Annotated in this window: 49 protein-coding genes, 1 tRNA gene and 1 pseudogene (1 of these 51 running past the window's edge); 30 read left to right on the top strand and 21 right to left on the bottom strand. The window is 74.2% G+C overall.

Going from position 1 to position 57,671, the window contains the following annotated elements; translation table 11 throughout:
• Positions 1 to 269 carry the end of an SWIM zinc finger family protein gene (locus ACTWP5_RS17290; protein ID WP_443221869.1) on the top strand. 1,168 nt of this gene lie to the left of the window's left edge, so only the last 269 of its 1,437 coding nucleotides appear in the window; its start codon lies beyond the left edge, outside the window; its stop codon occupies positions 267 to 269.
• A gap of 13 nt (positions 270 to 282) precedes the next feature.
• Here ACTWP5_RS17290 and ACTWP5_RS17285 read toward each other — a convergent pair whose 3' ends face one another.
• A complete protein-coding gene (locus ACTWP5_RS17285) occupies positions 283 to 1,089 on the bottom strand; it encodes an SGNH/GDSL hydrolase family protein (RefSeq protein WP_443221868.1) in 807 nt (268 codons plus the stop codon).
• A gap of 258 nt (positions 1,090 to 1,347) precedes the next feature.
• Between ACTWP5_RS17285 and ACTWP5_RS17280 the strand changes: the two genes are divergently transcribed.
• Positions 1,348 to 4,308 carry a glycoside hydrolase family 2 TIM barrel-domain containing protein gene (locus ACTWP5_RS17280; RefSeq protein ID WP_443221867.1) on the top strand — a complete coding sequence of 987 codons (2,961 nt, stop codon included), beginning with the start codon at positions 1,348 to 1,350 and terminating at the stop codon, positions 4,306 to 4,308.
• Positions 4,309 to 4,445: 137 nt separating this feature from the next.
• Here ACTWP5_RS17280 and ACTWP5_RS17275 read toward each other — a convergent pair whose 3' ends face one another.
• From ACTWP5_RS17275 to ACTWP5_RS17265, 3 genes are all read right to left on the bottom strand, one after another.
• Positions 4,446 to 5,666 (bottom strand): M20 family metallopeptidase, encoded by a 1,221-nt coding sequence (locus ACTWP5_RS17275; RefSeq protein WP_443221866.1) that lies wholly within the window; start codon positions 5,664 to 5,666, stop codon positions 4,446 to 4,448.
• A 152-nt stretch (positions 5,667 to 5,818) separates the two neighbouring features.
• Positions 5,819 to 6,055 (bottom strand): DUF397 domain-containing protein, encoded by a 237-nt coding sequence (locus ACTWP5_RS17270; RefSeq protein ID WP_443221865.1) that lies wholly within the window; start codon positions 6,053 to 6,055, stop codon positions 5,819 to 5,821.
• Between the two features lie 3 nt (positions 6,056 to 6,058).
• Positions 6,059 to 6,883 (bottom strand): helix-turn-helix domain-containing protein, encoded by an 825-nt coding sequence (locus tag ACTWP5_RS17265; protein WP_443221932.1) that lies wholly within the window; start codon positions 6,881 to 6,883, stop codon positions 6,059 to 6,061.
• Positions 6,884 to 7,078: 195 nt separating this feature from the next.
• Between ACTWP5_RS17265 and ACTWP5_RS17260 the strand changes: the two genes are divergently transcribed.
• The 6 genes from ACTWP5_RS17260 to ACTWP5_RS17235 all read left to right on the top strand — a co-directional run bounded on the left by ACTWP5_RS17260 (position 7,079) and on the right by ACTWP5_RS17235 (position 13,658).
• A complete protein-coding gene (locus ACTWP5_RS17260) occupies positions 7,079 to 7,537 on the top strand; it encodes an ATP-binding protein (RefSeq protein ID WP_443221864.1) in 459 nt (152 codons plus the stop codon).
• 159 nt (positions 7,538 to 7,696) lie between these two features.
• Positions 7,697 to 10,105 carry a glycoside hydrolase family 95 protein gene (locus ACTWP5_RS17255; protein WP_443221863.1) on the top strand — a complete coding sequence of 803 codons (2,409 nt, stop codon included), beginning with the start codon at positions 7,697 to 7,699 and terminating at the stop codon, positions 10,103 to 10,105.
• A 127-nt stretch (positions 10,106 to 10,232) separates the two neighbouring features.
• Positions 10,233 to 11,156, top strand: a complete 924-nt coding sequence (locus tag ACTWP5_RS17250) for an ABC transporter ATP-binding protein (RefSeq protein ID WP_443221862.1) — start codon at positions 10,233 to 10,235, stop codon at positions 11,154 to 11,156.
• A complete protein-coding gene (locus ACTWP5_RS17245) occupies positions 11,153 to 11,872 on the top strand; it encodes an ABC transporter permease (protein ID WP_443221861.1) in 720 nt (239 codons plus the stop codon). Before ACTWP5_RS17250 ends, ACTWP5_RS17245 begins: the two co-directional genes overlap by 4 nt.
• Positions 11,869 to 12,996 (top strand): sensor histidine kinase, encoded by a 1,128-nt coding sequence (locus ACTWP5_RS17240; protein ID WP_443221860.1) that lies wholly within the window; start codon positions 11,869 to 11,871, stop codon positions 12,994 to 12,996. The genes ACTWP5_RS17245 and ACTWP5_RS17240 overlap by 4 nt, the downstream gene beginning before the upstream one ends.
• Positions 12,993 to 13,658, top strand: coding sequence for a response regulator (locus ACTWP5_RS17235; protein ID WP_443221859.1), 666 nt, complete (start codon positions 12,993 to 12,995; stop codon positions 13,656 to 13,658). Before ACTWP5_RS17240 ends, ACTWP5_RS17235 begins: the two co-directional genes overlap by 4 nt.
• 219 nt (positions 13,659 to 13,877) lie before the next feature.
• Here the strand turns inward: ACTWP5_RS17235 and ACTWP5_RS17230 are convergent, their stop codons facing one another.
• Positions 13,878 to 15,104, bottom strand: coding sequence for an MFS transporter (locus ACTWP5_RS17230; protein ID WP_443221858.1), 1,227 nt, complete (start codon positions 15,102 to 15,104; stop codon positions 13,878 to 13,880).
• A gap of 281 nt (positions 15,105 to 15,385) precedes the next feature.
• Here ACTWP5_RS17230 and ACTWP5_RS17225 point away from each other — a divergent pair, with 281 nt between their 5' ends.
• From ACTWP5_RS17225 to ACTWP5_RS17205, 5 genes are all read left to right on the top strand, one after another.
• Entirely contained in the window at positions 15,386 to 16,345 is a 960-nt protein-coding gene (locus ACTWP5_RS17225; protein WP_443221857.1) for a TerC family protein, read from the top strand.
• 86 nt (positions 16,346 to 16,431) lie between these two features.
• Positions 16,432 to 16,791 (top strand): SGM_3592 family protein, encoded by a 360-nt coding sequence (locus ACTWP5_RS17220; protein ID WP_443221856.1) that lies wholly within the window; start codon positions 16,432 to 16,434, stop codon positions 16,789 to 16,791.
• Positions 16,792 to 16,809: 18 nt separating this feature from the next.
• Entirely contained in the window at positions 16,810 to 18,012 is a 1,203-nt protein-coding gene (locus tag ACTWP5_RS17215; RefSeq protein ID WP_443221855.1) for an ROK family protein, read from the top strand.
• 105 nt (positions 18,013 to 18,117) lie between these two features.
• A complete protein-coding gene (locus tag ACTWP5_RS17210) occupies positions 18,118 to 18,948 on the top strand; it encodes an alpha/beta fold hydrolase (RefSeq protein WP_443221854.1) in 831 nt (276 codons plus the stop codon).
• Positions 18,949 to 19,390: 442 nt separating this feature from the next.
• Positions 19,391 to 20,386 carry a DMT family transporter gene (locus tag ACTWP5_RS17205; RefSeq protein WP_443221853.1) on the top strand — a complete coding sequence of 332 codons (996 nt, stop codon included), beginning with the start codon at positions 19,391 to 19,393 and terminating at the stop codon, positions 20,384 to 20,386.
• A gap of 84 nt (positions 20,387 to 20,470) precedes the next feature.
• Here the strand turns inward: ACTWP5_RS17205 and ACTWP5_RS17200 are convergent, their stop codons facing one another.
• From ACTWP5_RS17200 to ACTWP5_RS17190, 3 genes are all read right to left on the bottom strand, one after another.
• Positions 20,471 to 21,910: an RICIN domain-containing protein gene (locus tag ACTWP5_RS17200; protein WP_443221852.1), complete on the bottom strand. Its 1,440-nt coding sequence runs from the start codon at positions 21,908 to 21,910 to the stop codon at positions 20,471 to 20,473.
• Positions 21,907 to 22,992 (bottom strand): glycoside hydrolase family 43 protein, encoded by a 1,086-nt coding sequence (locus ACTWP5_RS17195; protein WP_443221851.1) that lies wholly within the window; start codon positions 22,990 to 22,992, stop codon positions 21,907 to 21,909. The genes ACTWP5_RS17200 and ACTWP5_RS17195 overlap by 4 nt, the downstream gene beginning before the upstream one ends.
• A 110-nt stretch (positions 22,993 to 23,102) precedes the next feature.
• A complete protein-coding gene (locus ACTWP5_RS17190; protein WP_443221850.1) occupies positions 23,103 to 23,552 on the bottom strand; it encodes a carboxymuconolactone decarboxylase family protein in 450 nt (149 codons plus the stop codon).
• A gap of 103 nt (positions 23,553 to 23,655) precedes the next feature.
• Here ACTWP5_RS17190 and ACTWP5_RS17185 point away from each other — a divergent pair, with 103 nt between their 5' ends.
• Positions 23,656 to 24,534 carry a sigma-70 family RNA polymerase sigma factor gene (locus tag ACTWP5_RS17185; RefSeq protein WP_443221849.1) on the top strand — a complete coding sequence of 293 codons (879 nt, stop codon included), beginning with the start codon at positions 23,656 to 23,658 and terminating at the stop codon, positions 24,532 to 24,534.
• A 48-nt stretch (positions 24,535 to 24,582) separates the two neighbouring features.
• On the opposite strand, the gene ACTWP5_RS17180 is transcribed toward ACTWP5_RS17185, so the two are convergent.
• Entirely contained in the window at positions 24,583 to 25,347 is a 765-nt protein-coding gene (locus tag ACTWP5_RS17180) for an SAM-dependent methyltransferase (protein WP_443221848.1), read from the bottom strand.
• 254 nt (positions 25,348 to 25,601) lie between these two features.
• Positions 25,602 to 26,774, bottom strand: coding sequence for a xylose isomerase (xylA, locus tag ACTWP5_RS17175; protein ID WP_443221847.1), 1,173 nt, complete (start codon positions 26,772 to 26,774; stop codon positions 25,602 to 25,604).
• A gap of 182 nt (positions 26,775 to 26,956) precedes the next feature.
• On the opposite strand from xylA, the gene xylB reads away from it, so the two are divergent.
• Positions 26,957 to 28,396 carry a xylulokinase gene (xylB, locus tag ACTWP5_RS17170; RefSeq protein WP_443221846.1) on the top strand — a complete coding sequence of 480 codons (1,440 nt, stop codon included), beginning with the start codon at positions 26,957 to 26,959 and terminating at the stop codon, positions 28,394 to 28,396.
• A gap of 68 nt (positions 28,397 to 28,464) precedes the next feature.
• Positions 28,465 to 29,658, top strand: coding sequence for an ROK family protein (locus ACTWP5_RS17165; RefSeq protein WP_443221845.1), 1,194 nt, complete (start codon positions 28,465 to 28,467; stop codon positions 29,656 to 29,658).
• Between the two features lie 113 nt (positions 29,659 to 29,771).
• Here the strand turns inward: ACTWP5_RS17165 and ACTWP5_RS17160 are convergent, their stop codons facing one another.
• The gene (locus tag ACTWP5_RS17160) at positions 29,772 to 30,185 is read right to left on the bottom strand and encodes a hypothetical protein (protein WP_443221844.1); all 414 of its coding nucleotides are present in this window, start codon (positions 30,183 to 30,185) and stop codon (positions 29,772 to 29,774) included.
• Positions 30,186 to 30,614: 429 nt separating this feature from the next.
• On the opposite strand from ACTWP5_RS17160, the gene ACTWP5_RS17155 reads away from it, so the two are divergent.
• A complete protein-coding gene (locus ACTWP5_RS17155; RefSeq protein WP_443221843.1) occupies positions 30,615 to 30,923 on the top strand; it encodes a hypothetical protein in 309 nt (102 codons plus the stop codon).
• A gap of 77 nt (positions 30,924 to 31,000) precedes the next feature.
• Positions 31,001 to 32,515, top strand: a complete 1,515-nt coding sequence (locus ACTWP5_RS17150; RefSeq protein WP_443221842.1) for a glycoside hydrolase family 43 protein — start codon at positions 31,001 to 31,003, stop codon at positions 32,513 to 32,515.
• Between the two features lie 956 nt (positions 32,516 to 33,471).
• Here ACTWP5_RS17150 and ACTWP5_RS17145 read toward each other — a convergent pair.
• From ACTWP5_RS17145 to ACTWP5_RS17130, 4 genes are read right to left on the bottom strand one after another with little or no spacing between them, the layout of a single operon-like run.
• Positions 33,472 to 34,518: a DUF5914 domain-containing protein gene (locus tag ACTWP5_RS17145; protein ID WP_443221841.1), complete on the bottom strand. Its 1,047-nt coding sequence runs from the start codon at positions 34,516 to 34,518 to the stop codon at positions 33,472 to 33,474.
• Positions 34,515 to 35,543: a phytoene/squalene synthase family protein gene (locus ACTWP5_RS17140; protein WP_443221840.1), complete on the bottom strand. Its 1,029-nt coding sequence runs from the start codon at positions 35,541 to 35,543 to the stop codon at positions 34,515 to 34,517. Before ACTWP5_RS17140 ends, ACTWP5_RS17145 begins: the two co-directional genes overlap by 4 nt.
• A complete protein-coding gene (gene crtI / locus ACTWP5_RS17135; protein ID WP_443221839.1) occupies positions 35,540 to 37,081 on the bottom strand; it encodes a phytoene desaturase family protein in 1,542 nt (513 codons plus the stop codon). Before crtI ends, ACTWP5_RS17140 begins: the two co-directional genes overlap by 4 nt.
• The gene (locus ACTWP5_RS17130; protein ID WP_443221838.1) at positions 37,078 to 38,415 is read right to left on the bottom strand and encodes a polyprenyl synthetase family protein; all 1,338 of its coding nucleotides are present in this window, start codon (positions 38,413 to 38,415) and stop codon (positions 37,078 to 37,080) included. The genes crtI and ACTWP5_RS17130 overlap by 4 nt, the downstream gene beginning before the upstream one ends.
• 297 nt (positions 38,416 to 38,712) lie before the next feature.
• On the opposite strand from ACTWP5_RS17130, the gene ACTWP5_RS17125 reads away from it, so the two are divergent.
• The 10 genes from ACTWP5_RS17125 to ACTWP5_RS17080 all read left to right on the top strand — a co-directional run bounded on the left by ACTWP5_RS17125 (position 38,713) and on the right by ACTWP5_RS17080 (position 50,698).
• The gene (locus ACTWP5_RS17125) at positions 38,713 to 39,924 is read left to right on the top strand and encodes a lycopene cyclase family protein (RefSeq protein WP_443221837.1); all 1,212 of its coding nucleotides are present in this window, start codon (positions 38,713 to 38,715) and stop codon (positions 39,922 to 39,924) included.
• Positions 39,921 to 41,519 (top strand): FAD-dependent oxidoreductase, encoded by a 1,599-nt coding sequence (locus ACTWP5_RS17120; RefSeq protein WP_443221836.1) that lies wholly within the window; start codon positions 39,921 to 39,923, stop codon positions 41,517 to 41,519. The genes ACTWP5_RS17125 and ACTWP5_RS17120 overlap by 4 nt, the downstream gene beginning before the upstream one ends.
• A gap of 238 nt (positions 41,520 to 41,757) precedes the next feature.
• On the top strand, positions 41,758 to 43,044 hold the full coding sequence (locus tag ACTWP5_RS17115) for an extracellular solute-binding protein (protein ID WP_443221835.1): 1,287 nt from the start codon (positions 41,758 to 41,760) through the stop codon (positions 43,042 to 43,044).
• Between the two features lie 3 nt (positions 43,045 to 43,047).
• Entirely contained in the window at positions 43,048 to 44,025 is a 978-nt protein-coding gene (locus tag ACTWP5_RS17110; RefSeq protein WP_443221834.1) for a carbohydrate ABC transporter permease, read from the top strand.
• A gap of 65 nt (positions 44,026 to 44,090) precedes the next feature.
• On the top strand, positions 44,091 to 44,900 hold the full coding sequence (locus ACTWP5_RS17105) for a carbohydrate ABC transporter permease (protein ID WP_443221833.1): 810 nt from the start codon (positions 44,091 to 44,093) through the stop codon (positions 44,898 to 44,900).
• A 627-nt stretch (positions 44,901 to 45,527) separates the two neighbouring features.
• Entirely contained in the window at positions 45,528 to 46,184 is a 657-nt protein-coding gene (locus tag ACTWP5_RS17100) for an N-acetylmuramoyl-L-alanine amidase (protein ID WP_443221832.1), read from the top strand.
• 590 nt (positions 46,185 to 46,774) lie between these two features.
• Complete coding sequence (locus tag ACTWP5_RS17095; protein ID WP_443221831.1) at positions 46,775 to 46,930, top strand: hypothetical protein; 156 nt, start codon at positions 46,775 to 46,777, stop codon at positions 46,928 to 46,930.
• Between the two features lie 9 nt (positions 46,931 to 46,939).
• A complete protein-coding gene (locus tag ACTWP5_RS17090; protein WP_443221830.1) occupies positions 46,940 to 47,719 on the top strand; it encodes a bestrophin-like domain in 780 nt (259 codons plus the stop codon).
• Positions 47,720 to 47,774: 55 nt separating this feature from the next.
• Positions 47,775 to 49,325 carry an AMP-binding protein gene (locus tag ACTWP5_RS17085; protein ID WP_443221829.1) on the top strand — a complete coding sequence of 517 codons (1,551 nt, stop codon included), beginning with the start codon at positions 47,775 to 47,777 and terminating at the stop codon, positions 49,323 to 49,325.
• A 50-nt stretch (positions 49,326 to 49,375) separates the two neighbouring features.
• Entirely contained in the window at positions 49,376 to 50,698 is a 1,323-nt protein-coding gene (locus ACTWP5_RS17080; RefSeq protein ID WP_443221931.1) for a carboxyl transferase domain-containing protein, read from the top strand.
• Positions 50,699 to 50,762: 64 nt separating this feature from the next.
• Here the strand turns inward: ACTWP5_RS17080 and ACTWP5_RS17075 are convergent, their stop codons facing one another.
• Positions 50,763 to 51,731 carry an acetylxylan esterase gene (locus ACTWP5_RS17075; protein WP_443221828.1) on the bottom strand — a complete coding sequence of 323 codons (969 nt, stop codon included), beginning with the start codon at positions 51,729 to 51,731 and terminating at the stop codon, positions 50,763 to 50,765.
• Positions 51,732 to 51,859: 128 nt separating this feature from the next.
• On the opposite strand from ACTWP5_RS17075, the gene ACTWP5_RS17070 reads away from it, so the two are divergent.
• Entirely contained in the window at positions 51,860 to 53,350 is a 1,491-nt protein-coding gene (locus tag ACTWP5_RS17070) for a lipase maturation factor family protein (protein WP_443221827.1), read from the top strand.
• 72 nt (positions 53,351 to 53,422) lie between these two features.
• Positions 53,423 to 53,499 (top strand) — tRNA-Pro (locus tag ACTWP5_RS17065).
• A 372-nt stretch (positions 53,500 to 53,871) separates the two neighbouring features.
• Here ACTWP5_RS17065 and ACTWP5_RS17060 read toward each other — a convergent pair.
• The 5 genes and pseudogenes from ACTWP5_RS17060 to ACTWP5_RS17040 all read right to left on the bottom strand — a co-directional run.
• Complete coding sequence (locus tag ACTWP5_RS17060; RefSeq protein ID WP_443221826.1) at positions 53,872 to 54,993, bottom strand: tyrosine-type recombinase/integrase; 1,122 nt, start codon at positions 54,991 to 54,993, stop codon at positions 53,872 to 53,874.
• Positions 54,994 to 55,286: 293 nt separating this feature from the next.
• Entirely contained in the window at positions 55,287 to 55,511 is a 225-nt protein-coding gene (locus ACTWP5_RS17055) for a helix-turn-helix domain-containing protein (RefSeq protein ID WP_443221930.1), read from the bottom strand.
• Between the two features lie 209 nt (positions 55,512 to 55,720).
• A complete protein-coding gene (locus ACTWP5_RS17050) occupies positions 55,721 to 56,665 on the bottom strand; it encodes a TRM11 family SAM-dependent methyltransferase (RefSeq protein ID WP_443221825.1) in 945 nt (314 codons plus the stop codon).
• A gap of 65 nt (positions 56,666 to 56,730) precedes the next feature.
• Complete coding sequence (locus ACTWP5_RS17045) at positions 56,731 to 57,276, bottom strand: hypothetical protein (protein ID WP_443221824.1); 546 nt, start codon at positions 57,274 to 57,276, stop codon at positions 56,731 to 56,733.
• 283 nt (positions 57,277 to 57,559) lie between these two features.
• Positions 57,560 to 57,671: pseudogene (locus tag ACTWP5_RS17040) on the bottom strand (IS5/IS1182 family transposase); the annotation flags it as partial.

Raw genomic sequence — 57,671 nt, 5'->3', positions numbered from 1 at the left:
ACGCGGCCCTGCCGGTGCCGGCGCGGGCGGTCGCGCTGCTCGCCACGGCCTGGGAACGGGAGGACCCCGCCGCCCGGCCCGCCACGCGCCGTGCCGGCAACCGGTGGACGGTCGTGGGCGGCGACGCCCAGCTGCGCTGCGGCCCCGACGGCCGGTGGTGGCCCTACCGGCGCCGCGGCGGCCGGTGGGTCCCGGTGGGCCCGGCGGAGGCGGAACCCACCGCTGCCCTGGCCGCCGCGCTCGGCGACGACCAGGGCAGCGAGGAGTGAGGCGCGCGAGACGTCAGGCGAGCGCCTCCAGGACCGGGTAGTACCCGCCGGACTGCCCGGACGCCGTGGGGTGGTAGGAGTCGTTGACCGGCCAGGTCACCGAGTGCAGCCACTCGCTGTCCGAGCAGATCTCGTGCCCGGCGAACGTCGTGCGCACGTCGCCGAAGGCGAAGCCGTGGTCGGCGGCGCGCTTGCTGGTCACGTCGGCGAGGAGGTCGGCCGCGCCGTTGATGGCGGCGCGGGACTCCTCGCTGATGCCGAGGAAGCAGCTGCCGTCCAGCTCGTACATCCGCGGATAGCCGAGCACGACGACCTGGGCGTTGGGGGCCCGGTCCCTGATGGCGGTGTAGGTGGAGTCCAGCACCCCGGGCAGGGTGTCGGAGATGTACGCGCGCGCCTCGTTCACCCGGGAGACGCAGGCGCTGGTGCCCTGGAGGACGCAGGTCATCATGGTGTCGCCGAAGCCCGCGTCGTTGCCACCGATGCTGATGCTGACGAGGGTGGTGCCGGAGTCCAGCGCACCGAGCTGGTTCGCCAGCACGTCCTCGGTGGTGGCGCCCGCGCAGGCGGCGAACGTGAAGGAGTCCGGAGCGTTGGCGTCGGCCCAGAGCTCCGGGTAGGCCACGGTGCTCCGCCGGCAGTCGCCGCTGCCGCTGTCGTAGCTGCCGGCGCCGACGCCGGAGGAGTAGGAGTCGCCCAGTGCCACGTAGGCGGTGGCGGCGGCCGTGCTGTCCAGTGCGACGGCCGTGGGGGCCAGGGTGGTGACGCCGAGCGCGAGGACCGCTGTGGCGGCCGCCGTCACCATGCGGCGCAGCTTCATTGATGCTCCCTCAGTCTGGTGTGGGGGGAAGGGGAATGGAGCCAGACAGCAGCGTTCTACCCGCGTCACGACATGAGCACGCCAACGCGACGTCACGCCACGTCCACAGCAACGAGACGGGCGCCCCGAGGTGACGCGCCGGACTTTTCGAAGGGGTTGTCGAAAGCCCGGACGCGGATTAGCGTGATCCAACAGCACAGAACAGATCCCAACAGCGCGGCCCGGTCACCGTGACCCGCGCGACGCCCGAGGAGACACATGGACACCCGGCCCGAGGACGACCGGCCCCGTTACTTCGAGGACCCCTCCCCCGGCAGCGGCGCCCTCCCCGCCCGCGCGTGGTACGCCGCCTCCGACGCCGCCCGGCTCTCGCTCAACGGCAGCTGGGCCTTCCGCCTCTCCCCCACCGCCGAGGGCGGTGACCTCGGCTTCGTCGGCGACGAGCCCGAGGCCACCGCCGGCTGGGGCGAGCTGACCGTGCCGGGCCACTGGGTCCTCCAGGGGCACGGCGCCCCGGCGTACACCAACGTGAGGTATCCGTTCCCCGTCGACCCGCCCCGGGTGCCGACCGAGAACCCCACCGGCGACCACCGCCGCGTCTTCGACCTCCCCGCCGACTGGCCCGCCGGCGGCGAGAGCGTCCTGCGTTTCGACGGCGTGGAGTCCTGCGCCCGGGTCTGGCTGAACGGGCAGGAGCTCGGCACCTTCACCGGCTCCCGGCTGCCGCACGAGTTCGCCGTCGGTCACCTGCTGCGCGAGCGCGGCAACGTGCTGGCCGTCCGCGTCCACCAGTGGTCGGCCGGGTCGTACCTGGAGGACCAGGACATGTGGTGGCTGCCGGGCATCTTCCGCGACGTGACCCTGCTGCACCGCCCCGAGTCCTCCCCCGCCGACTTCTTCGTGCACGCCGGCTACGACCACACCACCGGCCTCGGCACGCTGCGCGTGGACTGCGCCACACCCGGCCGCGTCACCGTGCCCGAACTCGGCCTGGACCTCGCCACCGGCGAGGAGGGCAGCGTGGCCGTCGAGCCGTGGAGCGCCGAGCTGCCCCGCCTCTACGACGCGACGCTCGCCACCGACGGGGAGCGCGTCCCGCTGCGGGTCGGCTTCCGCACCGTCGGCGTGGTCGACGGGCTCTTCCGGGCCAACGGCCGGCGCATCCTCTTCCGGGGCGTGAACCGCCACGAGTTCCACCCCGAGACCGGCCGCGCCGTGGACCTGGAGACCATGCGGCGCGACATCCTGCTGATGAAGCAGCACAACATCAACGCCGTCCGCACCAGCCACTACCCGCCCCACCCCGCGTTCCTCGACCTCTGCGACGAGCTCGGCCTGTGGGTCATCGACGAGTGCGACCTGGAGACCCACGGCTTCTGCGAGTTCGAGGGCTGGCGCGGGAACCCCGTCGCCGACGAGCGGTGGACCCCCGCCCTCGTGGACCGCGCGCAGCGCATGGTCGAGCGCGACAAGAACCACCCCTCGGTGGTCGTGTGGTCCCTGGGCAACGAGTGCTGGTCGGGGGACGGCCTGTCCGCGATGGCCGCCTGGATCCGCGAGCGCGACCCCTCCCGCGCTCTCCACTACGAGAACGACTACTCCTACCCCGACAGCGACTTCTACTCGCGGATGTACGCCTCGCACGCCGAGGTGGAGGCCATCGGCCGCCGCGAGGAGAAGCCCCTGCCCGACCCGGAGCTGGACGCCCACCGCCGCTCGCTGCCGTTCATCCAGTGCGAGTACGCCCACGCGATGGGCAACGGGCCGGGTGGCCTGGCCGACTACCAGCGGCTGTTCGAGACCTACGAGCGCTGCCAGGGCGGCTTCGTCTGGGAGTGGATCGACCACGGTCTGCCGAAGCGAACCCCCGACGGCCGCACGTACTTCGGCTACGGCGGGGACTTCGGCGAAGAACTGCACGACGGCAACTTCGTCTGCGACGGGCTCCTCCTGCCCGACCGCACCCCCTCCCCCGGCCTGGTCGAGTACAAGAAGGTCATCGAGCCGGTCCGCATCACCGGCGACGGGGCGGCGGGGCGGGTCACCGTCGCCAACGGGCACGACTTCGCCGACACCTCCCACCTCGCCTTCGAGTGGGTCTACGAGGTGGAGGGGCGGGTGCTGGGCACGGGGCCGCTGGCGGTGCCCGTGCTCGCGCCCGGGGAGTCCGCCGAGGTCGCGTTGCCCGCGGTGCCCGCCGGCGAGACGGCCGGCGAGGGCGACGGCGACGGCGAGGCGGTGTGGACGATCCGCGCCGCGCTCGCCGAGGACGCCCCGTGGGCCGAGCGCGGCCACCTGGTCGCCTGGGGCCAGCTGCCCGCGTCCCCCCGGCCCCGCCCGGTGGTGCCCGCGGCGCCGGGCGCCACGCCCCGCCGGGACGGGGACGTCGTCCGGCTGGGCCCGGCCACCTTCGACGCGGCCTCCGGCGCCCTGCGCGAGCTCGACGGTCTGAGGCTGCGGGAGGCGCCGCGGCTGGACGTCTGGCGGGCGCCGACCGACAACGACATGGGGGCCTCCTGGCAGGAGGACGTCCGCTACGGCCTGGTGTGGCGGGAGCTCGGACTGCACCGGATGCGCCACCGCGTCGACGCCGTCGAACTCGGCGAGGACGCGCTGACCGTCCGCACCCGCGTCGCGCCGGCCGCCACCGACGTCGGACTCCTCACCGAGTACCGCTGGACGGCCGACGACCGGGAGCTGCGGCTGACGGTCACCGTCACGCCCGACGGCGCCTGGCGCCACCCGCTGCCCCGGCTCGGCCTGCGCCTGGCGCTGGACGCGTCCGTCGACCAGGCGACCTGGTTCGGTGGCGGGCCCGGCGAGGCCTACCCCGACACCCGCGCCGCCTCGCGCCTCGGCCGGTACACGATGGCCGTCGAGGCCCTGCAGACGCCGTACGTCCGGCCGCAGGAGAACGGCGCGAGGAGCGACGTCCGGTGGGCGGAGCTGAGGGACGCGGCCGGCCGTGGGCTGAGGATGGCCGCCGGTGCCGACCCGTTCTGGTTCACGGCCCGGCACTGGACCAGCGAGGAGGTGGACGCCGCCGAGCACACCACGGACCTGACGCCCGGCGACGCCGTGTGGGTCAACCTCGACCACGGGCAGCACGGCATCGGCAGCCAGTCCTGCGGGCCCGGCCCTCTGCCCCAGTACCACCTGACCGTGGCCCCCGCGGAGTTCTCCGTGGCCTTCACCGCCGTGGGGCGCGACGGCTCCTAGCAGCCGACGCGAGGGGCGGATCGCCACGGCGGGCCGATCTCAGGAGGCGGGGCCCGGCCACGATCCCGGTGCGTGCCGGGAGGCGATGGCCGGGCCCCGCCGTCCTGCGCCCTTCGGTGTGCCGCGTCCATTCGCGTTCATTCCGGTTTCCTGCCGAGGAGGGTGAGGAGGGCGGTGTGGTAGGTGGCCTGGACGGCGGGGAGGGTGGCGGTGCGGACGCGTTCGTCGGTGGCGTGGAGGCCGACGTGGTCGACGCCGAAGCCGGCGGTGGCGGGGATGCCCAGGCCCGCGAGGTAGTTGCCGATGTTGGAGGGGCCGGCGATCTTCGGGCGGGGCGCGAGGCCGTGGGCGCGGGCGGCCGTGAGGAGGGCGGTGCGGAGCGGGGCGTGTGCGGGCAGGGCGTAGGGCGGCCAGCGGGTGTGGGGCTCGACGCGGGTGGGTGGGGTGGCGGGCCACGCCTGGTCGACGGTCTCGGCGGCCGTCGCGAGGAGGCGGTGGGTCGCGGCGTCGTCGAAGGCGGGGGTGGTGCGGAGGTCGACGTTGAGGGTGCACAGGTCGGGGGTGACGGAGTAGCCCTGGCCGCCGGTGATGGCTGTGACCGTGACCTTCCCCGGCAGCGGGAAGGCGGCGTCGCCCGAGGGTGGCTCGGCCGCGTCCAGGAGCCGGATGAGGTGGGCGGCCTTGGCGATGGCGCCGGGGGTGGGTGTGCGCCCGCCGGAGTGTGAGGCCACGCCGTGGACGTGAACCTGGGCGCGGTGGACGCCGCGGCCGCCGACGACGAGGTGGTCGATGCCGGGGTAGCCGATCATGACGCCGGCGACGGGGCGGGGGGCGTCGGGGCCCTCGACGTAGCGTTTCGCGCCGCCGAAGCCGCCGGTGTGCTCGTCGAGGTCGAACAGCAGGGCGAGGCTGCCGTGGAGGGCGTCGGCATGGTCGGCGAGGCGTGCGGCGACGTGGCAGAAGACGGCGACGGCGGCCTTGGAGTCGGCCGAACCCCTCCCCCACAGCCAGCCGTCGTCGTCGAGGTGGCCCGAGGTGGGCGGGTGCGTCCAGGCGGCCTCGTCGCCGAACGGGGCGGTGTCGAGGCAGGCGTCGAGGACCCAGTGGGGTCCGGGGCGGGCGCCGGGGACGGTGGCGGTGACGGCGACGGGTGCGCCGGCGGCGTCGTGCAGCACGCGGGGCGCGAGGTCGCGGTCGCGCATCCAGGCGGCGAGGGCAGCGATGACGGGTTCGTAGGCGTCGATGCCGGCGCGGCTGGGGATGCGCACCAGGGTCCTGGCGAGGTCCAGAACGCTGTCGTGGTCCTCCTCGGCCCAGCGCGACACGTCCGAGGCGCCGGGATGGGCGGCATGGCTCACGGGGTGTGTCCTGCTTGGGCGGCAGGATGCGGGCGGCACACGGATTCCGCCCGCCTCCCGCCCCGGCCCACGCACCCCTCTCGGCCCTCCGTCCCCACGCCACTCATGTGTGAACACATACACCTAGCTTGTCGACAAAACCTTTCGTCCCGTCAGACGAGGAGAAAGTCGGCCTCCCCGGCCTTCACGGCCAGGATGAAGCGTTCGATCTCGCGCGGCGAACAGATCAGCGCCGGCCCGTCCGGGTCGTTCGACTGACGCAGCGCGACCCGCCCGTCCCCCAACCGGAGCGCCTCGACGCAGCTGCCGCCGTTGCCCCCGCTCCAGGGCTTGCGCCAGCCGGTCGTACCGAGCTGCGCGGCGGGCATGCCGTTGTAGATGCGATCCATGGCTCAGATCTCCTTGCGAATACCACTGAGAAACGCCTCGGTGCGGTGCACGGGCACCGCCTGGGCGCACATCCGGTCCAACGCCTCCCGGAAGGCGGCGACGTCCTCCCGTTGGTCGAAGTAGGCCGCGCCGACGAGGTTCTCCGAACAGGCGACGTCGGAGAGCTCGGGGAGCGGGAACCGGAAGATGTGGAAGGGCCCGTACATCGCCGGATGCGGGCCCGCGGTGAACGGCATGATCTGCAGCCGTACGTTGGAGGAGGCGGTGGCCTCGACGAGGCGCGTGATCTGGGCGCGCATGACGTTGGGGTGGCCGATGGGCCGCCGCAGCACGGTCTCGTCCATGACCACCCACAGCATGGTCGGCTCCTTGCGCGTGAGCACCTCCTGCCGGGTCAGGCGCAGGGCGACGAGCCGCTCGATCTCCTCGGCGGGAGCGTGGGGCATGCCGGCGCGCAACACCGTCGTGGCGTAGGCCTCCGTCTGCAACAGGCCGGGAACGTAGTGGGGTTCGTAGGCACGGATCTGGTCGGCCTCGGCCTCCAGGCTCACGAAGGCGCTGAACCACTCGGGGAGGACGTCGCGGTACCGGTGCCACCAGCCGGGGCGGTTGGCCTCGCGGGCGAGGTTGACGAAGCCGTCGAGCTCGGCCGGCTCGGTGACGCCGTACAGCCGCAACAGCTTCTCGACGTAGGGGACCTTGAGGCCGACCTGGGCCTTCTCCATGCGGCGGATGGTGGCGTGCGTGACGTCCAGCGCCCGCGCGGCCTCCTCGAAGGACAGCCCGGCACGCTCGCGCAGCACCTGGAGACGCCTGCCGAGCACCACACGCAGGACCGTGGCGGCTCCGCTCGCCTGACCGCCCGTCACCACGCCCCGTCCTTCACCCCGGCTGCCTCCGTCTGACGTCGTGTCCGACAGTCTGCCACGACGCCGACTCAGTGCAACAGTCTGATATCGACGATTCTGTAATTTGCAGTATGCCTCTTGCCGGATGCGAGCTGCGCTGCTCACAGTAGGACAGTGGCATCCTCTCCGCACCTCGCGCCCCCGACGCGTCATGACGGTTCCCTCCGGCCGGGCGAGCGTCTGAGCTTCCGCCTCCCCGCCGTCGAGACCGCGGTCGCCGAGGCGCGAAGACGCCTACGCTGCCAGCTCTCCCGGTGGGGGATAACGCAGGAGGCCTGCGACGACGCCCAGTTGGTCATCTCCGAGCTCGTCACCAACGCGCTGCGGCACACCGCCAGCGAGACGGTCGGCTGCGAGGCACGGCTGATGGGAGCGCTGATCCGGGTGGCCGTCGCCAGCGACGGCGCCGGGCCAGGCCAGGAGCCGTCCCGGGCCGCGGAGGAGGACGAGAACGGGCGCGGCCTGTTCCTGGTCTGCGCGCTGGCCGAACGGTGGGGGGTGCGACCGCAGGACTCCGGACGAGGCCACATCGTCTGGGCCGACCTCGCCACCAGGCCCGGCTGTCAGCGCTGACCCCGACCGCCCGCATCCTGGACCCCTCCCGTGTCACCCCGGGCCGTGGTGACACGATCGGCACACCAAGCCGAATGGCGTTCGGCCCACCGGACCCCGGCTGCCCGCGCGGTGCGGCGGGTCGCGTCCGCACCACCGACGTCCGGGAGGCACCACACCGTGACCACCGCGCCCTCCACGACCCCCGCTGTCTCCTCCCCCGACGCCACCGCCCCGGGGAGCAACGCCCGGGCCACCGCGCTGTCGCTGTGGTACCCGCGACCCGCCCAGCGGTGGCTCGAGGCCCTGCCGGTCGGCAACGGCCGCCTCGGGGCGATGGTGTACGGCGGCATCGGCGCGGAGGAACTCCAGCTCAACGAGGACACGGTGTGGGCCGGCGGCCCCCACGACCACGACAACCCCCGGGCGCTGTCGTCGCTCGGGGAGGTGCGGCGGCTGGTCTTCGCGGGCGAGTGGGACAGGGCCGCCCGGCTCGTCGACGCTGACCTGATGGGCGTTCCGGTGCGGCAGTCGCCCTACCAGACCGTGGGCAGCCTCCGCCTGCTCTTCCCCGGCCTCGACGACGACGCCGTGACCGACTACCGGCGCGAGCTCGACCTCGCGAGCGCCGTCCACACGGTGAGCTTCCTGCACGGCGGCACCCGTCACCGGCGCGAGGTCCTCGCCAGCGCCGTCGACCAGGTGATCGCCGTGCGGCTGACCGCCGACGCCCCCGGCGCCGTCTCCCTGGCCGTCTCCCTCGACGGGCCCCTGGCCGGAGAGGCGTTCACCCTCGCCCCTCCCGGCCCCGGCTCCTCCCCCGGTTCCCTCGCCGGCACGGCGACCCTCGCCCTCGACGGCCGGGGCGAGGACGTCGACGGCGTCGCCGGACGAGTGCGCTTCCGCGCGCTGGCCCGTGTGGTCCGCGAGGGCGGCGAGGTGAGCGCGCGCGACGGGCGGCTGCACGTCACGGCCGCCGACGCGGTGACGCTGCTGGTGTCGGTGGGCACCAACCACGTCAGCTGGCAGGACCTGAGCGCCGACCCGGCGCGGCGGGCGGCGGACCCGCTGGACGCGGCGGCGGCGCTGCCGTACACGGAGCTGCGGCGCCGGCACGTGGCCGACCACCAGCGGCTGTTCGGCCGCGTCGAGCTGGAGCTGCCGGCCACGGCGGCGTCCACGCGGCCGACCGACGAGCGCGTCGCGTCGTTCGCCGAGGACCCCGATCCGCAGCTGGTCGCCCTGTACTTCCAGTACGGCCGCTACCTGCTGGTCTCCTGCTCGCGGCCCGGTACCCAGCCCGCCAACCTCCAGGGTCTGTGGAACGACATGACCGACCCGCCGTGGGGCTGCAAGTTCACGATCAACATCAACACCGAGATGAACTACTGGCCCGCCGCCCCGACCAACCTGCTGGAGTGCTGGGAGCCGCTGCTGGCCCTGCTGCGCGAGCTGCGCGTGGCCGGCGCACGCACGGCCCGCGCGAGCTACGGCGCGCGCGGCTGGGTCGCCCACCACAACACCAACGCCTGGCGCGCCACCGCGCCGACGGACGGCGCGTTCTGGGGCATGTGGCCCACCGGCGGCGCGTGGCTGGCGCTCACGGTGTGGGAGCACCACCGCTTCACCGGTGACCTCGACACGCTCCGCGCGCACTACCCCGTGCTCGCGGACGCGGCCCGCTTCTTCCTCGACACCCTCGTTCCCGACCCCACGAGCGGCTTCCTCGTCACCTGCCCGTCCGTCTCCCCGGAGAACGCCCACCACCCGGGCGAGGGCGGCTCGCTGTGCGCCGGGCCGACGATGGACAGCCAGATCCTGCGGGACCTGTTCGCCGCCGTCGCCGCCGCCTCCGAACTGCTCGAGCGCGACGCCGCGTTGCGCGCCGAGGTGCGGGCGGCGGCGGACCGGCTGCCGCCGATGCGGGTCGGTGCCCTCGGCCAGCTCCAGGAGTGGCAGGAGGACTGGGACGCCGACGCGCCCGAGCAGGACCACCGGCACGTCTCCCACCTCTACGGCCTGCACCCGAGCAACCAGATCAGCCGGCACACCCCCGAGCTGATGGCCGCGGCCAGGACCACCCTGGAGCGGCGCGGCGACGCGGGGACCGGCTGGTCCCTCGGCTGGAAGATCAACTTCTGGGCGCGGCTGGCCGACGGCGACCGCTCCTTCAAGCTGCTGACGGACCAGCTGACGCCCGAGCGCACCGCGCCGAACCTGTTCGACCTGCATCCGCCGTTCCAGATCGACGGCAACTTCGGCGCGACCGCGGGCGTCACGGAGTGGCTGGTGCAGAGCCACACCGACGAACTGGCGCTGCTGCCCGCGCTGCCGAGCGCCCTGCCCGAGGGGCGGGTGCGGGGCCTGCTGGCCCGCGACGGCTTCGAGGTCGACCTGCGGTGGGCCGACGGCGCGCTGGTCGAGGCGCGCCTGCACTCCCGCCTGGGACGGGCCGCCCGGGTGCGCGCCGCCTCGGCGCTGCGGGTGACGCGTGAGGGTGCCGAGGTGGCCACGGCGCGGCCCGAGCCGCTGGTCATCACGTTCCCGACGCGCGCGGGCGCGACGTACCTGCTGCGGCCGGCGGACTGACGGCCTGCCTCGCCAGCCCCGTCAGCCCCGGCGGGCTCGCGGCGTTCTGCGTCTCCTCCCCTGGTCGGAACCCGGGTCTCGACCGTGGGCGGATGACGGGGAGATCGCCACGCCGGAGGCTTCGGGCATGACTTCTTCACGAACCCTCGGTGGGGGAACGGCGGCCCTCAGGGTCGAGGGGCTGACCAAGCGCTATGGCCGGAGAACAGCGGTCGAGGACCTGTCGTTCACGGTTAGGACCGGGAGGGTGACGGGGTTCCTCGGCCCGAACGGGGCGGGGAAGACCACCGCGCTCAAGGCGCTCGTCGGACTGGCGCGGCCGACAGCGGGCCGGGCGTTCGTGCGGGGCGCGCCGGTCACGAGGATGAGGCCCGACGCCCGCCTGCTCGGCGTGGCCATCGAGCCGTGCGGTGCCCATCCCGGCCGGACCGCTCGGGCGCACCTGTGGTCGCTGGCGGCGCTGGCCGGGCTGCCCCGCCGCCGGGTCGGTGAGGTCCTGGAACTCGTCGGCCTTAAGGAGGCGGCCGGCGGCCGGGTCGGGACCTACTCGATGGGCATGCGGCAGCGGCTCGGGCTCGCCGCGGCGTTGCTGGGCGATCCGGAGATCCTGGTGCTGGACGAGCCGGTGAACGGCCTGGACCCGCAGGGCATCCGCTGGTTGCGCACGCTGCTGAGGGAGCGGGCCGATAACGGTGGCACGGTCCTTCTGGCCAGCCACATGCTGGGGGAGGCGGCCCGGACCGTCGATGACGTCATCGTGATCGACCGGGGTCGTCTGGTCCACGAAGGCGCGATCCGCGACCTCGAACGGTCCGGGGAGAGCGTGGTCGCGGTGCGCACCGCCGAGGCCGAGCGCCTGACGGGACTGGTGGTCGCGGCCGGTGGCCGCACCCGGCGCGACGACGGAGGCGGGCTGCTGGTCGAGGGGCTCGACGCCACGGAGGTCGCGCGGCTGGCCCACCACGACGGCGTCCTGCTGGAGGAGATCGTGCAGCGGACCGCGTCGCTCGAGGACGTGTTCCTCGGTCTCACGGGAGGGGCGCGGCGGTGAGCCATCTGCTGCGAGGTGAACTGATCAAGACCGTGACCACCCGGGCGGCGCTGGGCTTCGCGGTGGGCGGGGTCGCGTTCGCGGTCCTCAACGTCCTGGTGGTGGCGGTGGCGTCGGGTGACCTGGACGAGGTGTCCGAGAAGCAGGAGGCCCTGGCGGCACTGCCGATCCTGCTTCTGCTGTGGGGTCTGGTGGGCGCGGCCGGGGAGTACCGGCACCGGACGGCCGCGCCGGCGGCTCTCGTGGGCCGCCGTGGCCGTGGGGTCGTGCTGTCGGCGAGAATCGTCGCCTACGCGCTGACCGGGCTCCTGCTCGGGACGCTGACCATCGTGGCGTCGGTCGGGCTCGCGGTGCCGCTGCTGGCTGGCCATCCCGGTCCCGACCTCACCATGGGGGACGTCCGTGCCGTCGCGGCGGGCAACCTCGTCGCGTTCGTCCTGTCCGCGATCCTGGGCGCCGCCCTCGGCGCTCTGATCCGTCGTCCGGTTCTGGGGGTGGTCGTCCTGCTGATCGTGAACTTCGCGGTGGTCCCGCTGCTGTCCGGGGTCTCGGAGTCGGCGGTCAACCTCACGCCGTTCGGCGCGGCCGGGATCCTGAGCCGGATGACCCACCACACGAGCCTGTCGGTCGTCGAGGCCGGATGGGTTCTGGCCGCGTGGACGATCTCGGTCGCGGCCGTCGCGGTCGTCGTCGAGCGACGGCGCGATCTGGCGTGAACCGGTTCCCGCGGTGGGCCAGGGCGGCGCGCGACCGGATGGTCGCGCGCCGGTCGGCGCTGTTCGACCTCGCGTTGGCGACGATCACGACCGGGGTGGAGCTGGGGCTGCTCTTCGACGACGGGACCCGGGTCGGCGTGGCCCCGGTCGTGGTGACGGTGCTGGTCGGCGCCGTCCTGCTGGTCCGCCGCCGCGCGCCCCTGGCCGTGCTGGGCGCGGCGTGCGCGGGTGCCGCGGTGCTCGTGCCGCTGGGCTACTCGCCGGGCGGGGCGCCCGTGGTGGTCGCCCTCGCCTCGCTCGCCGATCTGCGGGACCGGAGGGTGTCGGTGGCGGCGCTCGTCCCGACGGCGCTGTTCCTGCTGACCGCGAGCGTCTCCTCGCCGCCCGTCCCGATCGGCGCGTGGGCCCTCGGCTCGTACCTCCGGACCCGACGGCACTACACCTGGGCCCTGGAGGACCGCGCGGCCACCCTGGAGCGGGAGCGTGAGCATCGCGACCAGATCGCGGCGCAGCGGGAACGCACCGCCATCGCCCGCGAGCTCCACGACATCGTCGCCCACTCGGTCACCGTCATGCTGATCGGCGTGCGCGGTGCCCGGGACGTCCTGCCGACCGATCCCCGGGTCGCCGCTGGGACACTGGAGCGGGTCGAGGCCAGCGCGGAGCAGAGCCTGGCCGAGCTCCGCCGGATCCTCGGCCTGCTGCGCACGCCGGACCACAGCGCGCGGTGGCGGCCGCAGCCGTCGCTCGACCAGCTCGCCGAGCTGGTCGCCGGATACCGGACGGCCGGGATGCCCGTGCGGCTCGAACTGACCGGCGAGGCCCGGCCGCTGGCCGGCGGCCTCGAACTGTCGGCCTACCGGATCGTCGAGGAGGCGCTGACCAACGTGCTCAAGCACACCGATCCCACCCAGGTCACGGTGACGCTCCACTACGGCCCGACGCGGCTGGACGTCACGGTCGAGGACGACGGCGGGGGCCGCGGCCCGGCACCGTCGGCCGCCGGGCACGGCATCCTGGGGATGCGGGAGCGTGCGGCGGTGGCGGGCGGCAGCCTGGACGCCCGCCACACGGCCAGCGGGTTCCTGGTGACCGCCCGGCTCCCGTTCGGGGACGCGGCATGACCATCCGCCTTCTGATCGTCGACGACCAGGAGCTGATCCGCACCGGCTTCCGGCTGTTCCTCCAGACCCAGAGCGACCTCGACGTCGTCGGTGAGGCCGCCGACGGCCACGAGGCACTCGCCCGGGCCGCCGCGCTGCGCCCGGACGTGGTCCTGATGGACGTCCGGATGCCACGCATGGACGGTGTCGAGGCCACCTCCCGACTGACCGCTTCCGAAGCCGCGCCCCGGGTGCTGATCCTCACGACCTACGACCTGGACGAGTACGTCTTCGGCGCGCTGCGGGCGGGCGCGTCGGGCTTCCTGCTCAAGGACGCCTCACGCGACCGCCTGTTGGAGGCGATCCGCGTCGTGCACGCCGGAGAGGCGCTGCTGTCGCCGTCGATCACTCGCAGGCTGATCGAGGACTACGCCACCCGGACCGCACCGCTCCGGCCCCCGACCAGACCGCTGGCCGGTCTCACGCCACGGGAACGGGAGACCCTCCTCCTGGTGGCCAGGGGCCTGTCGAACACGGAGATCGCCGAGCACCTGGTCGTGACCGAGGCGACGGTGAAGAGCCACGTCGGCAGCGTCTTCGCCAAGCTCCACCTGCGCGACCGCGCCCAGGCCGTGGTGTTCGCCTACGAGAACGGCCTCGTCCACCCGGGCGGCCCGGGCTGAGCCCGCGACCGCTCCGGCGGACACCAGGAGCGGCCGACGCGCCGTCGGGCACGGTCGGATTCCCGCATCGAGCCGGGGCGGACGCACCGCGCGTCGCTGCCCGCCGTCGGCTCGGGTGTCGTGGAGTGGCGCACCGGCGCGCGGGAGTCGGCCTTCGTTCGCGTCGAGGTGCGGCGTCCCGACGGGTGCGGTGGCGCCGCCCGGGTCACCCCGCGCCGGTCACGCCGCGCGGGTGAGGCCGCTGGCGGCCATCGTGCGCAGGGTGCGGACGCCCAGCAGGCCGACGACCAGGGCGAGGCAGCCGCAGCCGAGGCTGAAGGCGTAGCCCCACCGCGGGCCGGCGGACTCGATCACGAGGCCGGCGGCCAGGACGCCCAGCGCCTTGCCGACGCCGACGGCGGTCGACACCCAGGTCATGCCCTCCGTCAGGGACTCGGCGGGCACGCCCTCCCTGACCAGGCTGTACCCGGCGATGATGCCCGGGGCGATGAGCAGGCCGCAGACGGGCGAGATGGCCCACAGGACCGCCACGGACGGCACGGCCCACAGCGGCGCGACGCCGGCCACCATGGCGGCGATGGCCAGCAGGAACCGCCGGTCCAGCGGCATCGACCAGACCCGGGCGCCGTACCACAGGCCGCCGACGGCGCTGCCCAGGGCGTAGGTGCCGAGGACCGCGCCGACCATCCACGGCTCGCCGTGTTCGTCGACGAACGAGACGGTGCTCAGCTCGTGTCCGGCGAACATCGCCGCGGTGGCGACGTACATCACGCACATCAGGCGCAGCCCGGGAACGGTGATGGCGCGGCGGCCGGTGGCCAGGCGTGGCAGCACGGGCGGCTCGGTGCGGCGCTGCGCCGCCAGCATCAGGCTGCCGACGGCCCCGAACAGCGCGACGGCCCCGACGCCGACGGCCGGGTGCAGGACGACGATCACCGACACCAACAGCGGGCCGACGACGAAGGTCAGCTCGTCCGCGACCGACTCGAAGGAGTACGCCGACCTCAGCAGCCCGCCGTCGTCGCGGCCCGCGAGGTGGCTCCAGCGGGCGCGGATCATCGCGGAGACCGGTGGCATCGTCGCGCCGAAGGCGGCGCCGGCCGCGACGAGCAGCCAGGTGGGCGCGGAGGACTGGGCGGCCAGGACGAACGCCGCCCCCGCCAGGCCGAAGGCCCACGCGAGCGGACGCAGGGTCCGTCGCTGCCCGACGCGGTCGGTCAGGTATCCCAACTGCGGCACGAGGAGCGCGAAGCACAGCGCGCCCGTGGCGGCGACCGTGCCGGCGACGGCGTAGCTGCCGGTGGCCTCGGTGACGAGGAAGACGGTGGCGAGGCTGACGGTGGACAGGGGCAGGCGCCCCACGAGGCTGGCGGCGACGAAGCCACCGACGCCTGGGATGCGGAAGATCTCGCGGTAGCCCCGCAGGCCGGCGGCCGGTCGTCCCATGAGGCGGATGATGCCTGAGGCACGGGGGGCGTGGCATCCGCTTTTCCGGCGTGAACCGGCTCACGCGGCGGTGTGCCACGGGCGTTCCAGGGGCGGGGAGACGGCCCGGATCGGCGGGCGTGAGCGGGGTCACGCCCGCGCGGACTTTACCGTCTGATTACCATTGGGGGCGATCGTCTCCTCCCCGAGGCGGTCGTGGACGGCCGGCCCCGGCGCGACGGGCGGCCGTCGTGTCAAGGATCCACACAACGAGCAGCAACGCCCAGGAACGCGGAGGACCCGTGGACGTATCGCTCGCCGCCTGGTTGATCACCATCGCGGTGCTGTGCGCCCTCATCGCCGTCGACTTCTTCTTCGGCCGCAAGCCCCACGAGGTGTCCCTGCGGGAGGCCGGGACATGGAGCGTCATCTGGATCGTCCTCGCCTGCCTCTTCGGGCTCGGCCTGCTGCTGATGGGAGAAGGGCAGGCCAGCGGCGAGTTCTTCGCGGGCTACGTCACGGAGAAGTCCCTGAGCGTGGACAACCTCTTCGTGTTCGTGTTGATCATGACGAAGTTCGCCGTTCCGCCGGCGTACCAGGCCCGTGTCCTGATGGTCGGCGTGCTGATGGCGCTCGTGATGCGCGCGATCTTCATCGCCGTGGGTGCGGCCCTGATCGCCGCCTTCTCGTGGGTCTTCTACATCTTCGGCGCCTTCCTCATCTGGACGGCGTGGAAGCTGATCAAGGAGGCGCGGGGCGAGCAGCACGACGAGGAGTACGAGGAGAACCGTCTCCTGAAGATGGTCGAGCGCCGCTTCCCCGCCACCGACCAGTACCACGGCACCCGGCTGGTGATCAGGGAGGGCGGCCGGCGGCTGATCACGCCGATGCTCGTCGTCATGCTGGCGATCGGCAGCACCGACCTGCTCTTCGCCCTCGACTCGATCCCGGCCATCTTCGGCCTGACCGAGGACGCGTACATCGTCTTCACCGCCAACGCGTTCGCCCTCATGGGCCTGCGGCAGCTGTACTTCCTGATCGGCGGCCTGCTGAAGAAGCTGGTGCACCTGTCCTACGGGCTGTCGGTCATCCTCGGCTTCATCGGCGTCAAGCTCGTGCTGCACGCGCTGCACGAGTCGGGCGTCCACGTGCCGGAGATCAGCACCCCGCTCTCGCTCGGCGTCATCTGCGTCGTGCTCGTCGTCACCACGGTCACGAGCCTGCTCGCCACGCGGCGTGAGCGCGAGGCCGAGGTGCGGTGACCGGCCGGAACTACGACCCTCCGCAGAGCGTTACCTGCTGTGATGGAATCCTGTGACGGATTCCGCGGGCTGACGGGAGGCAGGCCATGGCGAGCGGGCCCCACGGCGAGGACGATCTCCACGGCGAGGGACGTGATCACGGCGGGCGTGCGCACGACGAGCACGGCGAGCGTGGTGACCGCGGCGAGCACGGCGAGCACGGCGATGGCGGCGATCAGGACGGTTGGGACGGAGTGGTGCTGGACGAGAGCTTCGTGCGGGGCGCGGAGGTCCGTGAGCCGTCCGCGCGGACGCGGATGCTGCGCGAGCGCTGGAAGCACGAGGCGCCCTCGCCGCAGCCCTGGCGGTCGGACACGCCTCCGGCGGGGTGGGTGGGGGACACACCGCGCCGGTCGCGGCGCCGCCGGTGGTTCCGCAGGAAGGGGTCCGACGGCGGCACGGAGTGACGCGGGGACGGGACGCGGGTGAAGCGCACCTCTCGGGAGATCCGCACAGCCAACCGGTACCGCGTGCTGCGGCAGGCGATCGCGGACTCCCCCGTTTCGCGGCCGCGGCTGGCCGCCGCGACCGGGCTCAGCACGGCGACGGTCGCCACCCTCGTCGGTGAGCTGGCCGGCCTCGGCCTGCTCGTGGACGCCGGGTACGAGGACTCCGGCGGCGGCCGGCCACGCGGCCTGGTCGCGGTCAACCCGCGGGGCGGGACGCTGGTGGGGGTCGACGTCGCCGAGACCTATGTCCACGCCGAGCTGTTCGACCTGAGCTGGCGGGCACTGGCCAGCTCCCGGCGGACGCTGCGGCCCGCCGACCTCGCGCCGCGGCGGGTGGTGCGCGTCATCGCCGCCGCCGTGCGCGCGGTCGCCGAGCACCGGTCGGCTGCCGGTCGGCGGCCCCTCGGGGTGGGCATCAGCATGCCGGGCGTGGTGGACCGGACGGCGGGTGTCTCCGTCGTCGCGCCGAACTGGGGCTGGCAGGACGTCCCGCTGCTGCGCCTGCTGGCCGAGCACCTGCCCCACCAGCTCTTCCTGGACAACCCCCTGCACGCCTGCCTGGCCGCCGAGCTGTGGTCCGGCGCCGCCCGCGGCCGGGACGACGCGGTGGTGGTGAACCTCGGCACCGGTGTCGGCGCCGGGCTCGCCCTGGGCGGCGAGCTGCACCGGGGAGCGTTCAACAGCGCGGGCGAGTGGGGGCACACGACGCTCGTGCTCGACGGGCGGGCGTGCCACTGCGGCCGGCGCGGGTGCGTGGAGACGTACGTGGGCGCGCCGGGCATCGTGCGGAACCTGCGCGAGATGAGCCCCGACAGTCCGCTGCTCTCCCCCGACGACGACCAGACGGCGACGATCGCGGCGCTGTCGCGTGGCTGCCGGGAGGGCGATCCGGTCGCGGTGAAGGCGGTCGGCGAGTCCGGCGCGTACCTCGGCGCCGCCGTCGCCGACCTGGTGAACCTGCTGGACCCGGAGATCGTCGTGCTGAGCGGCTGGGTGGCCGGGCAGCTCGGCGAGCCGCTGCTGCGCGAGGTCCGTGCCGCGGTCGCGCGGCAGGCGCTGCGTCGTCCGGCCGGCGGTGCCGAGATCGTGCTCAGCCCCGTCGCCGGGGCGAGCCCGGTGAGCCTGGGCGCGGCCAGCTTCGCGCTGGAGGGGGTGCTGGCCGCGCCGGACAGGCCGTAGGCTGGGCACACAGCAGCAAGAAAGCGCTTTCCCTCCCTGTCTCCGCCCGGAGCACCGGGCCGGAGGGCGCGCCCCGAGAACGGCCCACGGCGCGGGAGCACGACCATGCCACACACCCACACGCCCGACACCCCGGCCACCTTCCACGCGGTCGACACCGGCCCGCCGGCACACGGCCACGGGGCCGACACCCCGCCGCCGACCCTGCTGCTGGTGCACGGCTGGGGCAGCGACGGGGAGGACTGGGCCGCGCACCTGCCGCTGCTCTCCCCGCACCACCGCGTGCTCGTCCCCGACCTGCCGGGACACGGACGCACGCCGGACCGCCCGAGGCGGTGCGCCCCCCGCGCGGTCGCGGCCGACCTCGCCCGGTGGCTGACGTCGCGGGACACCGGTCCCGTCGTGGCGGTGGGCCACTCCATGGGCGGGCAGGTGGTCACCGCGCTCGCGGTGGAGCACCCGGCACTGGTCCGCTCGACCGTGACCGTCGCCACCGGCTTCGGCGGGGACCCGGCCGGCGCGTCACGGCTGCCGGCGGAGCAGGCGGCGCTGCGGCGGGAGGGCACGGCCTGGGCGGTCCGCTTCGTGCGCCGCGCCTTCTCCCCCGCCACGCCGGAGCCGGTCCGTCGCCGCCACGAGCGCCTGATGGCGGCCATGGACCCCGAGGTGCTGGCCCGGTACCGGGAGGCGATGTACCTGGCGCCCGACGCCGTCGGGCTGCGGCCGGCCGCCGAGGCGTACCTGCGCCGACGGCGCTGTCCCACGCTCGGCGTGCACTCCTCCGCCGCCGCCGCGTCCTGGGAGCGCACCACGCTCACCCACCCGCTCTCACGCGTCGAACTGTGGGAGGGCACCGGGCACTACCTCCACGAGGAGCGCCCGGCCGCGTTGGCGCGCCTGCTGCGGGAGTGGTGCGCGGCGACCGCCGCGGCTTAAAGGCTGTCCCGCAGTCCCTGGTGGATCAGGGAGCGGCGTCCTGGGGCTTCTCCCCCACGCCGCTCCGCGGCCGCGGGGGTGCCCCCAGCAAGGCGGGGAGGGAGTCAGCCTTGCAGGCTGGCGACCGACGACAACGCGGCTGGGGGCACCGCCCGGACCCCGGAGGGGTCTGGGGGAGGAAGTCGCAGGGCGTCGCGAGCCCGCCAGGGACTGCGGGACAGCCTTTAGGCCCTGTCCGGCGTGGGTTAGGCTCTCGTCATGCGATCGTCCTACTGGCACGCCGTCACTCCGCCGCCGTCCGCCCGCTGAGGGCGCGACCCGCGTCGTTCGACGCCTGAGCCGGACGCACGTCCTTACTCCCCCGGTCCGTCGGACCGGGAGCTTCGCGCGCCCTCCGTAGATCCCCCTCACCGGACCTCAACGGAGCAGGACGCACTCACCCATGACCTTCTCGTCGTCTTCCACCTCACGTCCCACCGGGCACGCCGCCCCCTCCTCGTCCGTCCCCGCCCCCGCGCCGTCTCCCGCCCCCGCACGGGCGGAGAGGCGGCCGACCGGACCGCTGCTGGTGGTGGCCGCCGCCGCGCTGTGGGGCACCACGGGCACCGTGGCGAGCTTCGCCCCGTCCGACGCCTCCGCCCTGTCGGTCGGGGCGGCCACCATGGGGGTGGGCGGGCTGCTGACCCTCGCGCTCGCCGGCCGCTCGGCCCTGGCGGTCCTGCGCGGCGGGCGGACGGCCCGCGTGTTCGCGCTGCTCGGCGCTCTCAACGTCGTGATCTACCCCCTGGCGTTCTACACCTCCATGGCCTACGCGGGCGTCGCCGTCGGCACGGTCGTCAGCCTCGGCTGTGCCCCCGTCCTCGCGGCGCTGCTGGAACGGCTGGTCGACGGCACCACGCTGACGTGGCGGTGGCTGCTGGCCACCGCCTCGGCCACGGCGGGGTGCGTCGCGCTGGTGTTCGCGGGCGGCGACGGGCCGGACGCGGCCGGCGGCGAACGGGTGGCGGCCGGCGTCGCCCTCGGCCTGCTCGCGGGCACGTCCTACGCCGCCTACGCCTACTGCGGCGCGCGCCTGATCCGGTGCGGGCACTCCTCGCGTGCCGCGATGGGCGCGGTCTTCGGCCTCGGCGCGCTCGTGCTGGTGCCGCTGTTCGTGGCCACCGGTGGGCCGCTGGTCGGCAGCGGACGCGGGGTGGCCGTCGTCGCCTACCTCGCGCTGGTGCCGATGTGCCTCGCGTACGTCCTCTTCGGCGCGGGGCTGGCGCGGGTGACGGTGAGCGCCGCCACGACCCTGAGCCTGGTGGAGCCGGTGGTGGCGGCGGTGCTCGGCGTGGTCGTCGTCGGCGAGCGGCTCGGCGCCCTCGCGTGGGCCGGCGTCGGCCTGGTCGTCCTCGGTCTGCTGCTGCTCACCGTCCGGGGCCGCGCCGCCGCGTCGTAGGGACGACTCCCTGGGAGCGAACGCCGTGTGAACGAACGCCGTGGGGACGGCCCAGCCGTCCCCACGGGTGGGGTGGCGCGTTCGCTACGCCGGGTCGGTGCGGAACTGCTGCCAGGCGGCGCCCGAGCAGGTGTACTGCACGAGCCGGGCACCGTCCGCCGTGGACTCGTCGCGGACGTCGAGGCACTGGCCGCTGTGCCGGGCCGCGAGCGTGACGTGTCCGCCGCCCGCATCGCCCACCCGCCACTGCTGTGCCGCGCCGCCGTCGCAGTGCTGCTGCACCACGGCGGCCGCCCGCGCGGTGGAGCCGCCGTCGACGCCCAGGCACAGCGAGCTGTGCCGGGTCACGAGCTGGACGTGGCCGTCGCCGGCGTCGCGCAGCCAGAACTCCTGGTTCCCGCCGCCGTTGCACGGGTACTGCGCCAGCTCCGCCCCGACGAGCTGGGACTGGCTGACGATGTCGGCGCACTTGCCGGAGTGGCGCGCGGTGAGCGTGACGTACGGGCCGCCGCCGGCCCGGACGGTGCCCGCGGCGGCGTCGATCGTCAGCTCGGCCGCCCAGCTCATGCTCATGGTGCGGTTGTCGGGGAAGGTCAGCGGGAGCCACACGTAGCGGGAGTCGTTGACCGGGGAGTCGAAGGAGCCGCCCCACCGGTCGCCGAGGTAGAGGTAGGAGGTGGTCTGGCTGCCCTGGACGGGCAGGACCCACGCGGTCTGCGAGCCGTAGGTGGTGGAGTCGCCGATGTTCCGCATCGAGCTCCAGCCGCTGGCCAGGTTGGTGGAGGTGGCGTACTGCTGCTGGTTGGGATCCCAGCCGGTGGCGCCGGAGGTGAGCATGAAGTAGACGCCGTCGCGCTTGAAGAGCGCGGGGGCCTCGCGGTGGCCGCCTGGCCAGGGGTTGGCGACGAGGGCGGCCACGTCCGTGTAGTCGTCGGTCAGCCGGTAGATGTGCAGGTCGTAGTTCTCGCGGGCGGCCGAGACCATGTATCCGGTGCCGTCGTCGTCGACGAAGACGGTGATGTCGCGGGACATGTGGCCGAGCGGGCGGAAGCTGCCGCGCCACTCGTAGTCGCCGTCGACGGTGTCGGAGACGGCGACGGCGGCGCGGGCCTCGCTGTAGTCGCGGCCGTTCTCCTTGTGGGACCACATCACGAACTGCCCGGTGGACTCGTTGTACATGACCTTGGGGCGTTCGATGTTGGCCGTGGCGAGCTCCGGGTCGGAGGACTCGGTCAGGACGTGGTTCCTGAACTCCCAGTTCTTCAGGTCGGTGGAGCGGTAGGCGGAGACGTACCGGAAGGTGTTGTCGGCGTTGCGGTTCTCGCCGAACCAGTAGTAGTGGTCGCCGACCCGGATGACGCCGCCGCCGTGGGCGTGGATCGGCTCGCCGTTGGGGTCGGTGAACTGGGTGCCGTTCAGGAGGGTGACCGGGGCGGCCTGGGCGGTGGAGCCACCGACGAGGAACGGCGCCAGCAGACCCAGGCAGGCCGTGGCCACCAGCAGCCACAGGCGTCGTCGCGTCATGCCGTCCTCCGTCGGGTCGGGGCGCTACCGTCGGGCACCGGGACGCCGAGGTCCGGGGTGCCGTCGTCGCGCCAGGTGAAGGTCTGGATCCGGGTGTGGCGGTTGGGGTCGTTCAGCGGGTCGCCCTGGATGTCCCGGTACTGGCGGGCGTGGTACACGAGGACGTCCGTCGTGCCGTCCTCGGCCACGGTGAAGCAGTTGTGGCCGGGGCCGTACTGGCTGTTCTCCGCGCTGCTGGCGAAGACCGGCACGGGGCTCTTGGTCCAGGTGGCGGGGTCGAGCAGCTCGCCGTCGTCAGGGGCGGTGAGCAGGCCGACGCAGTAGTTGGCGTCGGTGGCGCTGGCCGAGTAGGTGAGGAAGATCCGGCCGTTGCGCCTCAGGGCGTAGGGGCCCTCGTTGACGCGGTAGCCGACGGTCTCCCAGGGGTACTCGGGGAAGGACAGCTCGACCTGCGGGCCGGTGATGGACCAGGGCGTGTCCATGGCGGCGAGGTAGATGCTGCTGTTGTCGTCGCGTTCCGGGTTCTGCTGGGCCCAGCACAGGTAGCGGGTGCCGGCGTGTTCGAAGGTGGTGGCGTCGAGGGAGAACGTGTCGAAGGCGGTGGTGAGCCGGCCGCGTTCGGTCCACTGGCCGGCGAACGGGTCGGGCGAGGTGTTCTGCAGGACGTAGATCCGGATCCGCCAGACGTCGTCGGCGCGTCCCGCGGCGAAGTAGACGTACCAGGCGCCGTCGACGTGGTGGAGTTCGGGCGCCCAGATGTGGGCTCCCATCTCGCCCGTGGTGTGCCGGCGCCAGATGACGGTCTCCTGTGCCGTGGCAAGGCCCTGGAGGGTGTCGGCGCGGCGCAGCACGATCCTGTCGTACTCGGGCGCGGTGGCGGTGAAGTAGTAGTGGCCGTCGGTGTGACGGGTGATGTGGGGGTCGGCTCGCTGGGTGATCAGAGGGTTGACGTAGTCCGCGGTGGGGGCGGGGGTGCGGGGGGCGGCGAAGGCGGCGGGGGCGGCGGCCAGCCCGCCGCCCGCGACTCCCAGGGCCGCGGCGCCTCTGATCACACCGCGGCGGCTCGGCTGCGGCTGTGACATGCCCACTACACTACGGCGGGGCCGGTCACCCGGGTAGCCCGTCGCAGCGGCACGGCGCGACGTGGCACCGGGGGGAGAGACGCGGGGGCCGGACGGCGCCCCCGCCCGGCTCACCAGGTCCTGCCGGCCTGCTCCCGGGTCGCGCGGTTGATCCGGTTGAAGAAGTTGGTCAGGGCGACCTCCAGGACGATCGCGCCCAGCTGCCTCTCGTCGAAGTGCTCGGCGGCGGCCTCCCACACCGGGTCGGTCACGCCCGCCTGGCCGTCCTGGATGCGGGTGGCCGCCTCCGTCAGTTCGAGGGCGGCCCGCTCCTGCTCGGTGTAGAACGGGGTCTCCCGCCAGGTGACCAGGTTGTGCAGCCGTTCCTCGGTCTCCCCGTGCTTCCTCGCGGCCGCGACCCCGGCGTACACGCACGGGCTGCAGCCGTTGATCTGGCTGGCCCGCAGGTGGACCAGCTCCAGCAGGCGCGGGGCGACGCCCCCGGAGTGGATCGCCTTCATCAGGTGCTGGACCGCCGTCGTCACGTCGGGGTTCGGCGTGCTCGTCAGCCGTGCTTCCATCGTCGTGCTCCTTCGTCGGGGCGCGTCGGGGACGCGCTCGGTTACGTGGGCCGGTCGGGGACCGTCATCAGCACGACGGAAGAGACTCGAGGAAGGTAACACCATGCCCGACAGCAGCCCGACGGATCCGGTGGCCGAGGCGTTCGAGGCCCAGCGGGGCCGGCTGCGCGCGGTCGCGTACCGCATGCTGGGGTCGCACGCCGACGCCGAGGACGTGGTCCAGGAGGCGTGGCTGCGGCTCTCGCGCCAGGACCCGGAGGCGATCCACAACCTCGCCGGCTGGCTGACCACGGTGGTCGGCCGGATCAGCCTCGACGTGCTGCGGTCGCGCGACACCCGCCCCGAGGCGTCCTACGACGACCGACTGGGCGAGCTCGTGGTGACGGTCGACGACGGCGCCATGCCCGAGGACGACGTGGAGCTCGCCGACGCGGTCGGACTCGCCCTCGTGGTGGTGCTGGAGACGCTCCGGCCCAGTGAGCGGCTGGCGTTCGTGCTGCACGACCTGTTCGCGGTGCCGTTCGACGAGATCGGCCAGATCCTCGGCAGGTCCGCCGACGCGGCCAAGATGCTCGCCAGCCGCGCCCGCAGGAAGGTGCGCGCGACCGAACGCCCGACGGCCGCCGGGCCGGAGCAGCGGAAGGTCGTCGAGGCGTTCCTGGACGCGGCCCGCCGTGGCGACTTCGAGGCGCTGCTCGACGTCCTGGACCCCGAGGTGAGACGGACGGTCCACACCCCCGACGGCGTGGTCGTCACCCTCGGAGCCACCGAGGTCGCCGCGGGGGCCCGCCTGTCCGGCGGCTCGGCCGCGGCGGGCCGGGCGGTGCTGGTCAACGGCGCGCCCGGCCTGCTGGCCTGGCGCGAGGACGGCAGCCCGCTCTCGCTCGTCGCCTTCACCGTCGTCGAGCAGAGGATCACCGACATCACCGTCGTGGTCGACCGGGAGAGGCTCGCGGCGATCGAGCTGCCGGAGCCGGCGTGAGGCACGGGACGGACGGCGCCGCTCCAGCCGGCCGGCTGGGGGACGGGCTCAGCGCCTGCGCGCGGTCACCAGGGCGAAGCCGAGGAGTTCGCCGTCGTCGGCGGTGAGCATGTCGATGACGGGCTGGTTCGCAGCCCGGCCGTCGGGCCGGTGCTCGGCGCAGACCTCGGCCCACAGCAGCCAGTCGCGCCAGCCGTCCGTCTGGCGGCGCGCGGAGGTGACCGTCACCAGCTCCGTGGTCTCCCACTGGAAGCGCCACCACTCGGGCGTGTGCCAGGCCATCGCCTCCCAGCCGACGACGCTCCTGATGTGGTCGGGGATCGCCCCGAGCTCGCGGACCTCGCGCGTCAGCGCGGGGGTCGCGATGCCCAGCTGGCCACCGGGGCGCAGGAAGCGCACCAGGTAGGGCAGGTAGCTGTCCGCCGTGCCGAAGTACTCGAACGCGTCGACGCTGACGATCGCGTCGAAGCTCTCCTCCTCGAACGGGAGGGCGTGGGCCTCCGCCCGCACGGCCTCCACCCGGTCCGCCACACCGGCCTCGGCGAACACCGCCGCGGCCTCCGGCGCGCCGATCCACCAGTCGGCGGCGACGACGCGCGCGCCGTACTCGCGGGCCAGGAAGACGGAGGTGGCGCCCCGGCCGGAGCCGAGGTCGAGGACGCGCATCCCGCGCCGCAGGTCGAGGTCGGCGGCGAGGTCCTCCAGCAGCCACAGCGGGTTCGGCCCCATGTCGAGGCCGACGAGCCAGGCCGGGTCGTAGCGGGAGGAGAGCGGGTAGCGGTCGGGCCGGGCGAGGGCGTTGAGCGGGGTCACGGGATCCGAGCCAAGCGGAACGCGGGCGCCGGGACAACCGCGTTTCGGCGCACGGTCCGACACGGCCGCCGGGCCGCCGGGCCGCCGCGGTACGGCGGCGGCCCACGCCGGAAGAGGGCCACCTCCTCGGCGGTCCCCCGCTTGCACCTGGTAGTGCGGGGTTCCGCCGAGGCGGCGGGTCTGCTGGCCGGGCTGGTCGGCCCGCCCGGCCGGCGCGGGGCCGACCGGGCACGGTGGGGAGGTGGGGGGTGGGGTCAGCCGCGGACGCCGAGGAGGTGGTCCATGGCCAGCTGGTCCAGGGCCTCGAAGGCCATGGAGCGCTCGGCGGCGGCCTCCGGGTCGAACTCCTCGAAGGCGCTGGCGTCGGCCAGCAGGTCCGCGACCGTCTCGCCCTCGCCCAGCGTCGGCTGGGCGAGCTGGTCGAGGCGGGAGGCCCGCAGCGCCTCCTGGACGGCCGGGTCGGCGCGGAAGGCCGCGGCGCGCTCCTTCAGGATCAGGTAGTTGCGCATGCAGCCGGCGGCCGAGGCCCACACGCCGTCGAAGCCCTCGGTGCGCGGCGGCTTGAAGTCGAAGTGCCGCGGGCCCTCGTAGCCGGCCGACTCCAGCAGGTCCACCAGCCAGAACGCGGACCGCAGGTCGCCGGCGCCGAAGCGCAGGTCCTGGTCGTACTTGATGCCGTTCTGCCCGTTGAGGTCGATGTGGAAGAGCTTGCCGGACCACAGGGCCTGGGCGATGCCGTGCGGGAAGTTCAGCCCGGCCATCTGCTCGTGGCCGACCTCGGGGTTGACGCCGAACAGCTCCGGGCGCTCCAGCCGGTCGATGAACGCCAGGGCGTGGCCGACGGTGGGCAGGAGGATGTCGCCGCGCGGCTCGTTGGGCTTGGGCTCCAGCGCGAAGCGCAGCTCGTACCCCTGGCCGGTGACGTACTCGGCGAGGGTGTCGAACGCCTCCTTCATCCGGTCGAGCGCGGCGCGCACGTCCTTCGCGGCGCCGGACTCCGCGCCCTCACGGCCGCCCCAGGCCACGTAGGTCCGCGCGCCGAGCTCGGCGGCCAGGTCGATGTTGCGCATCGTCTTGCGCAGCGCGTACCGGCGGACGTCGCGGTCGTTGGCGCTGAAGGCGCCGTCCTTGAAGACCGGGTGGGTGAAGAGGTTCGTGGTGGCCATCGGCACGACCAGGCCGGTGGACTCCAGCGCCTGGCGGAAGCGCTTGATGGTGGCCTCGCGCTCGGCCTGCGAGGCGCCGAACGGGATGAGGTCGTCGTCGTGGAAGGTGACGCCGTACGCGCCGAGCTCGGCCAGGCGGTTCACGGACTCCACGGGGTCGAGCGGGGGGCGGGTCGCGTCGCCGAACGGGTCACGGCCCTGCCAACCGACGGTCCACAGGCCGAAGCTGAACTTGTCCGCGGGGGTGGGCTGGAAGGACATGGCGGCTCCTGAGGGGTGTCGCGATGGTGGGTGGCGTTGTGGTGTGGCCCGCCGTATTTCGTCAGGGCCGTTAACAAATTAGTATGCAGGGCGCCCCCTGTGGAAGCCCTCGGGGCCAGCCAGTCGGTCACGCCACCCAGGCAGCAGACGAGCGCAGACCAGCCAGCAGGAAGGACCAGCTCATGGCCGCACCCGATGGACCCCTCGTCGTCGGCGTCGACAGTTCCACGCAGTCCACCAAGGTGCTGGTGGTGGACAGCGCCACCGGACAGGTGGTGGCGCGCGGACAGGCGCGCCACGTGGTGACCGCCGAGCACGACAGCGATCCCGAGCAGTGGTGGCAGGCGCTCGTCGAGGCGGTCGAGGCGTGCGGCCCCGCGGCCCGGGAGGCCGCGGCCGTGGCGGTCGCCGGGCAGCAGCACGGCCTGGTGACGCTGGGCGCGGACGGCCGCCCGGTGCGCAACGCGCTGCTGTGGAACGACACGCGGTCCGCGCCGCAGCGCGACCGGCTGCTGGCCGAGCTGGGTGGCCCCGCGGCGTGGGCGGAGCGGACCGGCAGCGTGCCGGCCGCCTCGTTCACGGTGACGAAGTGGGCGTGGCTCGCGGAGAACGAGCCCGAGGCCGCCGCCGCGACCCGGGCCGTGCGGCTGCCGCACGACTACCTCACCGGCCGCCTCACCGGCCAGGGCGTCACCGGCGGCACCACCGACCGGGGCGACGCCTCGGGCAGCGGCTGGTGGTCCTCGGCCACCGAGGGCTATGACGCGGAGATCCTCGCCCACGTGGGCCTCGACGAGGCGCTGCTGCCGCGGGTGGTCGCCTCCGGCGAGCCCGCCGGCACGGTCGCCGCCGGGCTGCCGCTCCCGGAGGGCATCCTCGTCGCGGGCGGCACGGGCGACAACATGGCGGGCGCGCTCGGCCTCGGCCTGGAGCCGGGCCGCCCGGTGCTGAGCCTCGGCACCTCCGGCACCGTCTACGCCGTCTCACAGCGGCGCCCCACCGACGCCACCGGCGTCGTCGCCGGCTTCGCCGACGCCCGCCGCGGCTGGCTGCCGCTGGCCTGCACGCTCAACTGCACGTTGGCCGTGGACCGTTTCGCCGCGCTGCTGGGCCTTGGCCGTGAGGAGGTGGAGTCCGGCGGCAGCGCCGTGGTGCTGCCCTTCCTCGACGGCGAGCGCACCCCCGACCTGCCCTACGCCACCGGCCTGGTCCACGGCCTGACCCACGCCACCTCCGGCGGACAGCTGCTCCAGGCCGCCTACGACGGCGCCGTCTTCGCGCTGCTCCAGGCGCTCGACCTGGTGCTGGGCGACGACGCGGCCACCTCCTCGGACGAGCCGATCCTGCTGATCGGCGGCGGGGCGCGCGGCGTGGCCTGGCGGGAGACCGTGCGCCGGCTCTCGGGCCGGGCGGTGCGGGTGCCGCAGGCGGAGGAGCTGGTGGCGCTCGGCGCCGCCGCGCAGGCCGCCGGCCTCCTCACGGGCCGAGACCCGGCGGCGGTCGCCCGCGACTGGGACACCACGGCCGGCCCGTCCTACCCGGCGGTGGAACGGGACGGGGCGGCGCTCGACCGGCTCGCGGCCACCCTCTCCGACGCGGACGCGCTCCTGCGCCGGCGCTGAGCCGCCGCGCCGGCCCGCGCGACACGGGACGCAGGGAACTCAGGGAACACGAGGGAGGACGCCGAGACGTGGCCGCACAGCCAGCGCCCGCCTCCCAGGCGGCCCTCCGGCAACACAACCTCTCCCGGGTGCTGCACGCCGTGGTGGAGGCCGGGCCGCTGTCCCGCGCCGACGTCGCCACCCGCCTCGGGCTGACGCGGGCCGCGGTCTCGACGCTGGTGGAGGCGTTGCTCCGTGCCGGGCTGCTCGTCGAGCACGGCCTGGGCCGCTCCGGCTCCGTCGGCCGGCCCGGCACGCAGCTGCTGCCCAGCGACCGGGGGCCGTGTGGCGTGGGCGCGGAGATCGGCGTGGACCACCTGGCGGTGTGCGTCATGGACCTGCGCGGCCAGGTGCGGGCCAGGATCAGCCACGAGAGCCGCAACCAGGGCGTGGCACCCGAGACCGTGCTGGCGCGGCTCGGCGGGATGCTGCGGCGGGCGACGGGCCAGGCGGCGGCGGTCGGGCTGCGCCCGGCGGGCCTGACGGTCGCCGTGCCGGGGCTGGTGGTGCGCGACACCGCGACGGTGCTGCGCGCGCCGAACCTCGGCTGGCGCGACGTCGACCTCGTCGGCGTGCTGCCGGAGGAGTTCGGGCCGCTGACGGTCGAGAACGAGGCGAACCTCGGGGCGCTCGGGGAGCTGTGGTCGGGCCGCCCCTCCCCCGCCCCGTCCAGCTTCGTCCACGTCTCCGCGGAGATCGGCATCGGCGCCGCCGTGGTGGTCGACGGGGAGCTGCTGCGGGGCGCCCACGGCTTCGCCGGGGAGCTGGGGCACATGCCGGTGCGGCCCGAGGGCCGGCCCTGTTCCTGTGGTGGGCGGGGCTGCCTGGAGACGTACGCGGGCGCGGAGGCGGTGCTGCGCGCGGCGGGGCTGGAGCCGGGCCCCGGCGTGCGGCTGGGGGCGCTGACCGCGCACTGCGAGGCCGGGGAGCCCGTGGCGTTGAGGGCGGTGCGGCAGGCCGGCACGGCCCTCGGCATCGCCCTGTCCGGCGCGGTCAACCTGCTGGACCCCGGCGAGGTGGTCGTGGGGGGCGCGCTGGCCCGGCTCGGCCCGTGGCTGCTGCCGCCCGTGCGGCGCGAGTTGGCGCGCCGCACCACCGCGGCGGCGGGCGGGCGCGCCACCCCCGTGCCGGTGACCGCCTCCCCCCTTGGCCCCGACGGCCCGCTGCTGGGCGCGGCGCGGCACGCCATACGGGCGACACTCGACGCGCCGAACGCCTCCTGAGGGGGCTGCCCGCGAACGCCGAGGCGCCGAGACGCGTCCGATGTGGGCCCTCGTCACTCCCCCGACCCGCCGCGCCAGCCCAGCCGCGACGGCACGGCCACACGCAGCGCGGTTCACCTCCGGGAACGGCGGAACCAGTCGCCGGACTCCTCGTCGACGAGGCGTTGAACCACCAGGCAGGAGGTGACCAGCGGAGGGATGACCGTGAGCAGACCCACGTAGAGCCACATGGTGAGGGAGGCCACGGCGCCGAGGAGGCCCCAGGCGATTCCCCCGCCGCGCACACCGGGCCGCCGGGCGACGAAGCGGAGGGCCAGGACGACGCCCGCGGCGCAGAAGCCTTCCAGGAGGAGACCGAGCGCGGTGAAGGCGCCCGTGCTCACCTCGAACGTCGTGTCTCTCAGTGGGACCTTGTACGTCATGTCGCTGCCGGCCATGCCCTGCTGGAGGAAGCCCGCCCCGCCCAGGGCCAGCAGCCCGGCGGTGACGAGCATCAGGCGGCGGGCGCTCATCGTGTCATCCGGCATCTCAGGTGTGTCAGCCGATTCGGCCATCGGGCGCATGGCCCCATCCTGGAACGTACGGTACGGGACCGGTCCCGTACCGGCCCTGCCGGAGCGCCCGGCGGCCGTCCCGGTCGCCGGTCGGCCACGGCTCGCGGCACCCGTCCCGGCCCGGGCGGCGCGTGCGACGGCGACCGCGCGAAACTTTCCTTCCCTCCTCGGGAGAGCGCCACCTCCGCGTCGTCACCGGCAGGTCGGCGTTCCCCGCTCGGAGTGACGTGGGGCGGGCCACGCAGGGGGCCACCCAGCCGGCTCGCCTCCGCCGTCGCCGTCGCCGCGGCCCGGCGCGGGCGCGCCCATTGACCATTGCCCCAGCCGTCGTTAGCCTCCCTCTCTAGGAAATTATCGGCGGCTGGGCACGAAACTTTCCTGCGATCGAGAGCAGGCACCCGGATGATCACCCACCTCGGCTCGCCCGGCGACACCCTGGTCCGGGCCGACAGCTCGACGCCGCTGGTGTCGGCCCACGCCGTCCGCGAGGCGGACGGCGACGTGAACGTCATGCTGATCAACAAGGATCCCGACAACGACGCCACGGTCGGACTGTCCTACGACGGGTTCACCCCGTCCTCGGACACCCCGACGATGGTCTTGTACCTCAAGAACGCCACCTCGATCGAGTCGGCCACGGCGGGCAGCGCGACCAGCCAGACCGTCCCCGCCTACTCGGTCGTGGTCGTGCGCCTGGAGTCCACCGCGTGACGGCGGGGGCCCCGGGCCCACCGCTGACGTCCGCGCCGGCGCGGCGTGACCTCTTCCCTCGAAAGGATGTGGCGAGCGTGTCGAGCACGCCCGTGACGGGTTCGTCGTTCACGAACCCCGTTCTTCCCGGTTTCCATCCCGATCCGAGCGTGTGCCGGGTCGGCGCGGACTACTACCTGGCCTGTTCCAGCTTCGAGTACTTCCCCGGCGTGCCGGTCTTCCACAGCAGGGACCTGGTGCACTGGCGGCAGATCGGCAACGCCCTGGACCGGCCGGAGCAGCTGCACCTGCCGCCCGGAACCCCCTCCTCGGGCGGCGTGTACGCGCCGACGTTGCGTCACCACGACGGCCGGTTCTGGCTGATCACCACGAACGTCAGTGGCGGGGGGAACCTGCTGTTCACCGCCACCGACCCGGCCGGCCCGTGGTCGGACCCGATCCGGCTGTCGGAGGTGGAGGGCATCGACCCCGACCTCGCCTGGGACGAGGACGGCGCCTGCTGGTGCACCTGCGCCGGCGTCCACCAGGTCCGTATCGACCCGCACACCGGGCGGACGCTGGGCGCACCCCGCCGGATCTGGTCCGGCACCCCCGACGCGAAGGCGCCGGAGGCACCGCACCTGTACCGGATCGGGGACCACTGGTACCTGATGATCGCCGAGGGCGGTACCGAACGCGGCCACGCCGTCTCGATCGCGCGCGGCCCCACCCCCGGCGGGCCGTTCGAGCCGTGCCCCGCCAACCCGATCCTGACCCACCGCGGCACCGACCACCCGATCCAGAACACCGGCCACGCCGACCTCGTCCAGGGCCCGGACGGCTCATGGTGGATGGTGCTCCTCGGTGTCCGCCCGGGCGGCGGCACACCCGGCTGGCACGTCCTCGGGCGCGAGACGTTCCTGGCCCCCGTGACCTGGGTCGACGGCTGGCCCGTCGTCGGCGAGCTCTCCCTCACCCCGCCCGCGCCCCCCTGGCCGCTGACGCCGGCCCCCACGGCGCCGGTCCGTGACGACTTCGACGCCGACGTCCTGGCCCCGTACTGGATCTCACCGGGCCACCACCCCGCCCAGCGCCTCACCACCACCAAGCGCCCCGGCTGGCTCACCCTCGAGGCCGGCGACCCCTCCCTCGACGACCCGGACGTCACCTTCCTCGGCCGCCGCCAGCAGCACCACTCCTGCCGGGTCCGCGCCCTGGTCGACCCGGACCGGGGAAGCGGCGGCCTGGCCGTCCGCCTCGACGAGCGGCACCACTACGCCGTCGAGCTCGCGGCCTCCGGCGAGGTCCGCGTCATCGCCCGCGTCGGCAGCCTCCGCACGGTGGTCGCCACCCGTCAGGCGACGCCGGGGCCCCTCGTCCTCAGGATCGAGACGACGTCCGCCTCCTCCCCCGACGGCCCACGCTCGGGCCCCGACACCGTCATCCTCGGCATCGAACACGCCGACGGCACACTCGACGACCTCGCCGCGCTCGACGGCCGGTACCTGTCCACCGAGGTAGCCGGCGGCTTCACCGGCCGCGTCATCGGCCTCTACGCCGCCACCCACACCATCCACGCGGACTGGCTCGACTACGAGCCGAACGACCGCTGAGCGCCAGTGCGCAGCACGGCAGCATGGCAGCACGGAGGGATAGCTGATCCCCGGCCCGACCCACGCCCCGGGGCGGGCCGGAGACGACTCATGACGTCGACCGCGACCGCGACCACGGCCGCCGCGGTCGGCGGCGGCACCTCCGTGCTGTCGGCGTGCGGCGGCGAGGGAGGCGGCGGACAGGAGGGGCGCGTCTCCGAGGACGAGCTCCGCTCCCTCCTGCCCACCCACCGTCCCTCGGACATCGCCGTCGCCCCGACATCGCCGCCGAGCACGGCTCCAGCCCCGGCTACACCCGGTGGATCCCGAACGAGGAGCTGGGCGTGTCCGTGCCCGAGCCTCGGGGCGAGGGCGGGGAGTTCAGCGCCATGACGCCGCTGTGGGGCACCGCCCCGCGGCCCGGCAACCCCTTCTGGACCGCGATGGACGAGGCCATCGGCGTCCGCATGAACTGGCAGATCCAGGACGGCACCATCTACGGCGAGGGGCGCGGCGCGTTCCTCGCCGGCAGTGACATCCCCGACCTGGTCTCCCATCCCCTCCTGGAACCTCCAGGGCCAGATACCCCAGGCCGTCTCCCGCCGCTTCGCCGACCTCGGCCCGTACCCGTCGGGCGACAGGGCGCTCGACTACCCGAACCTCGCCGCCCTCCCCGGCGACGCCTGGCGGCCGTCCGTCTTCGGCGGCGCGCTGCGCGGCCTGCCGATGCCCCAACCCGTCCTCGGCGGCGTCATCCCCTTCTACCGGCAGGACGTCTTCGACGCCAACGGCCGGACGCCGCCCGCCAGCGCGGAGCAGGTGAAGACGAACGCCCGGCCGCAGCCGGCACCACGTCGTCTACACGATCGGGAAGGCCTCCCACGGGGATCGGGTCTACTTCATGTGCAGCGACGTGACGCACGCCGCACGCCGCACGCACGCGCACGTGCGAGGGCCCTGCGCCGCCTCGCCTCCCGTCACCCCGGGAGGCGCCCGGTGGAGCGCAGAGCCCATCGCCGTTCGGCGTACGCCAGGTCGTCGCGCCACAGGCGGCCGGCGGCGTACCGGATCACGGGGCGCAGCAGCGCAGCGGCCCGGCGGGCCGCGGCGAAGCCGGGGCGGCGTGAGGTGGCGACGACGGCCTCCACCACGGCGGTGCGTGGCCTGCCCAGGGCGTCGCGCCCGAGCGGTGTCGCGTGGGTCTCCACCACGGAGCCCTCCCCCTCGCCGTCGGTGATCCGCATGACGACGGTGCGCGGCCCGGGGGCGGTGAACTCCGCGCGCACGGGGACGACCAGGCGGCCGCCGATCCTGAAGGAGACGTCGACCGCGAGGGCGTCCCGCGCGGCGTGCGGTCCTGGCACGGCCACGACCGTGAGGTCGACGAAGGCGTAGGGGTGGAACCAGGCCCCGTGCCAGGGATCCAGGCGGTTGGCGACCACGTCCTCCGGCTCGCACACGCCGACCCCGGTGTACACGGCCGACAGCGCCTCGCCCCGCGCCGGTCGGGCCGGCACCGCCGGCCGGTCGGTGGGCTCCTCGCCACCGGCCTCGTCCAGCCGCACCCACAGCAGCACGCCGTCGTCGTGGGCGGGCAGCGGCTCCCAGCCGGCGAAGGGAGCGCCGTCCAGGGCGAGTCCGTGCCAGTGGCACACCAGGGTGCCGCAGCGGACCGGGCTGTCGCGCAGGGGGGCGCCCAGGTGGGGGCAGGCGCCGGGCCCGGCGACGACGCGGCCCGTCGCGTCCCGCCACGCCACGATCTCCCGGTGCGCGACGGTCCGGGCCAGGGGCCGGTCGGCGCGCAGGTCACGCGACGCGCCGAGAACGAACCAGTTGCCGCTGGGACGGGCCTGTGCCCGTTTGAGGGCCTCGGCGATGAGCGCCGGCCGGGCCTCGCGCCAGGTGGGCCGCTGACGTTCCCAGGCGGCGGGAGCGCGGCGCAGGCGCAGCGGGAGCCGCCCGCGTCGGGGCGGAGGGTCCTGCGGGGGACGGGGCGGAGGATGGGGCGGGAGAGCGGCTGTCACGCGGCCTCCTTCGACCGGAGGGGCGGGGGCGGTGGCGCGGCCGGCGCGGCGGCGGTCGCGCGACGGGGGGCGAGATGGCCGGCGAGGCGGGCCGCGGCCACCCGCAGCAGGCCGTCGGCGGCGAGGAGCGCGCGGCGCCGGCGGGGCACGACGGCGCGGCGGCGCAGGGACCAGCCGCCGGCGGCGACGGCGTCGAGGATGCCGCCGTACAGCACGAACGCCGTGCGGACACACGGCCGGGCCAGCGGGTCGAGCATCGGAACGCCGGGCGCCGCACGCCGGTAGGCGGCGCGCGTGAGGGCCTCGAACGCGCGCAGTGCGGCGGTCACCCGGCGGTCGCTGCGGCCGGTGCGCCGGCAGTGGCGCAGCAGCGCGCGGTCGACGCCGTGGGCGTCGAGGAGGTCGCGGGGGACGTAGACGCGGCCGCGGTCGAGGTCCTCCCCCACGTCCCGCAGGAAGTTGGTGAGTTGGAAGGCGATCCCCAGCTCGGCCGCGTAGGGGGCCGCCTCCGCGCGGGGCACCACGGTCCCGAGGACGGGGAGCGTCTGGAGGCCGATCACCGCGGCGGAGCCGTGCATGTAGGCGCGCAGGTCCGCGTAGCGGGGGTACGCGGTGACCGTCAGGTCGCTGCGCATGGAGGCCAGGAAGTCGGCGAAGTGGCGGTGGTCGATGGCGTAGCGGCGGCTGGTGTGCGCGAGGGCGACGACGACCGGCGCGACGTCGGCTCCGCCGGCCAGGCCCCGGGCGAGGTCGGCGTCGAGCCGGTCCAGGGCGGCGGCCCGCCGCGCCGGGACGCCCGCTCCCGGGGCGCCGCCCTGCGCGACGCCCGGCGCGTCGACGATGTCGTCGGCCCAGCGGGCGAAGCCGTAGAGGGCGTGCACGGCGGGGCGCCGGTCGGCGGGCAGCAGGCGGGTGGCGAGGAAGTAGGTGCGGCCGTGTCGGGCGTTCAGCGCGCGGCAGTAAGTGTAGGCGGCGCGCAGGCGGGGGTCGGTGATGCCGGCGGCGTCCAGTTCGCGGGAGGTCACGGCCGTGCCCCCTGCGCCATGGGGCGTGCGGGCGTGCCCACTGTGGCGCGCGGGCGCGGCCGGCCGGTGACGCGGGCGGCGGCGAGCCGTCCCGACAGCAGCACGGGGGGCACGCCGACGCCGGGAGTGGTGCCGCAGCCGGCGAGGACGGCGTTGACGGTGCCGCGCACGAGGTTGCGGGGGCGGAACGGGCCGGTCTGGGCGAAGGTGTGCGCGGCCGAGAACGGGGTGCCCGCGGCGTGTCCTTGCGCGGTCCAGTCGGCGGGGGTCACCAGGCACTCCTCCTCGATGGCCGCGGCGATGCCCGTGAGGCCCCGGCGGTCGAGTTCGCGCAGCAGGCTGTCGCGGTAGCGGGGGGCGAGGCCGTGCCAGTCGGCGGCGTCGGGTCCGATGTCGGTGTTGGGGCAGGGCGCGAGGACGTAGTGCAGGTGTCGGCCCGGCGGGGCGAGCGTGGGGTCGGTGGCGGTGGGGCGGGTGACCAGCAGGGAGGGGTCGCTCATCAGCTCGCCGGTGCGGGTCAGTTCGCGGAAGGTGCGCCGCCAGGCCCGCCCGAAGGAGAGGGTGTGGTGCGCCAGCTCGGGCCAGGTGCGGTCGCAGCCGGCGTGCAGGACGACGGCGGACGGGGCGTGTCGGAGCCGCAGCGGGCGGCGCGGTGCGCGGCCGAGCAGGCGGTAGGTCACCGGAAGGTCGGGGGTGAGGACGACGGCGTCGCAGGGGATCCGCTCCGCCTCGGTGACCACGGCGGTGACGCGCTCGCCGAGGCGTTCGAGGCGGGTGACCCGCTGCCCGTAGTGGAACGTCGCCCCGGCGCGCTCGGCGGCGTCGGCCATGGCCCGCGGCAGGGCGTGCATGCCGCCGCGGGGGAAGTACACGCCGGCGACGGTGTCCATGTACGCGATCACCGCGTAGGCGGCGAGGGCCCGTTCGGGCGACACGCCGGCGTACAGGGCCTGGAAGGAGAAGACGCGGCGCAGGCGCTCGTCACGCAGGTGCCGGGCGACGCGTGCCTCCCAGCGGCCGAGGCCGCCGAGGGCCGCGAGGCGCGCCAGGTCCGGGGTGAGCAGGGAGAACGGCGAGTCGAAGTCGGCGTCGAGGAAGCGGCCCGCCTCGACCCGGTACAGCCGCCGCAGCCAGCGGCGCAGGCCGCGGTACCCGGCCGCGTCGGCGGGGCCGGAGAACCGTTCGATCTCCGCCTCCATCGCCTCCGCGTCGGTGTGCACGTCGAGGGCGTCGCCGTCGGCGAAGCGGGCCCGGTACGCGGGGCGCAGCGCGACGAGGTCGACGCGGTCGCGCAGCGCCTCGCCGACCGCGGCGAACGCCTCGTCGGCGATCTCCGGCATGGTGAGGACGGTGGGCCCGGTGTCGATCAGGTAGCCGCCGCGCGTGAGGCGTCCGGCGCGCCCGCCGGGCCGGGCGTCGCGCTCGACGACGGTGACCCGGCGGCCCGCGCCGAGCAGGTGCAGGGCGGCGGCCAGGCCCGCCAGGCCCGCGCCCACGACCACCACGTGGTCGGTGGGGCCCGGGATCGTTCGGGTCACCGACGCGCCTCCGTTCCCGCGAGGGTCGGGGCGGCGGCGCGGGGCCCGACGCCGGGTTCGGGCGCCCGGTCGGGCGTGCCGGTGGCCTCGGCCAGCAGGCTGCCGAGGCGGGCCCGGGCGCGCGGCTCCAGCGCCGCCTCGTGAAGGCGGTGCCGGCAGCGGCCGGCGAGCCGGACGATCTTCTTCTCCACCAGCGCGCGGGCCCCGGTGGCGACGAGGACGTCCCGCACCTCGTCCAGGGCGCCGTCGGGGAGGTCCGCGCGGCCGTTCGCGCGGTCCAGCACGCCGAGCGCCGCCGTGTCGCCGGCGGCCGAGGCGAGGGCGCGGGCGGTGGCCATCAGGTAGGTGGGTTTGCCCTCGCGGACGTCTCCGCCGGAGGGCTTGCCGGTGACGCGGGGGTCGGCGAAGACGTCGTCGAGGTCGTCCCGGAGCTGGAAGGCGAGCCCCGCGCAGCGTCCGGCGCGGCGCAGCGCGCGGGTGGTGGCCGCGTCCGCGCCGGCGAGGACCGCGCCGAGCAGGAGCGGCCGCTCCACGGTGTACAGGGCGCTCTTGAGGCAGGCGGCGCGGAGCGCGCGGGCCGGGGTGGGGGCGGCGACGGCCTGTTCCCGAACGTCGAGGTACTGGCCCGCCACCATCTCGGTGCGCAGGGCTCGCCACACCTCGGCCAGCCGGCGTGTGGTCCCGGGCGGGAGGCCCGCGTCCAGCGCGAGGTCGGTCAGGACGTCGTCGGCCCAGGCCAGGGCGAGGTCGCCGGCGAGCACGGCGGCCGACGCGCCGAGCCGGCGTGCGGCGGGGGGCGGTGCCGCGGGCCGGTCCGACCCGGTCCCGGACCCGGCGGTGACGGGTGCCCCGGGCGTCGCGTGCGCGGGCGCGGCGGCGTCGTACTGCCGGGCCACGGCGGCGTGCAGCGCGGGGCGGCCGCGGCGGGTGGGCGCCTGGTCCATCAGGTCGTCGTGGACCAGGGCACAGGTCTGGATCAGTTCGAGCGCGGCCGCCACCCGCAGGCCCGCGCGGACCTGGGTCGTGTCCGCCCCGCCACAGGCCCGCAGGGACCACCACACGAGCCGGGGCCGGATGCGCCGCCCACCGCGCCGGGTGAAGCGGTCCACCCGCTCGGCGATGTCGCGGGCGAACACCGCGTCGAGTTCCCGGCAGGCCGCGAGGCGTTCGGCGAGCACGGTCCCGATCTCCCGGTCGACGGCGCCCGACACGTCGTCGTCCACGAGGCGGGCGTCGTTCGCGTCGTGGTCCGGCCGGGCCGGCGGCACGGGCCCGGCGGGCGGACGGTGCGGCTGCTCCGCGGTGAGGCGGGGAATCGTCTGGGGGGAACGCATCACGGATCCTCTCGGCAGTGGGGGAAGCCGGGCGGGCCCGTGCTTCGTACGTCCTCCGCGGGGCGGTCCTCCGCGGATCGCGGGTCGCGGTTCGTCGGTCGGTTCCTCAGAGACACACTCGGTGTTCGACGCCCCCTCAGAACGCATTCCGCGCGGGACGCCCCACCGGATGCACCGTTCGGTGGACGTGCCCGCTGTGTCGGCACCCGTCCGCGCGACACGCGCCGGGGGCCGCGCCGCCGCGGCCGGCCGGCCGGGAGACTGGCCGCGACAGCAGTCCGGAGGGAGCCGCCCGTCGTGGAACTGGAGTCGGACGTCGCCGTGGTGGGCGCGGGGGCCGCCGGCCTGTCGCTGTGCCTGCGGCTGGCCCGGCCGCCGGCGGGCGCGCGCCGGGTGACGGCGCTGCTGCTGGCGGCACCGCCCGGCCCGTCCCGCGCCGCACGCCGGACGTGGTGTTACTGGGAGGCGGGTGCGGGGCCCTACGACGCGGCGCTGACGGCCTCCTGGCAGCGGCTGCGGGTGCGGTCCGGCGACGGCCGGGCGGTGGACGCCGCCATCGCGCCGCTGCGCTACAAGATGCTGCGCTCCGACGCCTTCGAGGCGCTCGCCGGCCCGGTGCTCGCCGGGAGTCCGTGGGTGCGGCGCGTCGAGGCCGTCGTCGAGCGGGTCGAGTCGGTGCCGGTCGGCGCCCTGGTGCACGGCCGCCTGGCCGACGGCGGCCCGGTGACCGTGCGCGCCCGCTGGGTCTTCGACTCCCGGCCGCCCGAGCGGCTGCCGCCGGCCCGCACGACGCTGCTCCAGCACTTCCGTGGCTGGTTCGTCCGCACCCGCCGGCCGGTGTTCGACCCCGACACCGTGGAGCTGATGGACTTCCGCACGCCCCAGCCGGCGCACGGGCTGTCGTTCGGCTACGTGCTGCCGACCAGCGCGCACGAGGCGCTCGTGGAGTACACCGAGTTCTCCCGCCACGTGCTCGGCCGGGACGCCTACGACCGCGCGCTGCGGCACTACACCACCCGGATCCTGGCGGCCGGCGAGCACGGGATCACCGCGTGCGAACAGGGCGTCATCCCGATGACGGACGCGGACTTCCCCCGGCGGACCGGCGCGTCCGTCTTCCGGATCGGGGCCGCGGCCGGGGCCACCCGTCCCGCGACGGGGTACGCCTTCAGCGCCATGCAGCGGCAGACCCGCGCCGTGGCCGCCGCGCTCCACGCCGGGCGCCGCCCGCTGCCGCCGCGCGGCCATCCCGCCCGCGCCCGGCTGATGGACGCCGTGCTGCTGCACGCCCTCGACCGCGGCCGGGTGGACGGCCCGGCGTTCTTCACCCGCCTGTTCGCCCGCGTTCCCGCGCCCCGCCTGCTGCGCTTCCTCGACGGCCGCGCCAGCCTGCCGGAGGACCTGTCCGTCGGCCTGCGGGTGCCCGTCGGCGCGATGCTCGGCTCCGCGCTGGCGCTGCCGTTCGTGCCGCGTCGGCCGCCCGCGGGCCCGGACGGGGGCGGGCGATGACCGGCCCGCGCCGTCCGCCCGCCCCCGGCGCGAGCGCCGCCGCCCTCGGGGCCCGGCCCGGCCGGGACCGGCGGGCCCGACTGCTGCCGGCCACGCCCGGCGCCGAACGGGCCGAGGGGCCCGACGCGCCGACCGTGGCCGTCGTCGGCGGCGGTATCGCCGGGCTGACCGCCGCCACCGCGCTGGCCGAGCGGGGCGTCCAGGTCACGCTGTACGAACGCGAGGCCCACCTCGGCGGGCGGCTGGCCGGGTGGCCCACACGGCTGGCCGACGGCACCACGGTGACGATGAGCCGCGGCTTCCACGCGTTCTTCCGCCAGTACTACAACCTGCGCGCACTCCTGCGCCGCACCGACCCGGCACTGGCCCGCCTGACGGGCCTGCCCGACTACCCGCTGCGGCACGGCGGCGGCCGGCGGGACAGCTTCCGGCGGGTGCCGCGCACGCCGCCGTGGAGCGCGGTCGGGTTCGTGGCGCTGAGCCCGTCGTTCTCGCTGCGTGACCTGGGGCGGATGAACGCGCGGGCGGCGCTGCCGCTGCTCGACGTGCGGGTGCCGGAGGTGTACGAGCGGCTCGACCACGTCAGCGCGCACGACCTCCTTGAGTCGATCCGCTTCCCCACGGCGGCCCGACACCTGGCGTTCGAGGTGTTCTCCCGCAGCTTCTTCGCCGATCCCCGGCGGCTGTCGGCCGCCGAGATGGCGCTGATGTTCCACGTCTACTTCCTCGGCTCGGCCGAGGGCCTGCTGTTCGACGTGCCCCGTGAGCCGTTCCCGCGGGCCCTGTGGGACCCGCTCGCCGGACGCCTGCGCCGGCTCGGCACGCGGCTGCGCACCGGGGACCCGGTGGAGGCGGTCGCGGTGCTGCCCTCGGGCGACTTCACCGTGGCCTCGACGGGCGGCGAGGAGCGGTACGACGCGGTGGTGCTCGCCCTGGACCCGGCCGGCCTGCGGGCGCTCGTGGCCCGCTGCGGCTCGCTCGGCGACGGGGCGTGGCGTGAGAGCGTGGCGCGGCTGCGCACCGCCCCGCCCTTCCTCGTCTCCCGCCTGTGGCTGGACGCTCCCGTGCGGGCGGACCGGCCCGGCTTCCTCGGCACGAGCGGTCACGGGGCCCTGGACAACGTCAGCGTGCTCAGTGGCTGGGAGGGCGAGGCGGCTCGCTGGGCCGCCCGCACCGGCGGCTCGGTGGTGGAACTGCACGCCTACGCCCTGCCCGCCGACGCCGACCCGGCGCGCACGCGGCGGGAGGTGCTGGACGAGCTGCGCCGCGTCTACCCCGAGACGGCGCGGGCGCGCGTCGTCGACGAGCGGCACGAGTGGCGGGAGGACTGTCCGCTCTTCCCGGTCGGGGGGTACGCCGACCGGCCGACGGTCGACACGCCCACGCCCTCGCTGGTCGTGGCGGGCGACGCGGTCCGCACCGGCCTGCCGGTGGCGTTGATGGAGCGGGCGGCCACCAGCGGCTTCCTGGCCGCCAACGCCCTGCTGCGCCGGTGGGGTCTACGGGGCCACCCGCTGTGGACGGTGCCCGTCCGGGGCCGCGGGGCGGCCCTGCGGTGGGCGGCGCGTGCCGCGACCGCCCGTCGAGAGTCCTGATCCCCTCCTCGCTCCGGACCTCGGGGACGACGTTCCCCGCCGGTGAGGGGGCTCATCGGCGGCCCCGTCTCCCCTGGTACGGCGGTGTTGACGTCTCGACACGCAGCGGGACCCGTGAGGAAGAACGTTTCGTGGAGCGAAAGTCGTCGTCACCCCGATCTTGACCTCGCCATGGGCACATCATACCGTTCCGAGCACATTAACGATCGAAGCTTTTCCCGAAAAAGACAGGGCTCCGATGATCACGAGGAAGACCCTCGCCGGGCTCCGCGGCGCGGCGGCCGCGCTGACCCTCGCCCTCGCCGCTTCCGTCGCCGGATGCTCGAACGCCACCCGCCCGGAGAGCGGGGACGGCAGCTCGTTCGAGTTCTGGTCCTTCACTGGGATCAACCAGGAAGCGCAGGTTCTGGAGTTCGAGCGGGAGCACCCGGAGATTGACGTGAAGCTGTCGGAGGTCGGCAGCACGGTGGAGACGGCACAGGCGCTGACGATCGCGCTCGCCGGGGGACGGGTTCCCGACCTGGTGCTCATCCAGGGCGACGATATGCCCCGGTTCGTGGACCAGCCGCAGAACTTCCGCGACCTGCGGGACTTCGGAGCCGGCGCGATCAGCGGCGACTACCTGGACTGGGTGATGAGCCAGGCCGTCGCCGAGGACGGCGAGATCATCGGCGTGCCGACCGACGTCGGGGGCATGGCGATCGCCTACCGAACCGACCTCTTCGCCGAGGCGGGGCTCCCGACGGACCGCGAGGAGGTCGGCGCGCTGTGGCCGACCTGGGAGGAGTTCATCGCCACCGGCGAGCGCTACACGGCCTCCACCGGGCGACCCTTCGTCGACAACGCCGCGACCAGCGTGTTCTACCAGGCGGTGAACCAGGTCTCGCGGAAGTACTACGACGACGACGGCGAGCTCGTGTACTCCTCCAACCCGGAGGTGCGCGAGGCCTTCGACCTGGCTCTGGCGGCCGTCGACGCGGGCATCACCGCCCGGCAGAGCACGTTCACCGAGGGCTGGAGCGCCGCGATGAAACGGGGCGACTACGCGGTGGTCGCCGCCCCCTCGTGGATGCTCAACAGCATCCGCACCAACGCGCCCGACACCGCCGGCAACTGGGACATCGCCACGATCCCCGGCGGGGCGGGGAACTGGGGCGGCAGCTACCTGGCGATCCCGGCCGGCGCCGCCAACCCCGAGGCGGCCTGGGAGTACATCCGACAGATGCAGTCCCCCGAGGGCCAGCTCCAGCACTTCAGTGAGACCGGCGCGCTGCCGACGACCCCCTCGGTCTACGGCGACGAGGTGCTTGCCTCACACACCGACCCGTTCTTCTCCGACGCCCCCGTCGGGCGCATCTACACCGAGTCGCTGCTGGGGATCTCCCCCTTCCACATCGGGCCCGACAGCGCGCCGATCGGCCAGGAGTTCCTCAACGCGCTCACCGACGTCGAACAGGGCGGCGCCGATCCCGAGCAGGCGTGGGACAAGGCGCTGGACAACATCTACACCGCCATAGGGGAGTGACCCGTGACCAGTACAGGGCTTGACCCGGCGGCGGACTCCCGCATCCCGACGCCATCGAAGCCACCGAAGCGCCAGGGCGTGTCGCGGATACGCCAGGGGATCGCCGAACGGATCGCTCCCTACGCCTACGTCGCGCCGTTCTTCCTCATCTTCGCCGTGTTCGGCCTCTTCCCCCTGCTGTTCACCTTCTACGTGGCCCTGTTCGACTGGAACCCCATCGGCGACCACACCTACGTCGGCTTCGACAACTTCACACGTCTGTGGGAGGACGGACGCTTCTGGAACGCCGCGGGCAACACCCTCAGCATCTGGCTGCTGTCCACCGTCCCCCAGCTGGTGCTGGCCCTGATCCTCGCGCACGCGCTCAACCACGCGAGGCTGCGCTTCGCGGCGTTCTTCCGCATGACGATGCTGGTGCCGTACATCACCTCGGTGGCCGCGACCACGATCGTCTTCGCCCAGATGTTCGACCGGGACTACGGCCTGCTGAACTGGCTGCTCGGACTGGTGGGCATCGGCCCGATCAACTTCGTCCAGTCCGTCCCCGGCAGTCACCTGATGATCGCCGTGATGGTCACCTGGCGGTGGTTCGGCTACACCACGCTGCTCTACCTCGCCTCGCTCCAGGCGGTCCCGCGCGAGACCTACGAGGCGGCGGCCGTGGACGGCGCCGGCGGCGTCAAGCAGTTCTGGCACGTCACCCTGCCCTCCCTGCGACCCGTCATCATCTTCACCGTCGTGACGTCGACGATCTACGGCCTACAGATCTTCACCGAGCCCCTGCTCGTCTCCCGCGCGGCGCCCCTGACCTGTGGTCCGGCCCGCGAGTGCCAGACCCTCACCCTCTTCCTGTACGAACAGGGCTTCGGAGTCTTCGAGTTCGGCTACGCGGCGGCGATCGGCGTGGCGCTGTTCGTCATGATCGTCATCCTGGCGCTGGTCAACTTCCTGGCATCCACCCGTATCCGCTCGGAGCGATGATGACCGCGACGACACGCCCCCGTCCCTCCCGTCCCTCTCGACCCGCCCACCGTCCCGTCGACCGGGTGCGCTGGTGGACCTACGTCCTGCTCGTGCTCGGGTCGGTGATCTGCCTCTTCCCCGTGTACTGGATGTTCGTCGTGGCCTCGACCGACACGGCGACCGCCACCGAGATGCCGCCCGAGATCGTGCCGGGGGGCAACTTCGCCCACCTGACCGACCTGGTCTTCACCACCGTCCCGTTCTTCCGGTCGCTGGTCAACAGCGTGGTCGTGGCCGGCGTCGTCGGCGTGGGGCACGCGGTGCTGTGCTCCCTGGCGGGCTTCGCCTTCGCCAAGCTGACCTTCCGGGGCCGCGACGCGCTGTTCGTGGTCGTCGTGCTCACCATGACGGTGCCGACGCAGCTGGCGATCATCCCGCAGTTCCTGATCGCCGCCGAGCTGGGCTGGGTGGACACCCTCCAGGCCCTCATCGTGCCGGGCCTGGCCAGCGCCTTCGGGATCTTCTGGATGCGGCAGCACCTGGCCTCCGTCCTCACGGACGAGCTGATGCACGCGGCGAGGATCGACGGCGCGAACAGCTGGCAGATCTTCTGGCGCATCGCCTTCCCTATCGTCCGTCCCGCCGCCTACGTCATCGGGCTCTTCGGGTACGTCACGATGTGGAACGACTTCCTGTGGCCGTTCGTCGTGCTCAAGTCCCCGGAGAACTACACCGTCCAGATCGCCATCAAGGCCCTCCAGAACAGCTACGACATCGACCTGGGACTGGCCATGGCGGGCTCCTTCCTGGCCACCCTGCCGTTGCTCGTGCTCTTCGTCTTCGTGGGGCGCCGCCTGGTGAGCGGGATCATGGAGGGCGCCTTCAAGGGGTGAGGCGCGTCCCCGACGACGCGTTCCACGGCCGTCGGGCCGAACGTCACGCGACCTCGCGTCCGGCTCGGCGGCTCAAGGATCCCGGGAAACGGCGGCAACCTTTCGGGGCCTCGGCGGAAACACAGGAACAGACGGCACGTCGCGCGACGGCGTCGAGGAGCCCGGGGCCCGTTCCGCCCGAGCGCGCCCCGTGCCGTCCCACGCTCCCGTCACCACCGTTCCGGCCGGGAGGAACGCCGACGCTGCGCACCTCCAGGTCATTGATTTCGGTGAACTAATCGAAAGAAAAACCTCGCAGCCTCGGCGCGGCCTGGGCGTCCGCCTGTCATCCCTCACCTCCCCCCTGCTTTCCGACACCCACCACGAGAAGGAGCCGCTGCCCGGCAGCGCCCGGGCCGTCCCCCATCTCCGTCCGCCCCCGAGGGGCGGGCTCCTCGTGAGGGCTTCACCCGTGTGGGGGACACTCCCGAGGACGCCTCGGGGAGGCCCGGGAGGCCGCGCCCACTGACGGGCCGGCCCGCGCAAGCGTCGATTCCCGGTCACGAAGCGGTGAGCTCCTGTCAGATCTGCTCAGAATCACACCCGTTGATCCTTGGCACAGGGGCGCCGGGACGTCAGCATGGGTCCATGCCGCGACCACCCACCCGTCTGCTCCGTCCCTCCCGTCGCATCGTGTTGCGCAGCGGCGCCGCGCTCCTGACGTCGGCCGCCACCGCCGTCGGCTCCGCCGCGGAGGACGACGGTGGCGGCGACGACGAACGGAGCCTCGGCCGCACGCTCACCGCCGAGGGATCGGACACGGACTTCCCCGGCGCGCTGTGGGCCCCGTCGGATCCCCACAACTACACCGCGGCGCGGCGGCCCGCCGAACACCCGGTGGAGTTCGTCGTCATCCACGTGGCTCAGACGACGTTCGAGGGCACCATCGGGGTCTTCCAGAACCCCGACAGCGAGGTCTCCGCGCACTACGTGGTGGCCTCCGAGGACGGCCGCGTCGCGCAGTGCCTGCGGGAGACCGACATCGGCTGGCACGCCGGGAACTGGGACTACAACACCCGCAGCGTCGGCATCGAGCACGAGGGCTGGGTCGAGGACGCGGCGTGGTTCACCGACGTGATGTACCGTCGCTCGGCCGAGCTCACCGCCCACATCTGTGACGTCCACGGCATTCCGAGGACGCGGGAGCACGTCATCGGCCACAACGAGGTGCCCGGCGCGACCCACACCGACCCCGGGCCGCTGTGGGACTGGGACCGGTACATGGAGCTGGTCGTCAGCGCATAAGCGCGATATTCATCAGATCAGGGGGATTACTCCGTCCGAGCCCTCTGTGAGGGCTCCGGCGGCGCCATGATCGCCCCGTGAAGAGGAGTCAACAGGCGGGACGCGCCGGCCTGGCGTGCGCCGCGCTGGCGGTGGCCGCCCTCGCTGGCCCTGCCGGGGACGGAGCTGCGGCGGTCCGCCAGGACGCGTGCGCGGGGGGAGCGTGTGAGGCGCCGAGCGCGCCTCCGCCCTCTCTGCCGCCGTTCCCGCCCTTCCCGCCCTTCCCGCCGCCGGACTGCCCGCCGACGCCGACACCACCGCCCGTTCCCACGCCCCCGCCCCCGCCGACGCCACCGGAGCCCACCCCGTCAGCGTCGCCGTCGCCGTCACCGTCTCCGTCTCCGGGCCCGACCGGCGCCCCGGCACCGCCCCCCGAGCCCCCGGCACCGCCTCCGCCACCGCAGGCCACGCCCGCTCCTCCCCCGCCGTCCCCGCCACCGCCCGCGGAAGCCGCTCCGGAGCCGTCCCCCGAACCGCCTCCCGAGCCGTCACCGACCCAGGCGCCGGGTCCCACTCCCCCGCCCACCACGCCCGTCTCGCTGGCCGCGGCGTTGGACCCGCCCGTCGACGACGAGCCGCCGGACCAGGACACGCCGCTCGTCACCCATGCCCTGCTGATCACCGCGCCCGCCGTGCTGGCCGCCGCCGCGCTGCGCCCCCGGTCCGGCTCGCGGTCGCAGCACCCCTCCCGTTCCACCTCGTCGTAGGAGGCCCGCGTGTCCCAGTGGCTCGCACTGATCGCCGTCATCGTCGCGACCTGCGCCGTCGTGATCCTCATAGCGGTGCTGCGGCAGCGCCGCGCCGGCGATGACGACGACCCCTCGGAGACGCCCGACGTCATCGAGTACATGACGATGATGCTCGGCGTGGTGTACGCCATGGTCGTGGGCCTCGCGATCGCCGGGGTCTGGGAGGAGCGCAGCGCCGCCGAGGAGTGGGTGCAGCGCGAGGCGTTGGCGCTCTACGAGGTGAGCCAGCGCGCCGAGGTCCTGCCGCCCGAGGCCCGCGACGACGTCCAGGGCCGCATCGACGACTATCTCGGCCACGCCACCGCCGCCGAGTGGACGCACATGGTCGACCACGGCGAACTCACCGACCGGGGCACCGCGTTGCTCGGCGAGCTGCGCGACACCGTGACGAGCCGTGAGCCGGAGACCGTGCGGGAGGTCGAGTCGTACCAGGCGATGGTCGACAAGGTGGCCGCCGCGGAGGAGGCGCGGATCGCCCGGGGCGAGAGCGCGGGACCGACGATGCCGCGGCTGGTGTGGATCGGGCTCGTCACCGGCGCGGCCGTGGTGATCGGCATGGTCTTCGCCCTCCAGATCCAGCGCTCGTCACGGGAGTTGGTGCTCGCCGGTCTGTTCAGCGGCCTGATCGCCTTCCTCCTCTACCTGATCTGGTACTTCGACGACCCCTACGCCCGCAGTCTCGACGGCGCCGTCGAGGCGTTCACCGGGCTGTTCCCGCAGCTCGTGGCCGGGTCCGGGCCCGGCTAGCGGCACGCCAGAGGCAGCACGCGACGTGGAGCGACAGGGCCGTAGCATGAGGCAGATGAGCCCACTGTTTCCGGCGCTGGCGGGCGACGCGCCCGGCGGCGGCAGGCCCGCGCTGCACTTCGGTGACCAGACCCTCGGCTACGAACGGCTCGCGGCGGAGGCCCGCGCTCTGGCCGACCGGCTGCTCGACCACCAGGAGGGGCGTCGACCCGCGTCGGAACGGGTCGCGGTGTGGGCCACCCCGAGTCTGGACACCGCCGTCGCGACGGTCGGGGCGCTGCTGGCCGGCGTCCCCGCGGTGCCGGTCAATCCCAGGAGCGGGGAGCGCGAGGTGGCGCACATCGTCTCCGACAGCTCCCCCGCCCTGGTGCTGGCCGCGCCGGACGAGGAGCTTCCCGGCGCGCTGGCGGCCCTGCCCCGGCTCGCGCCCCGCCCGGCGGGCGACGGCGGGGACGCCGACCCACCGCACGGGCCCGGCCCCGCGAGCACCGCGCGCGGGGCGGGCGGAGCTTCGGGCGCGGCCGGGCCGGAACCCGACCCGGAACGGCCGGCGTTGGTCATCTACACCTCCGGCACCACCGGTCCGCCCAAGGGCGTGGTGATCTCCCGCCGCGCCGTCGCCGCCACGCTCGACGCGCTCGCCGACGCCTGGCAGTGGACCGCCGAGGACGTGGTCGTCCACGCGCTGCCCCTCTTCCACGTCCACGGCCTGGTCCTCGGTGTGCTGGGCCCGCTGCGGCGTGGCGGCACCGCCCGGCACCTGGGCAGGTTCTCGCCCGAAGCCGTGGCGAAGGCGCTCGGCGAGGACGGCACCGTGCTGTTCGGCGTGCCCACCATGTACCACCGCCTCGCCGGCGCCGCCTCGACGGACGCCGCCGTCGCCGCGGCGTTGGCCGGTGCCCGGCTGCTGGTATCCGGTTCGGCGCCGCTGCCGCTTCCCGACCACGAACGGCTGACGGCGGCCACGGGTCGGCAGGTCATCGAGCGGTACGGCATGACGGAGACGCTGATGAACACCGCCGTCCGGGCGGACGACGTCGGCGCACGCCCCGGCACGGTCGGTGTGCCGCTGCCGGGCGTCGAGCTGCGGTTGGTCGACGAGGCGGGCGCCGAGCTCACCACCGACGACGGGGAGACCATCGGCGAGATCCAGGTGCGCGGCCCGAACCTCTTCACCGAGTACCTCGGCCGCCCCGACGCCACGGCCGAGGCGTTCGACGGGGAGCCCGCGGCGGGCGGCTGGTTCCGCACCGGCGACATGGCCACCCGCGACGGCGACGGCCGGTACCGCATCGTGGGTCGCCGGTCGACCGACCTCATCAAGAGCGGCGGGTACAAGATCGGCGCGGGCGAGATCGAGAACGCCCTCCTGGCGCATCCCGCGGTCGCGGAGGCGGCGGTGACCGCCGAGCCCGACCCGGACCTCGGCGAACGCGTGATCGCGTGGGTCGTGCCGCGCGAGGCGTCCGCCCCACCGGCCGCCGAGGAGCTCGTCGCGCACGTCACGCGGCTGCTCGCCGCGCACAAGCGTCCCCGCGAGGTCCGCTTCCGCCCGGCGCTGCCCCGCAACGACCTGGGGAAGATCCTCAAGCGGGAGCTGCGGTGACGGCTTCGCCGCCCGGCCCCTCCACACCCGCCGAACCGTCGGGGCCCGCCGTGCCCGCGGCCGGCACGGCCCGTGACCTGATCGCGCTTCTCGCCGAGGGCTTCACCGAGCTGCCGCACCGCCCGCCCGCCGACCACACGGCGCCGGACGGACCGATCGGCTGGCGCGGCTACGACGCGGCCCGCGCCCGCGCCCGGGAGCAGTCGGGCGAGTCGGAGGCGGTGGTGTGCGGCGTCGCCGACGTCGGCGGCACCGAGGCGGTGCTCGTCGTCTTCGAGTTCGGCTTCCTGGGCGGGTCCATCGGTGAGGCCACCGGCGACCGCATCGCGACCGCGTTCACGACCGCGCGGGACCTGTCCCTGCCGGTGGTGTCGGTGATCGCCAGCGGCGGCTCGCGACTCCAGGAGGGCATGTACGCGTTGACGCAGCTCCAGCGCATCGCCCGCCAGCAGGTGCGGCTGCGAACGGCCGGCCTCGCGCACCTGGCGGTGCTGGCCGGCCCGGTGACCGGCGGCGGCTGGGCGACGCTCGGCGCGGGCGCGGACGTGCGGCTGGCGTTGCCGGGCGCACAGGTCGGTTTCGCGGGCGCGCGGGTCAGGCCGCCGGACGCGGACCCGGCCGCGTACACGGCGGAGGCGAAGCTCGCCGCCGGCCTGGTGGACCGCATCGTGCCCCGCGACCAGCTGCGGCAGGCCGTGGCCCGGTGGCTCGCGCTGCTGACCACGCCGGCCCTGGAGCCCGCCCCGCCGCCGCGCGCGCTCGGCACCGCGCCGGGCCTGCCCGCGACGGGTTGGGACGCGGTGCGCCGGGCCCGGACGGCACGACGGCCGCGCGCCGAGGCGTACCTCGACGCGTACTTCACCCTGCGCGAGCCCCTGGCCAGCACCGATCCGGGGCTGCTGTGCGGCTTCGGGCAGCGCGCCGGTCGGACCATCGCCTACGTGGCGCAGCGGGGCACCCCCACCCAGCCGGCCGGGTTCCGTGCGGCGACGCGGCTGCTGCGGCTCGCCGACCGGCTGTCGGTACCGGTGCTGACGCTCGTGGACACGCCGGGGGCCGCGGCGGACGCGGCGGCCGAACGGGAGGGCGTCGGCGTGGCGATCGCCGAGACCATCAGCGCCGTCGCCGCCGCGCGCGTTCCCGTGACGACCCTGCTCGTCGGGGAGGGCGGGTCGGGCGGCGCGGTGGCGCTCACCGCCGCCGGGCGCACCTGGGTGACGCCCGACAGCTACTACTCGGTGGTGGCCCCCGAGCGGGCCCTCGCCCTGCTCCGACGCGGGCCCGAGCAACTGCGCGAGACGGCGGACCAGCTGCGGCTGCGCCCGCAGGACCTCGTCGACCTCGGCCTCGCCCGTGGCGTCGTGACCCCCTGACGGCCGGGGTGTCCGGCCGTCAGGGAGTCGGCGCGTCGGGGCGTCGGCGCGTCGGGGCTGGCGTCTACAGCCCGCGCTCGGCGAGCCAGCGCAGCTGCTCCCGTGGCTGCGAGCCCCTGCCACCGCCGTGGTCGCCGTAGTGCCACACGGTGATGTCCTTCGGCGCGGCGTAGCGGTTGTACGCCGCGAACACCGTGGACGGCGGGCAGACGGGGTCCATCAGCGCCACGCTGAAGAGCGCGGGGGCGGTGGCCCGGGGAGCGAAGTGGACGCCGTCGAAGTAGTCGAGCGTGGCGAAGACGGTGGCGGGGTCGACGCGCTGGTGCACCCCGAGGTACCAGGCGAGCTCGGGGTAGGGGCCGTCGGAGGCGATCTCGCTGGCCCGCCGGTAGTGGCACAGGAACGGCACGTCGACGAGGGCCGCGGCCACCGCGTCACCGGCCAGTCCCGCGGTGGCCAGCGCCAGGCCGCCGCCCTGGCTGCCGCCGGAGACCACGACCCGGGCGGGGTCCACGGCCGGGTGCTCGCGCAGCACCTCCACGGCGCGCACGCAGTCGGTCATCAGCCGCCGGTAGTAGTAGTGCTCCGGGTCGGTGACACCCCGGGTCATGAAGCCGCCGACGTAGTGCGGGCTGGGCACCGGGTCGGGGTCGGGGGTGTCGTGTCCCTGGCCCCGGCTGTCCACCACGAGATGCGCGTAGCCGGCCGCGCTCCACAGCAGGTGCTCGTGGTAGAGGCCGCGGCCGCCGCTGTAGCCGATGTAGGTGACGACGGCGGGCAGTGGGCCCGTCGCGCCGCGCGGCAGCAGCAGCCACGCGGCGACGGGCTGGCCGCCCCAGCCCGGGAAGCGGACGTCGAAGACGTCGACCGTGGTGAGCGGGGAGTCGGCGACCGGCTCGTAGCTGGCGGGTCCCGGGGCGGCGGCGCGCGCCGCGTCGAGGGTCTTGGCCCAGAAGTCGTCGAAGTCCTCGGGCTCGGGGATGTCGGGGCGGTAGCTCCGCAGCTCGTCCAGCGATATGTCGGTCAGTGGCATGGAGGACGCCCCTTTGCGTGTCACGTGTCCTGTGCGGCACTGTGTGGTTCTGTGTAGATGTTCGCCGCGCAGAAGCTATGCCGCCGTGGCTTCCACGGTCAACGCCTCCGGGTGGTACGGATGGACCCGTGGACTGGATCGCGCATCCCGACGCCTGGCTGAGCCGGCTCGTCCTGCAACGCGGCCTGGCCGTCGTCTACGTCCTGGCGTTCTGGGCGGCGGCGCGCGAGTTCCGTGTGCTGGCCGGCGAGCACGGCCTCACCCCGGCGCGGGCGTTCCTGCGCCGCGTCCCGTTCCGGCGGGCACCGAGCCTCTTCCAGCTGCGCTACTCGGACCGGCTGCTGACCGCCGTCGCCTGGTTCGGTGCGGCGCTCGCGGCGGCGGTGGCGGCCGGTCTGGTCGACGCCCTCCCCCTGTGGGCCTCGCCGCTGCCCTGGCTGGTGCTGTGGCTGCTGTACCTGTCGATCGTGAACGTCGGACAGGGCTGGTACGGGTACGGCTGGGAGTCGCTGCTGCTGGAGGCCGGCTTCCTGGCGATGTTCCTCGGCAACGACGACATCGCGCCACCAACCGTCGGCCTCTACCTGGCGGTGTGGCTGGTCTTCCGCGTCGAGCTCGGGGCCGGGCTGATCAAGTGGCGCTGCGACAGCTGCTGGCGGAAGCTGACCTGCCTGTACTACCACCACGAGACCCAGCCCATGCCAGGCCCGCTGAGCTGGTACTTCCACCACCTGCCGCGTCCGCTGCACCGGGTGGAGGTGGTGGCCAGCCACGTCGCCCAGTCGCTCGCGCCGTTCGCCCTGCTCGCGCCGCAGCCGGTGGCGAGCTGGGGGGCGGCAGTGGTGATCGTCACGCAGCTGTGGCTGGTGGCCTCGGGGAACTTCTCGTGGCTGAACTGGCTGACGATCCTGCTGGCCGTCGCGGCGGTCGACGGGGCTCTCGCCGCCCGCCACCTGCCGCTGCTGCCCGACCCGCCGCGCGACCAGCCGGACGCCCCCGCGTGGTTCACGGCGCTGGTGCTGGCCGCCGCCGTCCTCGTCGCCGTGCTCAGCTACTGGCCGGTGCGGAACATGCTCTCCCGCGCCCAGCAGATGAACCGCTCCTACAACCCCTTCCACCTGGTCGGCACCTACGGCGCCTTCGGCACGGTCACCCGGGTCCGGCACGAGGTCGTGCTGGAGGGCACCGCGGACCGGGAGCCGGGCCCGGAGAGCCGGTGGGAGGCGTACGAGTTCCACGGAAAGCCCGGCGACCCACGCAGGCGACCGCGCCAGTTCGCGCCGTTCCACCTCCGCCTCGACTGGCAGATGTGGTTCGCCGGCCTGGCGCCGCAGGCCCCGCAGCCGTGGATGCGGCAGCTGGCACTGCGGCTGCTCCGAGCCGACGGGCCCACGCTGCGTCTCCTGCGCGTCAACCCCTTCCCCGACGCGCCACCCGCCCAGGTGCGCGCCCGCGTCTACCGTTACCGCTTCACCACCTGGCGTGAACGCCGCGCCACGGGCGCCTGGTGGCACCGCACCCTGGTCGGCGAGCACCTTCCCCCGCGCTCTCTCGACCCTGACCACGAGCACGGCCACAGCCGCGGCCTCGGGCGGGAGGCGGAGGGCGCGGAGGGCTGAGCGAGCGGGTCTCCGTATGAGGTATGGTTCTGGTGCGCGGTGATCAGGGCGAAAGCACCGAGTCACCGGCGCCGGGACGTGGCGCAGCTTGGTAGCGCACCTGACTGGGGGTCAGGGGGTCGTGGGTTCAAATCCCGCCGTCCCGACCAGCGTCTTCGCAGGTCACAGGCCGTTTCCGCCGTTGGCGGGGGCGGCCTTTCGCGTGCCCGTTCGCTCCCATGGGAGCGAAAGCTGGGAGCCCTCGCGCTCCCACCGTGCTCCCACGCTCCCAGGACGTCAACCGGGGTGGTCAGGTGTGTCACCCCATCTGATGGTTGTGGGCGCCGGTTCGTGGACGCTGGGGGTGGTTGTCAACCGTTGTCCGCCGTATTCACACGGTCGGGACGTGGTCTTTCGCCGGCAAGTGGCCCGGTGATGGCACCTGACGTGGGCCGTCGGGGGCCGTCGGGGACATGGCAGCGACCCGGCGCGGGGTGCGCGCCGGGCCGCTTGTGGCGTGGGGGGTGTGGGGGGTGTGGGGGTTAGGTGGTGAGGGCGAGGGGGTCGGCGGGGTTGGTGTCGTTGGCGGCGGTCAGGGATCGCTGCCAGCGGTTTTCCAGTCCGGCCAGGAGCCGGGTGTCGATGCTGGCGGCGACGTGGCTGTAGGTCTCGTCCATCCGGTTCTGCAGCGTGTGACCGAGCCGGCGGGCCTGTGCCACGTCGGGGTTGCCGTCCTCGATCAGCCAGGTCTTGTGCGAGTGGCGCAGCCCGTGGAACGTCAGCCGCTCATCCACCGGTGTCCAGTACCTGCCATCGATCGTCCCGCCCCGAGTGGCGGGTGCCCATACCCGACGCTGGAATCCTGACCGGCGCAGCAGTGCCCCGCGCAGGGTGGTGAAGACGAAGTCCCGGCGGTGCGCGCTGAGGTCTGCGGTGAGCAGGGCGGTGAGGAAGGGGGGAAGGGTCACGGTGCGGACGCTGGCGCGGGTTTTGGGGTGCCCCAGCGACAGGGCTCCGTTCACTTCGTGGAGGGCTCCGTTGTGGGTGATGTGGACCAGGCCGCGTTCGAGGTCGACGTTGTCGCGTTGCAGGCCGGCGAGTTCTCCCCAGCGCATGCCGGTGTAAGCCGCAGTGATGACCAGCAGGCAGTGGTTGCGGCAGGAGACGCGCAGGATACGACGGGCGATGGTCAGGAGTTGATGTTCGTCGATCCAGGGCCGTTCGCGATGCGGCTGGAGGCGTCCTCTGCCGCGGTGTTCGGACCGTACCGGGGTGCGGTCGATCAGACGGTTGTCGACGGCGTCGGCCAGGATCATGCCCAGCAGTTTCCGGATGCTTTTGACGGTGGTCTGGGCGTAGCTGTCGCGGAGTTTCTTCAGCCAGATCTCGATTCCCGCCGGGGTCAGCGCGGTCAGCGGTGTAGCGCCCCACTGCGGCAGGATGTGGCGGGTGAGCAGGGTGCGGTAGAACGCCTCGGTGTTGGCGCCGACATCGATCGTCTGCCACCACGTTTCCGCCCACTGGGCCACCGTCACACCCACCTCGGCAGCGGGCGCGGTGGCGGCCGTCGGCGACGGCCGGGACGTCTGCGCCGCCAGCGCCCGCGCGTCCGGGCTGGGAAGAACGGGCGGTGCAGGCGACAGACCCGGCCCGACCAGTACCATCGCCGCAGCCGCCGTTTGGGGCGGCGGCGGTGGCGCTGCCGAGGGGGTCAGGGGCGTGGGGGGTGTGTCCATCTGTTCGGCGTAGGCGCGGGCCGCTTCGCGGGTCGGGAACCCGGGCACGCTTCCGGTCACTCCGGGGCTGCGCCAGTAACGTACCCGCCAACTACGGCCATGCCGTTCTACCCAGGCCATTCGCGCATCTCTCCCTTTCACGCTTTCGCGCTCTCTTTCGTGGTGATCAGTGACGCCGCCGGGAAATGGACGGCGTTATGGGAGCAATGGACGCTCGGGTGCTATCCGGAGCGGAATCCCCCGTCCGGGTCGTGCGATGCCGAATTCTTTCCGGAATCGCTGGGACGGCGAGATCCGTGACGGATCAGCTCAGTGAGATCATCGGGCGAAAACCGCACATGCCGCCCGATCCGCGTGTGGGGAATTTCCCCCTGAGCTGCTTTCTTCCGCAGCCAGGAAGGAGGAATCCGCAGACGAGCAGCCGCTTGGTCGGCCGTGAACAACACCGGTGACGACACCGGATCGGAAGAACACGCGAGGCCAGCTACAGCCGTCGACCTCTCGCGCCGCGGCGGGCGGGCCGCAACGTTCTCAGCCTCCACCCCATCGTCCGCCTTCTCGTGTGCTTCTGGTCCCGGCTGCGTCAACGGGGGACGGACCAACCCCCCGCCCTGGCCCACCGGTTGTTGCGCTCGCCCGCGCCACGACCGCGCCGTCACCGCCCCACTCCCCCACCCTGCTGACGAACACACCCACGCACCCGCGTCAGGCACGGACCCGACCGCCTCGGCCGACGGCAGGAACTGGCAGGCGTCCCGACCTCAGTACCGGGCTTGCGGAAGATCAGGACGTCTTCGTGGGCGATGAGGTGGAGCGGCAGGCCCTGGCGGCGGGCGTCGCGGGTGTTCTTCAACTGGAAGAAGGAGGGGCGGAGGACGAGCCGGTCGTCGCGGATGCCGGCCAGAAGCGCGGCACAGCGTTCGACCGGGAGCAGGCCGGCGTGGCGTCCGGCGGCGATGACGGCGGTGGGCAGGTCGACGAGTTCGCCGCGTTCGCGCCAGGGGCGAGCGGTGATGACGACGATGCCGCCAGGGCGCAGGACACGGGCGCTGTGGGCGAGGATCCGCGCGAGGCCGGCGAGGAGGTGGTCGGTGGTGGCGTAGGCAAGGTTCCTGGGGTCACGGCCGTAGCGCCAGTTCCACTTCGTGACACCGGGGGCGCCGGTCTCGGTGGTAGCGCGGACCCGGCCATGAGCGGACGAGCCGTACGGGGGTGAGGTGATCACGAGGGCGGCCTGCCCCAGGTAGCCGGGGTCGATGAGGTCGGCGAGCTGACGGGCGTCGCCACGGACGACCTCGGCAAGGCCGCGTCGAGTGTGGGCGATGGCGTGCTGGGCGTTGGCGTGGGCCAACTCCGCCCAGCGGGGCTCGTACTCGACGCCGAGGGCGTTGCGGCCGAGGTAGAGGGCTTCGACGAGGGTGGTGCCGATGCCGCACATGGGGTCCAGGACGAGGTCGCCGGGCTGGGTGTAGCGGCGGATGGCGTGGGCGGCGATGCCCGGGAGCATCTTGGCGGGGTGGGCGGCGCTGCCGGGCAGGTAACGGCCCAGGCGTTGCAGGCGGGCGGTGGTGGGGGCGGTGTTCCACACCGAGTACGGCACGAGACCTCCAAGTCAGCGGTAGCGGAAGTAGGCGAAGGGCTGGGGGCGAGGGGTTGGGAGGGCGGTCAGGCGGGAGTGAAGAGCAGCAAGTCGCTGTGAACCGGCCGGTGGCGCCACGGGCCCGAGGGTTCCGCCGGGGCGTCGGCGGTGGGGTGGAGGCGGCCGCCGCTGGCCGTCGCGTGAACGAGAAGGATGTGCTGGCGGTAGACGAACCCGGCCGAGCGCGCGAGCGCGATGAGCCGGCCGCACGGGTCGAGGAGCTCGCCGTCCTCCCCATGGGCCTGGCGACAGGCGACCAGCAGGAAGCTGTCGCGGTGCAGCCGGCGGTAGGCGCGGTGGAAGAAGCGCGCCGGGCCGTCATCCGTTCGCCTGGTCGCGTCGCCGATCAGGTGCAGTGCGCGCGTCGCGTCGGGGTGCAGTTCGGCCAGCAGCACCGACGGCCCAGACACCGGGGGCGGGCTGGTGTCGAGGGACGCGTAGAGTGCGTGGGCCTGGGAGTCCGTGCCCTCGCCCGTGTCTGGAATCGGGATGTGGATGAGCGGAGCGGGCGTGTTGTGGCCGGGGCGGCGGGTGAACTCGGCCTTGATACGACGCAGCGCCCAACCGGGCACAACAGCGTCGTCGGCGCCGGACGCCGCGATGGGTGACGTGGGGGTGGGGGTGGGCTCGGCTGTGGAAGGCGCGAGCCAGATCGTTGAGGGAAGCGCGATGTTCGCCTCAGCGCGACGGGTGGATGGGACGCGGTTCATGGGTAAGGCGCGCGACCAAGGGTTCCTGGTGCGACTCGTGCTGACACCGTCTATAGAGAAATCGCAGCCCGCCAGGTTCAGAAAGTAGCCGAATCTCCTCCGGACGGAGTAGCGGGACGATGAAGCCACAGAGCCTTTTCCAACCTCAGGCTGCGGGCCTCAGGTGAAGTGCGAGGACGGCTTTGACCAGGTTGGTTATGCGGGGCGTGCTGCATCGCAGCTTCCGCAGGAGCCGCCAGGACTTCAACGTGGCGACG

This window comes from Streptomyces sp. 4N509B (assembly GCF_052245655.1).
Classification (GTDB): Bacteria; Actinomycetota; Actinomycetes; order Streptomycetales; family Streptomycetaceae; genus Streptomyces.
This window is presented reverse-complemented; position numbering and strand designations above follow the sequence as displayed.

Bases quoted from the DNA above. Each gene is read 5' to 3' on its own strand.
- ACTWP5_RS17285 (WP_443221868.1), bottom strand. From the start codon at position 1,089: ATGAAGCTGCGCCGCATGGTGACGGCGGCCGCCACAGCGGTCCTCGCG.
- ACTWP5_RS17280 (WP_443221867.1), top strand. From the start codon at position 1,348: ATGGACACCCGGCCCGAGGACGACCGGCCCCGTTACTTCGAGGACCCC.
- ACTWP5_RS17270 (WP_443221865.1), bottom strand. From the start codon at position 6,055: ATGGATCGCATCTACAACGGCATGCCCGCCGCGCAGCTCGGTACGACC.
- ACTWP5_RS17250 (WP_443221862.1), top strand. From the start codon at position 10,233: ATGACTTCTTCACGAACCCTCGGTGGGGGAACGGCGGCCCTCAGGGTC.
- ACTWP5_RS17235 (WP_443221859.1), top strand. From the start codon at position 12,993: ATGACCATCCGCCTTCTGATCGTCGACGACCAGGAGCTGATCCGCACC.
- ACTWP5_RS17230 (WP_443221858.1), bottom strand. From the start codon at position 15,104: ATGGGACGACCGGCCGCCGGCCTGCGGGGCTACCGCGAGATCTTCCGC.
- ACTWP5_RS17220 (WP_443221856.1), top strand. From the start codon at position 16,432: ATGGCGAGCGGGCCCCACGGCGAGGACGATCTCCACGGCGAGGGACGT.
- ACTWP5_RS17210 (WP_443221854.1), top strand. From the start codon at position 18,118: ATGCCACACACCCACACGCCCGACACCCCGGCCACCTTCCACGCGGTC.
- ACTWP5_RS17205 (WP_443221853.1), top strand. From the start codon at position 19,391: ATGACCTTCTCGTCGTCTTCCACCTCACGTCCCACCGGGCACGCCGCC.
- ACTWP5_RS17200 (WP_443221852.1), bottom strand. From the start codon at position 21,910: ATGACGCGACGACGCCTGTGGCTGCTGGTGGCCACGGCCTGCCTGGGT.
- ACTWP5_RS17195 (WP_443221851.1), bottom strand. From the start codon at position 22,992: ATGTCACAGCCGCAGCCGAGCCGCCGCGGTGTGATCAGAGGCGCCGCG.
- ACTWP5_RS17190 (WP_443221850.1), bottom strand. From the start codon at position 23,552: ATGGAAGCACGGCTGACGAGCACGCCGAACCCCGACGTGACGACGGCG.
- ACTWP5_RS17185 (WP_443221849.1), top strand. From the start codon at position 23,656: ATGCCCGACAGCAGCCCGACGGATCCGGTGGCCGAGGCGTTCGAGGCC.
- xylA (WP_443221847.1), bottom strand. From the start codon at position 26,774: ATGTCCTTCCAGCCCACCCCCGCGGACAAGTTCAGCTTCGGCCTGTGG.
- xylB (WP_443221846.1), top strand. From the start codon at position 26,957: ATGGCCGCACCCGATGGACCCCTCGTCGTCGGCGTCGACAGTTCCACG.
- ACTWP5_RS17160 (WP_443221844.1), bottom strand. From the start codon at position 30,185: ATGCCGGATGACACGATGAGCGCCCGCCGCCTGATGCTCGTCACCGCC.
- ACTWP5_RS17155 (WP_443221843.1), top strand. From the start codon at position 30,615: ATGATCACCCACCTCGGCTCGCCCGGCGACACCCTGGTCCGGGCCGAC.
- ACTWP5_RS17130 (WP_443221838.1), bottom strand. From the start codon at position 38,415: ATGCGTTCCCCCCAGACGATTCCCCGCCTCACCGCGGAGCAGCCGCAC.
- ACTWP5_RS17120 (WP_443221836.1), top strand. From the start codon at position 39,921: ATGACCGGCCCGCGCCGTCCGCCCGCCCCCGGCGCGAGCGCCGCCGCC.
- ACTWP5_RS17115 (WP_443221835.1), top strand. From the start codon at position 41,758: ATGATCACGAGGAAGACCCTCGCCGGGCTCCGCGGCGCGGCGGCCGCG.
- ACTWP5_RS17100 (WP_443221832.1), top strand. From the start codon at position 45,528: ATGCCGCGACCACCCACCCGTCTGCTCCGTCCCTCCCGTCGCATCGTG.
- ACTWP5_RS17085 (WP_443221829.1), top strand. From the start codon at position 47,775: ATGAGCCCACTGTTTCCGGCGCTGGCGGGCGACGCGCCCGGCGGCGGC.
- ACTWP5_RS17075 (WP_443221828.1), bottom strand. From the start codon at position 51,731: ATGCCACTGACCGACATATCGCTGGACGAGCTGCGGAGCTACCGCCCC.
- ACTWP5_RS17060 (WP_443221826.1), bottom strand. From the start codon at position 54,993: ATGGTACTGGTCGGGCCGGGTCTGTCGCCTGCACCGCCCGTTCTTCCC.